Genomic DNA, 55,498 nt, shown 5'->3' with positions numbered 1-55,498 from the left:
TCAGCCGCGAATTCTTGGTCAGGAAGCGCCGGTCGGCGGGAAACGCCGACATGAACGTCGCCCCCGCGGAATACACCGCCACCTTGCCCAGGAACAGCGCGTCGCGCCCGGTATATTCGCGCAGCAGCCGGATCGAATCGCCCATCGCGCGCGCCATTTCCGGGTCGCCGCCCAATGTCGTGATCGACACCACCAGCGGCCCTTCGGGGGGCGCGGCGGCCAGCTGGTCCTTGAACTGCGCATACATCGCATCGTCGACGATGCCGTGCAGCTGGATGTGCGGGGCCGCGAGCAGCGGATATTGCGAGGCGTGGGTATCGGTCATCCCGCCCCAATCAGCGGCGCGCCCGCTTGTTCCGCGCCACCTCCTCCAGCACCGCCGTCGCCGGGCGCCCGACGGACGCGTCGGCGGGCGGCAGCGCGCGCTCCAGCGCCGCCAGCCAGCGCTGCGCGCCCGCGCCGATCGACACCTGCGGATCGGACGGGGTCAGCTTCGCCTGCCGCTCCCATCCGGCGATCTCGCGCTGCGCCTGCGCCACTGCCGTCGCCAGCGGCACCGGCTGGCGCAGCGCATGGTTGACCAGCGCGTCGCCGAAGAACGTCCAGTCGTTGTCCGCCTCGCACCCGAAGCTGCTGCGCTCCGCCGAGGCGGCGGTGACGATCGCGGTCGTGTCCGACGACAGCATCGGCACGAACACCCCCGAATAGCAGGCGCTGAGCAGGATCAGGCGGTTGCGGATCCCCAGTTCCGACAATTGCCGCCACAGATGCGCCGGGCCGATCGCACCATAGCCCTGGTCGCCGTCGTTGTAGTACAGGCCGAACCCCGCGCCATGGCTGGTGGTGTAGAGGATCAGCACGTCCTCCGCCGGGTTCATCACCTCCGCGACGCGCGCCAGCGCCAGGTCGACCGCGGCGGGACTGCCCATCGGCAGCGCCGCGCCGCCGCGCCCGTCCGGACCGGCCAGCACGATCGTGCGCCCGTCCGCGCCGTAACGCCGCGCCAGCACCGCCGCGGTCGCCCGCGCCTCACGCGCGAACACCGGGTCGCTGTCCAGCGCCGCGACCACGACATAGGCGTCGACCGTGCCGCTACGCTCTGGCGCGAGCCGGCCCAGCGCCGCGTCCAGCCGGCGATGCTCCGCCAGCCGCCAGCGCGCGCTGCGGTCGCGCTCCACGACGATCCCGGTGTCGGCCTGCTGCCGCATCGTCGCATCGTCGCCGTCCAGCGTGGGCGGGGGCAGCGTGTGGCGCGGCGGCGGGCTGTCGTCGGCGGTCGTTGCGGTAGAGGGGGAGGACGCCCGCGCACCCACGCCCGCCACCGCCATCAGCAGCAGCACCGCCCGCATCACCCCCGACCACGTGCCCGCCATCCGCGCCCCCGTTCACCGCGATTGGGCACATGTAGGAGCACGCCGTCAAGCGTGCGCTCCACCCCGGGATCGTCGAACGGGCCGGACCGCCGCGACCGCCGGGCCCGCCGATGCGGGGCCGGCGGCGGCGATCAGTAGACGCGCTTCTTCGGCTTGATGTACTCGATGTCGTCGGTCAGCGTGTAATCGTGCACCGGTCGGTAGTCGATCGACACCGCGCCGCCCTTGCCGCCCCAGCCATCGAACGTCGCGATCGTGTGCTTCATCCAGTTGGCGTCGTCGCGTTCCGGGAAATCCTCGTGCATGTGCGCACCGCGGCTTTCCTTGCGGTTGTCGGCGCTCTTCATCGTCACCACCGCCTGGCCGATCAGATTGTCGAGCTCCAGCGTCTCGACCAGGTCGGTGTTCCAGATCAGCGAGCGATCGGCGATACCGACGTCCTGCATCCCCTGGTAGATGCCGTCGATCTTCGTCACGCCCTCGGCCAGCAGCGCGCTGTCGCGGAACACGGCGCAGTGGCGCTGCATCGTCTTCTGCATCTCGGCGCGCAGCTTGGCGGTCGGGGTGCCGCCCTTGGCGTTGCGGAAATGGTCGAGCCGGCTCAGCGACAGCTCTTCCGATCCCTTGGGCAGCGCATCGTGCGAGGTGTTCGGCTTCAGCGTGTCCTTCAGCCGCAAGCCGGTGGCGCGCCCGAACACGACCAGGTCGATCAGCGAGTTGGAGCCGAGGCGGTTGGCGCCGTGCACCGACACGCACGCCGCCTCGCCGACCGCGAACAGGCCGGGGACGACCGAGTCCGGGTTGCCGTCCTTCAGCCGGACGACCTCGCCGTGATAGTTACACGGAATGCCGCCCATGTTGTAATGGACCGTCGGCGTCACCGGCAGCGGCTGGCGCGTCAGGTCGACGCCCGCGAAGATCTTCCCCGTCTCGGTGATCCCCGGCAGCCGCTCGTGCAGCACCGCGGGGTCGATATGGTCGAGGTGGAGGAAGATATGGTCCTTGTCCTTGCCGACGCCGCGGCCCTCGCGCATCTCCATCGCCATCGAACGCGCGACGACGTCGCGGCTGGCCAGGTCCTTCGCGGAGGGGGCGTAGCGTTCCATGAACCGCTCGCCCTCGGAATTGGTCAGATACCCGCCCTCGCCGCGCGCACCCTCGGTGATGAGGACGCCCGCGCCGTAGATGCCGGTCGGGTGAAACTGCACGAACTCCATGTCCTGCAGCGCGATGCCCGCGCGCAGCGCCATGCCGTTGCCGTCGCCGGTGCAGGTGTGCGCCGACGTCGCGGACTGGTACACGCGCCCGCCGCCGCCGGTCGCCAGCACCACCGCATGCGCGCGGAAGCGGTGGATCGACCCGTCTTCCATGCACAGCGCGATGACGCCGCGGCACGCGCCGTTCTCCATGATGAGGTCGAGCGCGAAATATTCGACGTAGAAGTCGGCGTCATACTTCAGCGACTGCTGGTACAGCGCGTGCAGCATGGCGTGGCCGGTGCGGTCGGCGGCGGCGCAGGTGCGCTGCACCGGCGGGCCTTCGCCCATGTTCTGCATGTGCCCGCCGAACGGCCGCTGGTAGATGGTGCCGTTGTCGTTGCGGCTGAACGGCACGCCCGCATGTTCCAGCTCGTACACCGCGGCCGGCGCCTCGCGGACCATATATTCGATCGCATCCTGGTCGCCGAGCCAGTCGGAGCCCTTGACGGTGTCGAACATATGCCACGACCAATGGTCCGGCGAATTGTTGCCCAGCGACGCCGCGATCCCGCCCTGCGCCGCCACGGTGTGGCTGCGGGTCGGGAACACCTTGGTGATGCAGGCAGTCTTGAGGCCGCTTTCCGCGATCCCCATCGTGGCGCGCAGGCCCGATCCGCCCGCGCCGACCACCACCGCGTCATAGGTGTGGTCGATGATCTTGTAGGCCTCAGACATTATGCGGCAGCTCCGAACGCGACCTTGAGGATCGAGACGATGGCGATGGCGGCGGCGGTGGCGGTGAACACGTTGAGGAGGATCGTCATCACGAAACGATTCTCCTTGTGCGCATAATCCTCGATCACCACCTGCAACCCCAGGCGGAAATGGTAGAAGACCGATGCGATCAGCAGCACCATCGGCACCGCGACCCACATCGAATGCAGCCACAGCCGCACCGTGGTATAATCATAGGCCGGCAGCCGCGCGATCGACGCCAGCAGCCACACGACCAGCAGGAAGTTGGTGCCCGCGGTGATCTTCTGATGCCACCAATGATGCGCGCCGGCGTGGGCGCTGCCCAGTCCGCGGACCCGGCCGATCTCCGTCGTCATCACTTGATCCCCAGATAGAGCCAGAACGCCACCGTCAGCAGCGCCGACGCGACGAAGGTCAGCGCGGCGAGCGTCCGGTTGGTCTTCAGCTCGAACGCCGCGCCCGTGTCCATCACCAGGTGGCGGATACCGCTCATCATGTGCTGGAACATCGCCCAGGTCAGCCCGACGCCGATCACCCAGCCCAGCACGTTGAGGCTGCCCCGATCGGTCGTGAACACGTGGAGGAACGTGGCATAGGCGTCCGGCCCGGCCGCGATCGCCGCCAGCCACCATACCAGCAGCGCCGTGCCCACCGTCGCCATGCCGTCGCCGGTCACGCGATGGAAGATCGACGCGGCCATCGCCGGGCTCCAGCGGTAATGAAGCGCGAGCGGGCCGCTGAACAGGTGCGGGCTGCGCGGGCGATCGGGTCTGGTGGCCACCGCTTGGCTCCTCGGAATACGGCGTGAACGATTTGGGCCGGTCTATGCGGCGATGCGGCACGGGATGCAAGCGCCCGGCTTATCGCGGCGCGCGGATCGGCATGCGCCACATCCCTAACCCTGCCTTAACCTGTCACGCCGTACATCGGCGATGCTGTCGCCACACAAGGAAATGCTTCGTGCCCAAGGATATGCCTCCCATCGGATCGATTGCCGCGGCGCTCGACCTGGACGAGCGGTTCCGCGTGTTCGACGCCGACGGACGGCTCGCCGACAGCGCGCGGACGGTATGGGCGCTGCTGGAACCGCGCGTCCACGACATCGCGCGCGCCTATTGGGAACAATGGCAACGCTGCTTCGCGACCGATTCGCTGTGGCAGAACGCAGGTAACGAGCGGATGGTCGAACTGGGCTGCGAATTCCTGCGCAACCGCTTCCTCCACACCCGCGAGCGCCCGTGGGTCGATGCGATCGAGCGGGCGGTCGCGGCCGCTTATTCCGCCGATGTGACGCCGATGGCGCTGCTGTCGATGATCAGCGCCAGCGACCGCATGGCGCTGACCGTGCTGCTCGCGGCGGTGCCCGCGGGCGCACCGGACCTGCCGGACCTGGTCGATACGCTGATGCGGCTGTCGGCGCTGGAAGGCGAGATCACCGTCGAGATCTACAACGGCTATGGCGCGTACAGCGCGCAGGTCGAGCGCGACCGGTTGGCGGCGGAGTTCCGCGACGGCATCGCGCTGACCGTGGAGGATACCACGCGCGAGGGGCAGCAGCTGCGCACGCAGGCGTCGGGGGCGTCCTCCTCGGCGCGCGGGATGCTGGGCAAGACCAGCGAGGTCGCCGCCGCCGCCGAACAGTCGGCGGTCGCGATGCGCGATGCCGCCTCCACCGCCGCCGGGCTGATCCGCGCGATCGAGGATGCCCGCGCCGAGGTGGAGATCGCCGCCGAGATCGCCACTCGCGCCGCGGGTCAGGCGGGCGATGCGGTGACCGTGTCGGGCGCGCTCAGCGATCATGCCAAGTCGATCGAATCGATCCTGGGGCTGATCCGCGACATCGCCGGGCAGACCAACCTGCTGGCGCTCAACGCCACGATCGAGGCGGCGCGCGCGGGCGATGCCGGCCGCGGCTTCGCCGTCGTCGCGCAGGAGGTGAAGAGCCTCGCCAACCAGACCGCGCGCGCCACTGACGATATCGCCGCCAAGATCGCCGCGATCCAGGCCGCCACCCGCGTCACCGTCGATACCAGCGCCTCGATCCGCACGACCGTGGCGGAGGTTCAGGACAGCGCGACACGCATCCGCCACGCGATGGAGGCGCAGGCGCAGACCGTCACCGCGATCACCGCGGCGGTGGACGAAACTGCGCTGGCCGCCGATTCGATGTCGCACACCATCGCCACGATCCGCCACGATACCGAAACCGTCGCGACCCAGATCGACCAGCTGGGCGCGGGCTTCGACACGCTGGCGGGACGCCTGGGCGCGCTGGAAGGGCGCGCGGCGGTCTATGCCGGAAGGGTCGCGGCATGACGGCGGCGGCGGGCGGCGGGGTCGGACGATGAGCGATCTGGCGGTCTGTTTCGACACGCGCACGCTGGCCGAGCGCGCGGTCGGCTTCGATTGGGACGGCGCGGTGCCGGCGGCCTGCCGCGAGATCGTCGCGATCCTCGACGCAGCCGACGGCTGGCAGTCGGTATCGCAGGCGTTCTGGGACCATTTCCGCGCGCAGCCGACGCTCCCGCGGGAGGCGTTCGGGGACGGGGCCGAGGAGATCGCCGCCGAGCATGCGCGCACCATCGACTTCATCCGCATTCGTTACGAAGAGCCGTTCGGCGAACGGTGGAAGAAGAAACTGATCCAGTACGTCGACGTGTCGCAGCGTGCGCATATCCCGCTCACCGCCTTCCTGGCGTCGATGTCGCGGGCGCACGCGCAGGTGCTCTCGCTCATCGCCGCCGCACCGGGCAGCGACGTCGACCGCAAGATGCAGCTGGCGGACGTGGTGCAGCGGCTCGCCCTGTTCGAAAGCGACGCGATGGCGCGCCAGCTGGCGATGCAGGCCGATCACCATGCCCGCGCCAGCCGCGAACAGCGCGGCGGCGCATTTCGCGCGTCGATCTTCAGCGGCATCGACGCGATCGCGAGGCAGGGGATGGACATGCGTGCGCAGGTCGACAAGGCGTCGGCCTGCACCGGCGACATGCTGGAAAAGACCAGCGAGGTCGCCGCCGCCGCCGAACAATCCGCGCTGGCGATGCGCGACGCGGCCTCCACCGCCGCGGGGCTGATCTGCGCGATCGAGGACGTGCGCGTCAGCATGGATGCGTGCAACCGCACGCTGGAGGACGCCACCGCCCAGGCCGAGGGCGCGGTCACCGCGACCGTAGCACTCAGCGATCATGCCAAGTCGATCGAATCGATCCTGGGGCTGATCCGCGACATCGCCGGGCAGACCAACCTGCTGGCGCTCAACGCGACGATCGAAGCGGCGCGCGCTGGCGATGCCGGCCGCGGCTTCGCCGTCGTCGCGCAGGAGGTGAAGAGCCTCGCCAACCAGACCGCGCGCGCCACCGACGACATCGCCGCGAAGATCGCCGCGATCCAGGCCGCCACCCACACCACCGTCGGCGCCAGCGCGTCGATCAAGCGCACCGTCGCCGACGTGCAGGGATCCGCGAGCCGCGTCAGTGACGCGATGCGCGTCCAGTCGCAGACCGTCACCGCGATCACCGCCGCGGTCGACGAAACCGCGCTCGCCGCCGATTCCATGTCGCACACGATCGCCGCAATCCGTGAGGAGACGCAGGCGGTCGCCAACCAGATGGCGTCGGTAGGCGTCACCTTCGCGACGATCGGCGACCGGTTCGACGAGCTGCGCACCACCGCCAGCGACTTTTCGGCAAGCGTGGCCTAATCGCATCGGCGGCGTTATGCCGCCGGGCATGACGCATATCCTGCTGACCGGATCGACCCGCGGCATCGGCGCCGCGATCGCCGCCCGGCTGTCCGCCATCCCCGGGGTACGGCTGGTCGGGCATGGCACCGCCGCCGGCATCCCCGCCGACTTCGCCGATCCCGCCGGTGCCGACCGGCTCTGGGAACAGGCGCTCGACCGGCTCGACGGGCGGATCGACGTCCTCATCAACAACGCCGGCATCTTCGAGGCCGCACCGATCGACAGCGACGATGCCGACTGGCTCGCCGCGTGGCAGCGCACGCTGCAGGTCAACCTGACCGCCGCGGCGCAATTGTCGCGCCACGCGGTCCGCCACTGGCTGGCGCTGGAAAACGGCGGCCGCCTGGTCAACGTCGCCAGCCGCGCCGCCTATCGCGGCGACAGCCCCGCGCACTGGCATTATGCCGCGGCCAAGGCGGGAATGGTCGCGATGACCAAGACGATCGCGCGCGGCTATGCCGCTCGGGGCGTGCTCGCCTTCGCGATCTGCCCCGGCTTCACGATGACCGGGATGGCCGATGACTATCTCGCCAGCCGCGGCGGCGACCGGCTGCTCGCCGACATCCCGCTGGGCCGCGTCGCCCAGCCGGAGGAGGTGGCCGAGATCGCGCGCTTCCTCGCGCTCGATGCGCCACCCTCGATGACCGGCGCGGTCCTCGACGTGAACGGGGCCAGCTATGTCCGATAAGGTCGACAGCTGGCGCGTCACGCTGCCGTGCACCCGCGCCGAGGCGGAGGCGATCGACGCCGCCGACGATCTGGTGATCGACGCGGTGCTGATGACCACCGAGGAGGTGGAGGACGATCGCGAACGCTGGCGGCTCGACGCCTATGTCGAGGAGGAGCCGGACGCCGCGCTGCTCGCCGCGCTCGCCGCGCTCGTCCCCAGCGCCGCGGGGATCGCACCGGTCGTCACGCCGCTGGGCGCCGAGGACTGGGTGGCGATGAGCCAGGCCGGACTGGAGCCGATCCGCGAAGGGCGCTTCGTCGTCCATACCAGCGCGCACCCGGTCGCCGCGCCGCCGGGCGGCCGCGCCTTCCTGATTGATGCCGGGCAGGCGTTCGGCACCGGCCACCACGCCACCACCTCCGGATGCCTGGCGATGCTGGACGGCATGGCCGACCGCGCCTTCGCCAATGTGATCGACCTGGGCACCGGCACCGGGCTGCTCGCCTTCGCCGCGCGCCACCTGTGGCCCGCCGCGACGATCACCGCGACCGATATCGACCCCGCCGCGATCCTCGTCACGCGCGACAATGCGGCGGACAACGGCATCGACGCGCTCCACCTGATCGTCGCCGACGGCGCGCTGTCGGACGATATCGCCGCGCGCGCGCCCTATGATCTGGTCATCGCCAACATCCTCGCCGGCCCGCTGATCTCGATGGCGCCGGAGGTGGCGGCGATCGCCGCGCCGGGGGCGACGATCGTACTGGCGGGGCTGCTGGACACGCAGCGCGACCAGGTGGTCGCCGCCTTCGCCGCGTGCGGCTGCACGCTGGAACGGGTCGACCGGCGCGGTGACTGGACGATCCTGCGGCTCGCCGCGGGCACGACCCGCTACGTGCCGACGCGCCCGATCGACCCCAAGGGCCGCGACGGTTGGGCGCTCGACCTGTAGCGCGCTGGGCGACGCGCGGCGTCCTTGCGCTCGCGCTGCTGCTCGGCCTCTATGCGCTGGCGGGGTTGCTGGGCGGGCTGGTGCCGCGCAACGCCGGCTGGCGCCCGCCGTCCGCCGGCGGCGTGACGATCTTCGTCGAGGACAACGGTATCCACACCGGACTGGTGGTGCCCACGGTCGCGGCGGGCGTCGACTGGCGCGCCGATTTCCTGGCCGCCGACCTGCGCGACCCGCGCTATGCCGCGTACGATCACCTTGCGATCGGCTGGGGCGAGCGCGGCTTCTTCCTCGATACGCCGCATTGGGCGGACCTGCGCCCGGCAACGATCCTCCACGCCGCGGTCGGCAGCGACGACACATTGCTGCATGTCGAACACGTCCCGCGCCCGGCGTTGGCGCGCCACACGCGCGCGATCACGCTGCGCCCCACCGAATATCGCCGCCTCGCCGACCTGATCCGCGCCGCGCGCGCGCAGGGCGCGGCAATCCCCGGCTACGATCGCCACGACGCCTTCTACCCGGCGCATGGCCATTACGATGCGATACGGACGTGCAATCAGTGGACGGGAGACACGTTGGCCAAGGCTGGTGTGCGCATCGGCTTCTGGACGCCCTTCCCGATCACCGTCATGCGCTGGTTCTGAAGGGACGCCTTCCGCCGGCCCTTGGGCGGACGTCAGTTCCCGGCGCCGGCCTGGTTCGCCATCTCGCCGCGCTCAGCCGCCAGCGTCGGTGCCGGCCCGGTGGCGGGGCGCAGTGCTTCGCGTTCGCTGTCGGGGACCGGCGCGGTCGGATCGGGGCGAAAGGCGTCGGGCGCACGCTCCGTTCCCGGCGTTGCGGCGGCGGGCGCCAGATCGGGCGCGGCATGCTCCGCACCCGGATCGGCATCGGCGACGGTGAAGAACCGGTCCAGCCAGCCCAGCTTCAACGCCGCCGTCACGCCCGCCGCGATCGCACCGACCGCACCGGCGGCGATCGCCACTCCGGTGCGGCCGGGCCGGTTCGCGGCGGTGGCGGGCTTGCGGGGGCGTTTGCTCTTGTTCGGTGCGCGGGTCATGCGCGGTCAACACGGGCGCGCGCCCGCGGTTCCCGTCATGGCGTCACGGTGGTAGCATGCGCGCCATGTCCATTCACGACGACCTGGTGCTCCAGACGCTGGAACCCGTCACCCACGATCTGGGCGGGTTCAAGGTCCACCGCACCCTGCCGCATCGCGAGCGCACCATGGTGGGGCCGTTCATCTTCTTCGATCAGATGGGGCCGGCGCATCTGCCGCCCGGCGGGGGGATCGACGTGCGCCCGCACCCGCATATCGGGCTGTCGACCGTCACCTATCTGTTCGATGGCGCGTTCCAGCATCGCGATTCGCTGGGCACCGATGCGCGGATCACGCCGGGCGCGGTCAACCTGATGACCGCGGGGACCGGCATCGTCCATTCCGAACGCTCGCCCGCCGACGTACGCCCCGGCGGGCCGGCGCTGTCCGGCATCCAGACATGGCTGGCGCTGCCTGACGGGCGGGAGGATATCGCCCCCGCCTTCGAACATGTGGAGGCCGATGCGCTGCCGCTGGTGGAGGCGGGCGGCGCCCGCGCGCGCGTCATCATGGGCGATCTGTGGGGTGTGGGCGCGCCGACCACCACGCACGCCACCACCATCTATGCCGACATCCTGCTGGACGCCAGCGCCGCCGTGCCGATCGACGACGCGGCGGAGGAGCGCGCGGTCTACCTCGTGCACGGCGACGCCACGCTCGACGGGCTGACGCTGGAGCCGCAGCGGCTCTACGTGCTGCGCCCCGGCGTGCGCGCCATCCTGTCCTCGGCACGCGGCGGCCGCGCGATGCTGGCGGGCGGGTCGGCGTTCGCGACCCCGCGCCACGTATGGTGGAATTTCGTCCATTCCTCGCGCGAGGCGATCAACGAGGCGAAGCGCGCGTGGAAGGCCGGCCGCTTCGCCGCCGTGCCGGGCGACAGCGAAGCGATCCCGCTGCCCGAATTCACCCCGCCGAAAACGGTTAGCTACCCCTGATAGGTCACAGCGCCTGCGCCGCCGCCCAGCCGCTCGCCCACGCCCATTGGAAGTTGTAGCCGCCCAGCCACCCGGTCACGTCCACCGCCTCGCCGATCGCATACAGGCCGGGCAGGTGCCGCGCAGCCATCGTCTTGGACGACAGGCCACCGGTGGCGATCCCGCCGACCGTCACCTCCGCCTTGGCGAACCCCTCGGTGCCGTCGGGGTGGAAGCGCCAGTCGGCCAGCCGCGCCTCCGCCGCCGCCAGCGCGCGGTCGCTCGCCGCGCCCAACTCGCCCACCCCGATCCGCTCGGCCAGCGCCTCGGCCAGTCGCGCCGGCAGCGCCAGCGCCCCCGCCAGCGTCGCGCGCGGCCGCGCACGCTTGGCCGCCACCAGCCAGCCGGGCGCGGCATCGGGGCGAAAGTCGATGCCGATCGCCTCGCCGTGCCGCCAGTAGCTCGATACCTGCAAAATCGCCGGGCCGGACAGCCCGCGGTGGGTGAACAGCGCGGCCTCCGCGAACGCCGCCTTGCCCGCGCGCGCCACCACCGGGGTGGCGACGCCGGACAGCGCACGGAACAGCGCCTCCTCCCCCGGCAGCGTCAGCGGCACCAGCGCGGGGCGCGGCTCCACCACCTTCAGCCCGAAGCGCCGCGCCAGGTCATAGGCGATGCCGGTCGCCCCCAGCTTGGGGATCGACGGCCCACCGGTCGCGATCACCAGCGCGGGGGCGGCGAGCGTGCGCGCGCCGTGGCGTACCGTGAACACGCCGTCGGCGTGGCCGACCTCGCCCAGCGGCTCGCCCAGCCGGATCGTCACGCCCCCCGCCGCCGCCTCGTCCAGCAGCATCGCGACGATCTGCCGCGCCGACCCGTCGCAGAACAATTGCCCCAGCGTCTTTTCGTGCCACGCGATCCCGTGCCGCTCGACCAGCGCGACGAAATCGGCGGCGGTGTAGCGGCCCAGCGCCGATTTGGCGAAATGCGGGTTGGCGGACAGATAGCGGTCGGCGGCGGCGTCGCGGTTGGTGAAATTGCACCGCCCGCCGCCGGAAATCAGGATCTTGCGCCCCGGCTCCGGCGCATGGTCCAGCACGACGACGCGCCGCCCGCGCTGCCCCGCGACCGCCGCGCACATCAGCCCGGCGCCGCCCGCCCCCAGCACGATCGCATCGAATGTCTCCACCACCGCGCCCGTGTCATACCCGCGCGCGCCGCGCTAGGGTGCAGACGGCGGCAGCGGTTCGTCGCGCAGCGCCGCGTCCAGCGTCGCGAACGCCGCGGTCGCGGCCACCGCATCGTCGATCGCCGCTTCCAGCGCGCGATACGCGGCCAGCACGCGCCGCCCGGCGTCGGTCACCGCCGCGCCGCCGCCCCCGCCGCGCCCCGTCACCACCAGCCGCTCGCGCCAGCAACGGTTCATCTCGTCCACCAGCAGCCAGCAGCGGCGATAGCTGATCCCCAGCGCGCGCCCCGCGGCGGAGATCGAGCCATGCTCGGCGATCGCCTCCAGCAGGTCGGCCTTGCCCGGCCCCAGCGCGATCGCCTCGCCGCACAGGATCTGGGCCTTCAGCTTCAGGGGACCGTGACGCATCGCGCCGATGATGCGCCGTGCGCGCGGGTCAGGTCAACGCCACCGCCTCGCGGTCGACCGTCGCGGTCGCGGCGGCGTAATCGGTGCAATTGCCCGCCCAGTTCTGATAGATGCGCCCGTTCGCCGCCTTGTACCAGCTGTTGCAATGCGGATCGGCCCAGACGGTGCCGGCCAGCAGCTGCTCGATCCGCTGCTGGAACCGCGCCTGTCCATCGGCGGTCACCTCGGCGGCGCTGGCGTCCTCGGCATCCAGCGCGTCGAGCGTGCGCAGCATGTACGCGACCTGCTGCTCGATCATGAAGCTGATCGAATTGTGCCCCAGGTTGGTGTTGGGGCCATAGAGGACGAACATGTTCGGAAAGCCGGTGACCATGATTCCCAGATAGGCTTCCGGCCCGTCCGCCCACGCCTCGCGCAGCGTGCGCCCGCCGGTGCCGACGACCTCCATCGACCAGTTCCACTCGGTCGTCTCGAACCCTGTGGCGAAGATCATCACGTCCAGCTCTACCAGCCCGTCGGCGGTGCGCACCCCGCCCGGCTCGATCGTGTCGACCCCGCCGGTCACCAGCGTCACATTGTCGCGGCACAGCGCCGGGTAGAAATCGTCGCAGATCAGGATGCGCTTGCACCCGACCGGATAATCGGGCGTCAGCTTCGCGCGCAGGTCGGCGTCGGGCACCTGCGCCTCCAGATGGTCGAGCGCGGCGCGGGTGAAGGCGGCGCGCCCCTCCGGCGTCCACTGGAACGCCTGCCACGTCAGGAAATCGGCCTGGTCGAAGATCATCGCGCGCTGCGCCGCGCCCAGCTTCATCGCCACGTCCATGCGCGTCGCCATCAGCGCCTTGGCCTCCGGGGTGATCGCCACGTCGTTGCGGGGCACGATCCAGTTGGGGGTGCGCTGGAACACCGTCAGATGCCCGGCGACCTTCGCCACCTCGGGGATCAGCTGCACCGCGCTCGCTGCCGATCCGATCACGCCGACGCGCTTGCCGGTCAGGTCGATGCCCTCGGGCCAGTCGGCGGCGTGGAACATCGTGCCCGCGAACGTCTCGCGCCCCGCGATCGCCGGCCATTGCGGGCGCGACAATTGCCCCAGCGCGGGGACGATCGCGTCGAACGTCGCGCGGGCGCCCTTCTCCGTCTCCACCGTCCAGTGCCGCGCTTCCGCGTCCCAGGCCGCACGCACCACCCCTTCGTTCAGGTGCAGCGCCTCGCCCAGCCCGAACTGGTCGACCAGCGACCGGGTATAGGCGTGGATTTCCGGCCCGCGCGCATAATGGTGGCTCCAGTGCGGGTTGGGTGCGAAGCTGAACTGGTACAGGATCGCCGGCACGTCGCACGCCACGCCGGGATAGCGGTTGGCGCGCCACGTGCCCCCCACCGAATCGGCATGTTCGTAGATCTTCACCTCATGCCCGGCCTCGCGCGCCTTGATCGCGGCACACAGCCCGCCCATCCCAGCACCGATCACCGCGATCCGTTTGCCCATCCTGCCTCTCCCGTTTTCGAGCAGGATGACGCGACGCGCGCCGCTTGGGAAGCCTCTCCAGCGACTGACTTAACGCGCGCGTCTCGGCGCAGGAAGAAGGGGTTCACCTGACGCACCCGCGAAGCGGCCTCATCCCTCTCGCCGGAACGAGGCACGGTCTCTCGTCAGGCGAAACACCTCCGCGTTCCCGCGCCTCCGCGTGAACCCCTTCTTCTTCGCGCCTTCGCGTCTTCGCGTGAACCAATCCCGCCGATCCGCGGCGTCTAACCCCCGATCGAATAGGTCACGAACACCTGCTGGCGCGTCTCGATCGGCGCCGGCGCCACGTCGATCGCGACCGGCGGCGCAGCGTCCGGCGGCGGCGGCGGCGGCGGTGGCGCGGCAAGCGACCTAGCGCCCATGACGATCGGTTCGTACCCCGCTTGGTCGGTGACGGTCACGATCGCGCCCAGCGGCGTCCCCGCGCCCGCGGCGACCGCCTCGGCACGCAGCTTCGCGTCGGCGATCGCGGCGGTCGTCGCGCGGGCCTGCGCCTCGCGCGGTTTCGACAGCGAAAATCCCGACAGCCGCGCGTCGCTCGCGCCCAGCCGCGCCGCCAGCCCCACCGCGGTGCCGGCCTTGCCGATCGCCGGGGTCCGCACGCCCGCCTGCATCCGCGCCAGATAGCCGGTGACTGCGCACGCCCCCTGGCTCAGCCGCGGGAGACCGTTATAGCCCTGGTCGTCGCACGCGCGGTCCTTCACCTCGATGACCATGACGTTGCCGGTGGTGATCTCCGTCCCCGCGCCCAGCAACCCGCCCAGCGCGCCGGCGATCGCCTTCTGCCGCGTCGCCAGCGCGCGGCTCGCCTCGTCCGGGTTCGTCCCTTCGCCGCGCACCCAATAGTCCAGCCGCGCGGTATCGGGCGGGGTCTGCACCACGCCCACCCCGGTCACGCGGATCGTCCGTTCCGGCGTGGCGGGCTCCTGCGCCATCCCCGCCGCCGGCACCAGCGCCGCCGCAGCGGCCAGCATCATGTATCGCATCGCGTCCCTCCCGTCGTACCAGCGTGTCAGATCGCGGCCAGCGCCTGTTCCATGTCGGCGATCAGGTCGTCGGCATCCTCGACCCCGATCGAGATGCGTACCAGATTGTCGGTGATCCCCAGCGCCTGCTTGCGCTCGTCCGCGACCGACAAATGCGTCATCGCCGCCGGGTGGCTCGCCAGCGTCTCGGTCCCGCCCAGGCTGACCGCCAGCTTGGCGATCCTGAGCGCGTCGAGGAATCGGAACGCCTCCGCCTCGCCGCCCTTCAGGTACAGCGAGAAGGTGGAGCCGCCGCCGGTGCAATGCCGGCGATAGATATCGGCCTGCCGCCCCTCCGCCTCCGCCAGGAAACCGAGATAGCCGACCCGCTCCACCTTGGGATGGTCGCGCAGGAACGCGCAGACCTTCGCGGCATTGTCGCCCGCGCGGCTCATCCGCAGCTCCAGCGTCTCCAGGCTGCGCAGCAGCATCCACGCGGTATTGGGGTCGCAGATCGTGCCGATCGTGTTCCTCATCGCGCGGATCGTGTTGATCAGCGGCTTGGCGCCCAGCACCCCGCCCGCGACCAGGTCGGAATGGCCCCCGGCATATTTGGTCAGGCTGTAGACGACCACGTCGGCGCCGTGCCGCAGCGGCTGCGACCACAGCGGCCCCAGGAAGGTGTTGTCGATCGCGATCGGCGGCTTGTCGGCGGCATCGGCAAAGATCGCGTCGCGGCTCGCCGCCACCGCCTCGACATCGACCAGCGCGTTGGTCGGGTTGGCCGGGCTTTCCAGGTAGATCAGCGCCACCCGCCCGCCGTCGGCGGCGCGTTGCAGCACCGCGTCGATCTCCGCGCGCGTCGCGCCCGCGGGAAAATCGAGCCACTTCACCCCGAACTGCCCCAGCACGCGCGCGATCAGCGTCTCGGTCGCGGCATAGAGCGGGCCGGAATGGACGATCGTGTCGCCCGGGCGCACCAGCGACAGGAACAATGTCGCGATCGCCGACATGCCGCTGGAAAAGGTCAGCGCATCCTCCGCGCCTTCCCAGATGCCCAGCCGGTCCTCCAGTATCTCCTGGTTGGGGCCGTTGAAGCGCGAATAGACCAGCCCCTCCGCCCCGCCGGGGCGCTTGCCGGTCACGCCCTCGAAATGGCGCTTGCCCGCCGCGGCATTGGGAAAGACGAACGTACTGGTCAGGAACACCGGCGGCTTCAGCGCGCCTTCGGACAGCGCCGGATCGTATCCGTGACCCATCATCAGCGTCGCCGGCTTCAGCTTGCGCCCGCCGATCGCATCGACCTTCGCCTTGGCGGAACGCCGCGTCGTCTCCACGCCGGTCAGCGTGTCTTCGGTCTCGCCGCTCATGCGTCCTCGTCCTTTTCTGGTCTATTTCGATCGATAGGGAATGAAATCGCCCATCGCGCAGCTGCCGGTCGGCATCCCGATCGGCAGGTTGACGGTCTGCGCGATATCGCCGCGGCACAGCCGGCCCTGGAACTGGCGCGTCACCAGCGTGTCGCCGCGCGCGACGTTGCTGCACCCGCCGCCGGTGTCGGTGACATAGACCAGCTTGCTGCTGACGCGGTAGATCAGCTTGCCGTCGTACGCGGTCAGCCGCGGGTTGTTGAAGCGCGTGTCGATGCACGTCTCGGGCTTGCCGGGGGTCTTGCCCGCCAGCAGCCGATCATATTCCGCCGCCGCCTTCCCCGCGACGGAGCCGCGCGCCGGCTCCCGCTGGGCCTGCGCGGCGACCACCGCCAGCCCGCTCAGGGCCGCCGCGGCGGCAAAACTGATGAGGAACCGCATTCGCTCTCTCCCTATCCGTCCCCCGCGCCCAACGTATCTCTCAACGCACCAACGCTAGAATGCATCCTTCGCGGCGCGCAGTCGCGCCAGTTCGTCGGCATCCGCCGCGCGCAGGAACGGGTTGGTCGCACGTTCTGCCCCGATCGTCGTCGGCACCGTCGCCTCACCGGCGGCGCGCAGCGCATCGACGTCGCGCATCCGCGCGACCAACGCGGCATTGTCGGGGTCCACCGACAGCGCGAACCGCCCGTTCGACTGCGTATATTCGTGCCCGCAATAGACGCTGGTGGCGTCATCCAGCGTCGCGAATCGCTGCATGTTCGCGAACATCTGGCCCACATCGCCCTCGAACAGGCGCCCGCACCCCATCGAAAACAGCGTATCGCCGGTGAAAATCGCGCCCGCACCGTCGAAATGGAACGCGATATGCCCCGCCGTATGGCCCGGCACCGCCATCACGCGCGCGCTCTGCGCGCCCAGTTCCACCGTATCGCCCTCGCCCACGCCGTCTTCGAGCGCCACGATCTTCGCGCGTTCCGCCTCCGGGCCGATGATCCGCGCACCCGTCGCCGCCTTCACCCCGGCCGCGCCGCCGACGTGATCGGGGTGCCAGTGCGTCAGCCACACCGCGCCGATCGTCCAGCCGCGCGCCTGCGCCGCCGCCAGCACCGGAGCCGCCTCGCCCGGATCGACCACCATCACCGCGCCCGTCTGCGCCTCCCGGACCAGCCAGCTGTAATTGTCCGACAGCACCGGGACACGCACGATCTCCAGCGTCATGTCACCCCGTCCCATCTACTACCAGGTCCCCGTATTGGGCATCGACGCCCATGGCTCGGCGGGTTCCAGCACCCCGTCCTGCAACAGCTCGATCGAGATGCCGTCCGGGGTCTTCACGAACGCCATATGCCCGTCGCGCGGGGGGCGGTGGATGATATGTCCGGCGTCGGCCAGCCGCTGGCAGGTGGCGTAGATATCCTCCACCCGATACGCCAGATGGCCGAAATTGCGCCCGCCGGCATATTCCTCCGGGTCCCAATTGTGGGTCAGCTCCACCTCGGCACGCGCGCGCTCGCCCAGCCCGGCCATATCCTCGTCCGCGGCCAAGAAGATCAACGTGAACCGCCCCTTCTCGTTCTCGATCCGCCGCACCTCCCTGAGGCCCAGCAGCTCGAAGAAGGCGATCGTCGCACCGGGGTCGCTGACCCGGATCATCGTGTGGAGATACTTCATGTTCCGCCTTTCGCCGTCACGGCACCACGTCTTCTACCGCGCGGATCAGCAGCGCGATATCGTCCTCGCGCGACAAACGGTGGTCGCCGTCCTTCACCAGCCACGTCTGGACGTGCGGCGACCGGATCAGCCCGGCCAGCGCGACGGTGCGGTGCCACGGCACATCCGGATCGGCCTGCCCCTGCACGAAGCGCACCGGGCCGTCGAACGCGATCGGCCCGTGCATCAGCCGGTTGGCCTCGCCCGATTGCCAGAAACGGCGCGTATAGACGGTCGGCTGCGGGCCATAGGGGTTGGCGCGTTCCAGCCGTCCGTGCTGGAGGAGGTACATCTTCTCGTCCTGGCTGAAACCCCAGTCGGTGAAATCGGGCGCGGGCGCGACGCCCACCAGCGCGGCGACGCGCCCGGGCCGCGCCAGCGCCGCCAGCAGCATCAGCCACCCGCCCATCGACGATCCCACCAGTACCACCGGGCCGGCGACGGCATGGTCGATCATCGCCAGCGCGTCGTCGCGCCAGTCGGCCAGCGACTGGTCCTCGAACGCACCCTCGCTGGCGCCGCAGCCGCCATAGTCGAACCGCAGGAACGCACGGCCGCTTGCCGCGGCCCAGGCCTCCAGCGCCAGCGCCTTGGTGCCCGTCATGTCGGAGGCATAGCCCGGCAGGAACACGATCGCCGGGCCGCTCCCCTCGGTCAGGTGATAGGCAAGGCGCGGGCGGGCGGCGGGGGCAGGATCGGTCATCGCCCCTGTAGCTAGGATGCGCACGGGCGAACGGCAACGACGATCGCCGGATGAAGCATCGGTGAAGAACAGGTGACGGACCCTCGAAGATGAACCGCCGCCGACGGAAGGATGAACAATCGTCCATGTTCCATCCGCCAAGCAACCTGCAAGATATCACGCTCGTTCCAGCAGCCTCATCAACGATGGAGGCTGAAATGAACAGGATCGTGATCGGGATCGTCGGCGCCGCCATGATGGCGTCCGCCGGCACCGCCTTCGCCGCGCCCGCGGTTCGCGAACAGGCATTCGTGCCGGGCGCCGGCGGCGCGCGCTATGTCGCGATGCTCAGCGACCGCGGACAGGATGTCACCGCCGTGTGCGGCGATCGTGCCGGGGTCGATGCGATCTTCCAGCCCGAAGCCGTCAGCTGGAACGTCGCGCCCGCCGGCAAGGGGCATGAACGCGTGACCGAGGACGTGCGCGGCATCGAACGGCTGGTGCCCGTGTCGGTCGAAACCTGCCGCGTCAACGCCGGCGACCATTTCGACCATGCGGTCCGCCAGGCGATGCAGCAGCACGCCAGCTGACCCGCGCGGACGGCGGCGCGGCGTGCGTCACCCCGCCCGCGCCGCCAGGTCCGCCACCATGTCCGCCGCCAGCAGCGGCAGCGTGTCGTCGCGCGCGCCCATCACCACGATGCGGTCGCCCGCGCGCGCCAGCGCGACGCAATGCGCCGCCGCCTCCGCGCGGTCCGCGATATGCACCGCCTGCGCCCCCGCCAGCACCACGTCGCGCACGATATCGACGCTGGTCACCGCGCGCACCGTCGTCCCGCCCTGATAGACGGGGTCGGGCATCACCAGCAGGTCGCCCGCGCGCAGCGTGGCGGCGAACATCGCCACCAGTTCGGCGCGCATCACCTTCAGCGGGCCGTAGCCATGCGGCTGGAACAGCACGATCACCCGGCCGGGAAAGGCGTGCAGCGTGTCCAGCGTGGCGGCGATCTTGTCGGGATTGTGCCCGAAATCGTCGATCACCGCGACGCCCCCGCCCTCGCCCACCAGGTCGAAGCGCCGGCGCAGGCCGGTGAAGCGCGCGATCCCCGCCAGCGCCTGTTCCATCGGCAGCCCCGCGGCCAGCACCGCGCCGATCGCCGCCAGCGCGTTGGCGACATTGTGCCGGCCGGGCACGCGCAGGGCGACGCGCCCCGCCGCGATCCCGCGCCGCGCCAGGTCGAACGACACCGCGAACGGCGCTTCCTCGATCGCGCCGGCATACAGGTCCGCCGCCGGATCGGTCATCGACACGCGCGTCACCCGCTCCGCCGGCAGTGCGGCGGCGGCGCGCGCGGCATCGGCATTGTCGGCGTTGACCACCCCATGCCGCGCCTTGGCCAGGAAATCGCCGAACAGCCGGTTCAGCTCGTCCAGCGACTTGTGGTCCAGGCTGACGTTGTTCAGCACCGCCACCTGCGGCCGGTACAGCGCGATCGACCCGTCGCTTTCGTCCACCTCGCTCACGTACGGGTCGCCCGCCCCCACCAGCGCGCTGGCGAACGGGCGGTCGGCGGCGACGAAATCCTTCATCACCGCGCCGTTCATCACCGTGGGGTCGGCGCCCGCGTGGTGCAGGATCGTCGCGATCATGCCGGTCACCGTCGACTTGCCGCTGGTGCCCGCGACGCCGATCGGCATCCGGCTGGCGTTGAACAGCGCCGCGTTCAGCTCGGCCCGCGACATCCTGATACAGCCATGCTCGCGCGCGGCGACCATGTCGGCGACGGTGTCCTCCACCGCGGCAGAGGCGACGACGGTCTGCCCCGCGTCGGTGATGCCGCTGCCGTCCTGCGGGAACAGCGCGATGCCGCGTGCGCGCAGCTCGTCGAACTTGGCGGGGACGCGCCCCTGGTCCAGCCCGCGGTCGCTGCCCGCGACGGTCGCGCCGCGCCCCGCCAGGATCATCGCCAGCGGCATCATTCCCGATCCGCCGATACCGACCAGGAAGAAGCGCCGGTCGCGCACGTTGCCGTCATGCATGGCGGTACGCTATCGGCACTTTGGACGGACGTGGCAAGGCAGGGCGGGAGACAAGCGATGCGCATCGGGGTACTGGCGGCCAGCAGCGTGGCCAATCCCGACGTGATCGCGCCGGTCAGCGCCTTCGCCGCGATCGCCTATCCCGAGGTGGATCTGGTGTTCCACCCACAATGCTATGCGCATGACGGGCATTTCGCGGGATCGGACGCGGTCCGCGCCGCGGCCTTCCTGGAATATGCCAACGATCCGGCGTTCGACGCGATCTGGTTCCTGCGCGGCGGCTATGGATCGAACCGCATCCTGTCGACGATCATGCCGCAGCTGAAGGAGCCGGCGCGGCGCAAGGCGTATCTGGGCTATTCCGACGTCGGCTTCCTGCTCGGCGCGCTCTACGCGCGGCGGATCGGCCGCCCGACACACGCGCCGATGGCCGCCGATATCAAGCGGCAGGGCGGCGACCAGACGGTGGCGCGCACGCTCGGCTGGCTGGCGCGCGGCGACCGGGCGGGGCTGGAACCGGGGCTGGCGGGGCGGCCCAGCGCGGCGTTCAACCTGTCGATCCTCGCCGCGCTGGCCGGCACGCCCTATCTGCCCGACCTCACCGACCATGTCCTGATCGTCGAGGAAGTATCGGAGGCGATGTACGCGGTGGACCGGATGCTGTTCACGATGGCGCACGCCACGCAGCTGCGCGGCATCGCGGGGGTGCGGCTGGGCGCGGTGACCGCGGTGAAGGACAATGTCCCCGCCTGGGGCGAGACGCTGGAGACGATGATGGCGCGCTGGTGCGGGGAAATGGGCGTGCCCTATCTGGGCCGCGCGCTGATCGGGCATACGCAGGACAATCACGTCGTCCCGTTCGGCATCGCCTGACGCGGCACCCGGGATAGGCGCGCGTCAGGCGACGACGCGGTTGCCGCCCTGCGCGATCGCCGCCAGCACCTGTGCCTTGGCGCGGCGCACCGCCTCCGCCGGGCCGTCCGCGGCGGCGGCGGCGATCCCGGCGGAAAAGGTGACGGTGCCGATCGGCGTGCCCTTGTCGCGCAGCCGCAACGTGCGCCGCGCCATCGCCTCGCGCGCTTCCTCGATCATCGCGGTCGCGCGCGCCGCAGGCAGCCCGCGGAACACGGTCATGAACTCGTCGCCTGCCCAGCGGATCACCTCGTGCTCGCCGCACGCCTGGCGCAGCGTCGCGGCCATCGCGCGCAGCACGTTGTCGCCGACGCCCAGCCCGAATTCCTCGTTGATCCGGTCCAGCCCGTCCAGCTTGGCCAGCGCCAGCGTGTAGCCGTCCGGTTCCTCGGCCAGCGACACCAGGAAACTGTCGCCGTCGCCGCGGCTGGTGGCCTGGGTCAGCCGGTCGTTCGCCTCGTCCTCGCCGCGCCCCGCCACCCGCTCGCGCAGCGCGGTGATGTCGGTCGCGATCTCCGCCAGCTCGCGCTCCGCCTTGGCCAGCCGCGACACCATCTGCGTCGTCAGGTTCGCCAGCGGCGTCCCCTGCGTCGGAAGGCCCGACAGGTCGCGCCCGAACCCGCCGGTCAGGTCCTGCGTCCGGCTGGTCAGCGTCTCCAGCCGCTCGGTATGGTGCAGCATCTGCGCCTGCGCGGCGGCATCCTCGCGCCCGCAGAAGTGCGCCGCCAGCGTCGACGCCTGTTCCGCGGTCAGCCGCACGCCGCCCTCGGTCAGCCGCGCGACCTCGGCGGTCAACGCGTCGTTGCCGCCGCCCAGATGCGTGTACGCCATGTCGTAATGCGACGGCGTCGGGGCCAGCGCATGTTCCAGCAGGAACTCGAGCGCGGCATAGGCGCGGTCGAACGGCCCCTTCATCAATCCCTCGCACCTGGCGCGCCGCGACGGCCGCGGGCGCCGGCGACGCTAGCCGATCGTGGTGAACGAGATGCTAACGCGCCGCGCCCGTGGCCGTCGTCGCGCCGCTGCCCGCGTCCTGCGGATGATGCGGCGTCAAGATCAGCGTCTGCCCCTCCACCCGCCACGATTTGAGCCGCGACAGGAAATTCATGCCCAGCACGTCGATGTCGCCGAACGCGGGCGACACCACCACCGCCAGATCGCGCGCCACGACATTGCCGAAACGCAGCTCGCGCACCTCGCCGGTATCGGCGCGGATCGTGCCGTTGGCGGTCTTCAGCACCACGGGGAACACCGACGGCTTCACCTCCACCCCCGCCGCCGCCGCGGTGGCCGGGGACAGCGCGGTGATCGTCGCGCCGCTGTCCACCAGCAACCGCCGCTCCACCCCGCCGATCGTCGCGCGGACGTAGAAATGCCCGTCGCGGCTCATGCGGATTCGCGTCTCCTCGCCCGCCACCTGCTGGCTGTCCATGTTCAGCCCCGCCGCAATCCGCGCCATCCACGGGTCGAACCGCTCGCGCTCCACCACCGCGGCGTACAGCAGCAGCCCCGCCGCGCCCCAGAAGGCGATGCTGACGATCGTACGCAGCACCGGGATGCGCCGCGCGACCATCGCCGCGACGAACAGGACGCCCAGCATCAGGTAGAAGTGCGGGTTGGCGGCGACGACGTCGAACATGGTCCGGGCGATATAGGGTGCCGGGGCGGCCGGCGAAATGGCGCCGGGCGGTGCGGGACACGACTCATCTGGCGCGCGTCCGGCGCGCGCGCTATATCGTGGGCGTGATGACGCACACCCCGCTCACTACCACCACCACCCCGGCGCGTCCGGGGGCCGGCGCGCGCGTCACCGCCTGACGCGGGGCGCCGCCCACCCGGAAGCGGGTGGCCGAGCGACCGCACCCGCCTTCGCGACGATTTTCCCTTCCGGTCGCTCTTTTCGCCGGACGCTGGGGCGCATAAGCCGCAGCACCGCTGGTTCGCAGGAATTGTATTGGCATGGACACGCTTTCGATCACGCTGCCCGATGGTTCGGTCCGCAACGTCGCGCCGGGCACCACCCCGGCGGATATCGCGGCGGCGATCGGCCCCGGCCTTGCCAAGGCGGCGATCGCGGCGCGCGTGGACGGCGAATTGCGCGACATCATGCGCCCGCTGGATCGTGACGCCCGGCTCGCACTGGTGACGCAGCGGGACGAGGCGGACGCGCTGGAACTGGCCCGCCACGATTTCGCGCACCTCCTGGCCGAGGCGGTGCAGAACCTGTTCCCCGGCACGCAGATCACCTTCGGCCCCGCCACCGACGACGGCTTCTACTACGATTTCGCGCCGAAGGACCGGCCCTTCACCGACGAGGACCTGCCCGCGATCGAGGCGGAGATGCGCCGGCTGATCGCCGCCGACAAGCCGCTGCGCCGCGAAGTGTGGACGCGCGAACAGCTGATCGCGCGCTGGCGCGAACAGGGCGAGACGTTCAAGGCCGAATGGGCCGCCGAACTGCCCGAGAATGAGGAACTGACCGTCTATTGGTCGGGCGGCGACTGGCTGGACATGTGTCGCGGCCCGCATCTGGCCTCCACCGGAAAGCTCGATCCGGCGGCGTTCAAGCTGACGCGCGTGTCGGGCGCCTATTGGCGCGGCGACCAGAAGAACGCGATGCTCAGCCGCATCTACGGGACCGGCTGGCTCAACAAGAAGCAGCTCGACCAGCATCTGTTCCGGCTGGAGGAAGCCGCCAAGCGCGACCATCGCAAGATCGGCGCGGAGATGGACCTGTTCCACCTCCAGTCGGAGGCGCAGGGGTCGGTGTTCTGGCACCCCAACGGCTTCGTCCTGTGGCGTCAGCTGGAGGCGTATATGCGCCGCCGCCTCGACGCCGCCGACTATGCCGAGGTAAAGACGCCGCAGCTGATGGACGCACGCCAGTGGGAACAGTCCGGCCACTGGGGCAAGTATCGCGAGAACATGTTCGTCGTCCCCGACGAAGTGCCCAACACCGAGGATGAGGGCGCGGTCCTGTCGGGCGATGCCGACCTGATGGCATTGAAGCCGATGAACTGCCCGGCGCACGTCCTGATCTTCAAGCAGGGGATCAAGAGCTATCGCGACCTGCCGATCCGCATGGCCGAATTCGGCTGCTGCCACCGCAACGAGGCGCATGGCGCGCTCCACGGCATCATGCGCGTGCGCCAGTTCACGCAGGACGATGCGCATATCTTCGTGCGCGAGGACCAGCTGGTCGAGGAAGTGCGCAAGTTCTGCGAGCTGCTCGATTCGGTCTACGCCGACCTCGGCTTCACCGATTATGCGGTGAAGCTGGCGCTGCGCCCCGAAAAGCGCTTCGGCTCGGATGACATGTGGGACCAGGCGGAGGCGGAGCTGCGCGAGGCGGTGATGTCCTCCAGCCTGTCCGACGCGATCAAGGACAAGTTCGAGGAACTGCCGGGCGAAGGCGCCTTCTACGCGCCGAAGCTGGAATTCCACCTGACCGACGCGATCGGGCGGACGTGGCAGGTCGGCACGATCCAGTCCGACCGCGTCCTGCCCGAGCGGCTCGACGCCAGCTATGTCGCGGAGGACGGCCAGCGCCATCGCCCGATCATGCTGCACCGCGCGATCCTGGGCACGTTCGAACGCTTCATCGGCATCCTGATCGAGCATCACGCCGGGCGCTTCCCCGCGTGGCTGGCGCCGGTGCAGGCGGTGGTGGCGACGATCGTGTCGGACGCCGACGATTACGCGCTGCAGGTCGCCGCCGACCTGCGCAAAGCGGGCATCCGCGTCGAAACCGACCTGCGCAACGAGAAGATCAACTACAAGGTGCGCGAACATTCGCTGGCGAAGGTCCCGAACCTGCTGGTGGTCGGCAAGCGCGAGGCGGACGAGGGCACCGTGGCGCTGCGCCGGCTGGGCAGCCAAGGGCAGGAAATGCTGACGCTGGGCGCCGCGATCGAGATGCTGCGCTTCGAGGGGACGGCACCCGATCTTAAGAGGTGACGACTATCTTCAAAACGGCCGCAGGATCGCCTATATAGGGCCGTTAGTACCATAGCAGGAGAAGTACCAATCCGTCCTCCCATGATGCGCCGCCCGATGCAGGCGCCGCCGATGAATGGCCCGCGGTTCAATGAGTGGATCCAGAGCCCCAAGGTCCGCGTGATCGATCACGAGGGCGAGAACCTGGGCGTGATGTACACGCGCGAGGCGATGGAGCAGGCGCGCGAGGTCGGGCTGGACCTGGTCGAGGTGTCGCCCAACGCCGATCCGCCCGTCGCCAAGTTCCTGGATGTCGGCAAGTTCAAGTACGAGGCGCAGAAGAAGGCGAACCTCGCCCGCAAGTCGCAGAAGACGCAGGAGATCAAGGAGATCAAGATGCGTCCGAACATCGACGACCATGACTATGACACCAAGATGAAGAAGGTCGTCGAGTTCATCGAGGAAGGCGACAAGGTGAAGGTCACCATGCGCTTCCGCGGCCGCGAGCTGAGCCACGGCCAGCTCGGCATGAACGTGCTCCAGCGCGTCGCCGAACAGGTGCAGGACGTCGCCAAGGTCGAAGCCTATCCGCGCATGGAAGGCCGCCAGATGCTGATGGTGCTCGCGCCCAAGTAAGCGCCTCCGGTCGCGTGGCCCGGCTCGGCGAGCGGGCCACGCCGCCATTTGTCCGTGTTCCGGCAAACGCCGGAACGCAGGGTGAAGAGCACAACGCTCCCGCGTGCACTCCGCCCGTCGCGACATTCCAAATTTCAGTACCCGTGCTCCGGCGCAGGCCGGAGCCATGGCCGTATCGCGCTCCGCGCAATGCCCGGCTTCCACAGAACCTTCGCAAAAGCCGTCTTGCCGCCTCTCCCATCCGCCACCCCGGCGCAGGCCGGGGTCCATGGTGCCGCAAGAGCATCGGCTTGTGCGTTTGTGGAAACGTGGATGCCGGAACAGGTCCGGCATGACGGGCGCGGGGGTCGCAAAGGTCCCGCCTTCGCCGCAGCACCACTCGGCCAGCCGCGGCGCCTCGTCGTTCGGCCACCACGTTCCGGCGAACGCCGGAACCCGGGGCAGCATCGCCCACCGCCCGCACCTGCCGTGCTCCGCTATCCTTCGCGTTCCAGCAGCCAGGCGACGATCCGGTCGGCGGCCGCCTCGGCATCTTCCACCGCGGTGTCGATGCGGATCTCCGGCGCCTCGGGCGCTTCGTACGGGCTGTCGATCCCGGTGAAGTTCTTGAGCGCGCCCGACCGCGCCTTGGCGTACAGCCCCTTGACGTCGCGCGCCTCCGCCGCCGCCAGCGACGTGTCGACATGTACCTCCACGAACTCGCCCGGTGCCAGCATCTGGCGCACCATGTCGCGCTCGGCGCGGAACGGCGAGATGAACGCGGTCAGCACGATCAGCCCGGCGTCGGTCATCAACCGCGCCACCTCGCCGATGCGGCGGATATTCTCCACCCGGTCGGCATCGGTGAAGCCCAGGTCGCGGTTCAGCCCGTGGCGTACATTGTCGCCGTCCAGCAGAAACGTGTGGCGGTTCATCCGCACCAGCTTCTTGTCGACCAGGTTGGCGATCGTCGACTTGCCCGCCCCCGACAGCCCAGTGAACCACAGCACGGCCGGCTTCTGGTTCTTGAGGTCGGCCCGCTTCTCGCGCGTGACGTCCAGGTGCTGGCGGTGGACGTTCTGCGCGCGGCGCAGCGAAAAGCGGATCATGCCTGCCGCAACCGTCGCGTTGGTCGCCTTGTCGATCAGGATGAACCCGCCCAGCTCGCGGCTCTGCTCATAGGGGGCGAAGACGACCGGCCTGTCGAGCGCCAGCGTCACCACGCCGATCGCGTTCAGTTCCAGCGTGCGCGCCGCCGTTTCCTCCAGCGTGTTGACATTGACCTGATACTTGGGCGTGCGCAGCGTCGCCGACGCGCTCTGCGTGCCCAGTTGCAGCGCATAGGAACGGCCCGGCAGCATCGGTTCGTCCGCCATCCACACGACGGTCGCCTCGAACTGGTCGGCCACCTCCGGCGGATCGCCCGCGGCGGCGATCATGTCGCCGCGCGAACAATCCACCTCGTCCGCCAGCGTCAGCGTAACCGACTGCCCCGCCTGCGCCTGCGCCAGGTCGCCGCCCGGCGCCACGATCCGCGCGACCTGCGTGGTGCGCCCCGACGGCACGATCCGCACCGCATCGCCCGGCTTCACCGTCCCGCTGGCGATCGTGCCGGCAAAGCCGCGGAAGTCGAGGTCCGGCCGGTTGACCCATTGCACCGGCAGGCGAAACGCGCCGCGTGCCTCGCGGTCGGCGTCGACGGGCACCGTCTCCAGATGCTCGATCAGCGTCGGCCCGGTGTACCAGTCCATCGCCTCGCTCGGCGCCGCGATATTGTCGCCGCCCAGCCCGGACACCGGGATCGCCGCGAAATCGGTGATCCCGATCTCGCTGGCGAACGCGCGATAGGCGAGGCGAATGCGGTCGAACGTCCCCTTGTCATACCCGACGAGGTCCATCTTGTTCACCGCCAGCACGATGTTGCGGATGCCGATCAGGTGCGCGAGGTACGAATGCCGCCGCGTCTGCGTCAGCACGCCCTTGCGCGCATCGACCAGAATCACGGCGAGGTCGGCGGTCGACGCGCCGGTCACCATGTTGCGCGTATATTGTTCGTGGCCGGGGGTATCGGCGACGATGAACTTGCGCTTCTCGGTCGCGAAGAAGCGATAGGCGACGTCGATCGTGATCCCCTGCTCGCGCTCGGCGGCCAGCCCGTCGACCAGCAGCGCGAAGTCGATGTTCTGCCCCTGCGTCCCGACGCGCCTGCTGTCCGCCTCCAGCGCGGACAGCTGGTCCTCGAAGATCTGCTTCGAATCGTACAGCAGCCGCCCGATCAGCGTCGACTTGCCGTCGTCGACGCTGCCGCAGGTGATGAACCGCAGCAGCGATTTGGATTCATGCTGCGCCAGATAGGCGGCGATATCCTCGCGGATCAGCGCGTCGGGGGCATAGGCGGTCATCCTGTCCTCCCCGGCACGGGGAGGGGGACCAGCCGCAGGCTGGTGGAGGGGGCAGGCCGCAGGCGGTGCGCTTCGTGGCGCTCCCCCTCCACCACCACGCTACGCGCGGCGGTCCCCCTCCCCGTGCCGGGGAGGATAAGCGACGTCTTCATCAGAAATACCCCTGCTGCTTCTTCTGCTCCATGCTGGCGCCGGCGTCCTTGTCGATCGCCCGGCCCTGCCGCTCGCTGGTGGTGGTCAGCAGCATCTCGCGGATCACGTCGTTCAGCGTCGCCGCCTCGCTCTCCACCGCGCCGGTCAGCGGGTAGCAGCCGAGCGTGCGGAACCGGATCGACCGGTCCACCGGCACTTCGCCGGGGGCGAGCGGGAAGCGCTCGTCGTCGACCATCAGGATCAGCCCGTCGCGCTCGACCGTCGGGCGCTTCGCCGCGAAGTACAGCGGGACGATCTCGATCCCCTCGCGCGCGATATATTGCCACACGTCCAGCTCGGTCCAGTTGCTGATCGGGAAGACGCGCATGCTCTCCCCCCTGGCATGGCGCGCATTGTACAGGTGCCACAGCTCCGGCCGCTGCGCCTTGGGGTCCCAGCGGTGCGTCGCGGTGCGGAACGAGAAGATGCGCTCCTTGGCGCGGCTCTTCTCCTCGTCGCGGCGCGCGCCGCCGAACGCGGCGTCGAAGCCGTGCAGGTCCAGCGCCTGCTTCAGCCCCTCGGTCTTCCACATGTCGGTGTGGAGCGCGCCGTGGTCGAACGGGTTGATCCCCTGCGCCAGCGCATCGGGGTTGCGATGGACCAGCAATTCCATCCCCGCATCGCGCGCCGCCTTGTCGCGCAGGTCGTACATCGCGCGGAATTTCCACGTCGTGTCGACATGCAGCAGCGGGAACGGCGGTGGCGCCGGATAGAAGGCCTTGCGCGCCAGATGCAGCATCACCGCCGAATCCTTGCCCACCGAATACAGCATCACCGGCTTGTCGGCGACGGCGGCGACTTCGCGGATGATGTGGATGCTTTCGGCTTCCAGCCGGTCGAGGTGAGTCAGCGTCATGGCAGATACGGCCTCAGCGGGGCGGGTTCGTAGCCGCCGGTCGCGACGAAGCCGGTGTTGCGATACCCCGGCTTGCCATAGACGAACGGCAGCCCGTCGGGGTCGAGCGTGCGCCCGCCCGCCGCGCGCAGCACCGCATCGCCCGCCGCGGTATCCCATTCCATTGTCGGGCCGGTGCGCGGATAGACGTCGGCCTCCCCGCTCGCCACCAGCACGAATTTCAGGCTGGACCCGACCGACACGCGAGTCGCGATCCCGCCGGCGTCCAGCCAGTCGTCCAGCCCCGGCATCGCATGGCTTTTCGATGCGACCGCACACGGCGCGCCGCCGCACGCGCGCACCCGGATCGGCTGTTCGTCATGGCGCGGCTCATGGGGCTTGCGCGCCGCCATCCATGCGCCGCGCGTCACGTCGCCCCAGTAGAGGGCGTCGCGCGCGGGCGCATAGACGACGCCCATCGTCGGCTCGCCGCCCTCGATCAGCGCGATGTTGACGGTGAAATCGTCGCCACGGCCGACGAATTCCTTGGTTCCGTCCAGCGGATCGACCAGCAGGAACGCGCCCGTCACGTCGGGAACGCGGCCCGCGGCGGCTTCCTCCTCGGCCACCACCGGGATCGCGGGGGTCAGCGTGGCAAGCCCGGCCAGGATCACCGCCTCCGCCTCGCGGTCGGCGATGGTGACGGGGCTTTCGTCGGCCTTGTGCATCACGGCGCATCCCGCGACGAAATGCCCCCACACCACGTCGCCGCCCGCCTCGGCGAGCGCGACGAGTGTGGCCAGCAACGCGGTCCGGTCGGTCGTATCGGTCATCGCCGGCCTATGTGGCGCGGGCGCGGGCGGGTCGCCAGCAACTTGTGCGTGTGGCGGGGCAAGCTGCGGTTGATGCCCCCGCTCGCTTTGACGCCTTCCGGCGCGGCGTGCGGCCCGCTACAGCGATGCAGGTGAGCCATCCGTCCTTTCTATCATGACCGCCGAAACCGGGCTTGCCGCCCTGTGGCTGGCCGCCGCGCTGGCGGCGTTGCAGGTGTTCCTCGCGACACTGGTGCTGCGGCGTAGCGTCGCCGGCGGGGCGACCGCGGTGCGCGCGGTGGCGATCGTGCAGGGCGCGCTGGCGGCGGCGGCGATGGTGGCGCTGATCGCGGTGTTCCTGGCCAGCGACATGTCGGTCGCGCTGGTCGCGGCGAACAGCCATTCGATGAAGCCGTGGCTGTACAAATTCGCCGGCGCGTGGGGCAACCACGAAGGGTCGATGCTGCTGTGGGTCACCATCCTGGGGCTGGCGGGCGCGGCGGTGGCGCGGTTCGAACAGCGGCTGGCGGAACGCACGCTGGTGGCGACGCTGGCGGCGCAGGCGGCGATCGCGCTGGGCTTCTATGCGTTCCTGCTGTTCGCCTCCAACCCGTTCGCGCGGCTGCAGCCCGCGCCCGCCGACGGCGCGGGGCTGAACCCGCTGTTGCAGGACCCCGGCCTCGCCTTCCACCCGCCGACGCTCTACGCCGGCTATGTCGGGCTGTCGGTCGCCTTCTCCTTCGCGGTCGGCACGCTGGTGACGCGCGACGTCGGCCCGGCGTTCGCGCGTGCGATGCGCCCGTGGGTACTGGGCGCGTGGGTGTTCCTGACGCTGGGGATCACCGCGGGCAGCTACTGGGCCTATTACGAACTGGGCTGGGGCGGCTGGTGGTTCTGGGACCCGGTCGAAAATGCCAGCCTGATGCCGTGGCTGGCGGCGACCGCGCTGCTCCATTCCGTGACCGTGCTGGCGACGCGCGACGGGTTGCGCGCCTGGACGGTGATGCTGGCGGTGGTCGCCTTTTCGATGAGCATGATCGGCACCTTCCTGGTCCGCTCGGGCATCCTCACCAGCGTCCACGCCTTCGCGGTCGATCCGACGCGCGGCACGTTCATCCTGGCGCTGCTGGTGCTGTACATCGGCGGCGCGCTGGCGCTGTTCGGCGCGCGGGTGGGGACGGTGCGGCAGGGCAAGTTGTTCGAACCGTTCAGCCGCGAAGGATCGCTGGTCGCCAACAACCTGTTGCTGACGGTGATCCTGGGAATCGTGCTGATCGGCACCTTCTACCCGATCGTCGCGGGCGCGTTCGGGACGCAATTGTCGGTCGGCCCGCCGTTCTTCGACAAGGCGGCCGGGCCGATCGCGCTGATCCTGGTGGCGGTGATGGCGGCCGGCCCGCTGATGCGCTGGCGCCGCGACGACGCGGGCGAGGTGCTGGGCCGGCTGTTCGCGCCGATCGGCGCGGCGCTGTTCGCCGGGGCGGGCGCGTTCGTGCTGGGCGGGCCGATCGGCGTCCTGCCGCTTGCCGGGATCGCGCTGGCCGCCGGGCTGGCGGTGGCGAGCGTCGCGCCGCTGACGAAGCGCAACCTGGCCCGCGCGCCGCTGCACCTGTGGGGCATGGTGATCGCGCATCTGGGCGTCGCGGTCGCGCTGGCCGGCATGGCCGCCAGCACCGCCTGGACGCAGGAGGCGTTGCTAGCGGTCGGCGTCGGCGATCCGGCGCGCGTCGCGGGCTTCACCGTCCGGCTGGAGGGCGTGCGCCCGGTCGTCGGCCAGAACTGGACCGCGCTGGAAGGGCGGCTGTCGGTGACGCGCGGCGATGCGGCCCCCTATGTGCTGCGCCCGCAGGTGCGTTATTTCACCCAGCCGGTCACCACCACCAACGAAAGCGCGATCGCGACGCATGTCGACGGGCAATTCTACGCCGTGCTCGGCGCCTTGGGCGACGACGGGCGATGGCAGCTGCGATTGTGGTGGAAACCGTTCGTGACGCTGATCTGGGCGGGCGGCGCGCTGATCGCGATCGGCGGCGCGCTGTCGCTGGTGGGGCATCAATACCGGCTGTTCCGGCAGGGCCGGCGCCGCGCGGAGGGGGACGCATGACGAACCGGCGCTGGCTAATGTGGCTGCCGCTGTGCGCGTTCGGCGTGGTGGTGGCGGTGGTCGCCTGGGGGCTGTGGCGCCCCGCCGACCGCACCGTCCGGTCGGCGATGGTCGGAAAGCCGCTGCCCGACTTCACGCTGGCACCGATCGCGCCGGGCAAGCCGGGGCTGTCCAGCGCCGATTTCCGCCGCGGCCAGCCGCGCCTGCTCAACGTCTTCGCCAGCTGGTGCGTGCCGTGCATCGCGGAGGCGCCGCAGCTGATGACGCTGAAGGCCGCGGGCGTGCCCATCGACGCCATCGCGATCAAGGATACGCCGCAGGACATCGGCAATTTCCTGCACCGCAACGGCGATCCCTATGCCCGCATCGGCAGCGACGTGCACAGCCGCGTCCAGCTCGCGCTCGGATCGTCGGGCGTTCCCGAAACCTTCGTCGTCGACGGGCGCGGCATCATCGTCGCGCAGCATGTCGGCGATATCCGCGCCGACGACGTGCCCGGCATTCTGCGCGCGCTGGCGGACGCGAAATGACCCGCGCCGCCGCCGTCGCGCTCGCGCTGGTCGCCGCCACACCCGCCGCGGCGCAGACCGCCAATGCGGCGCTGGCCTATACCCAATTGCCCGATGCCGATCAGGAACGCCGCGCGCGCGCGCTGATGGAGACGTTGCGCTGCATCGTCTGCCAGGGCCAGTCGATCGCCGATTCGGACGCCGACATGGCGGGCGAGATGCGCGCCGTGGTGCGCCAGCGGATCGCCGCCGGGCAGACCCCGCGCCAGATCCGCGACTGGATGATCGCGCGCTACGGCCGCTACATCTCCTACGATCCGCCGCTCGACGCCGCGACGATCCCGCTGTGGATCGCGCCGCTCCTGCTGCTGCTCGCCGGTATCTGGCTGGCCCGCGGATCGTTCCGCCGGCGCTGATTTTTCCGCTTGGCCGATCCGGGCGCGCGGCATAACATCGGTTCCAGAACAAAACTTATGTCGAGGAGAGTGCCATGGCCGGTCGGCTGCGGTTCGGTGCGTTCATCGCGCCCTTTCACCCGCTGGGGGAAAACCCCACGCTGGCGATCGAGCGCGATCTCGATCTGGTCGTCCACATGGACCGGCTGGGCTATGACGAGGCGTGGATCGGCGAGCATCATTCCGCCGGCTACGAACTGATCGCCAGCCCCGAACTGTTCATCGCCACCGTGGCGGAACGCACCCGCCACATCCGGCTGGGCACCGGCGTCTCCTCGCTTCCCTATCACCACCCGCTGATGCTGGCCGATCGCATCAACCAGCTCGACCACGTCACGCGCGGACGCGTGATGTTCGGCGTCGGGCCGGGCGCGCTGCCGTCCGATGCGTTCATGATGGGCATCCCGGTCGCCCGCCAGCGCGATCGCATGGACGAGGCGCTCGACGTCCTCGTCCCGCTGCTGCGCGGGGAAACCGTGACGAGGCAGACCGACTGGTTCACCCTGAACGAGGCGCGGTTGCAAATGCGCCCCTACACCCGCCCCTCGGTCGAGATCGCGGTCGCCAGCCAGGTATCGCCCACCGGCGCGCAGGCGGCGGGGCGGCACGGCCTGGGCCTCCTGTCGATCGGCGCGACCCAGGCGGGCGGGTTCAACGCGCTCGCCAGCAACTGGGCGATCGCCGAGGCGCAGGCAGCGGAGGCGGGGCGCACCATGGACCGCAACGCCTGGCGGCTGGTCGGCCCGATGCACGTCGCCGCCACGCGGGAGGAAGCACGCGCGCAGGTCCGCTACGGCATCGAACAATGGCTCTATTATTTCCGGGAGGTCGCCGCGCTGCCGCTCGCGCCGCAGGACGGCAGCGACCCGGTCGATTCGCTGGTCAATTCGGGCATGGCGGTGGTCGGCACCCCCGATGACGCGATCGCGCAGATCGCGCGGTTGCAGGAACAGTCGGGCGGGTTCGGCGCCTATCTGACGCTCGACACCAACTGGGCCGAGTGGGACGACAAGAAGAAGAGCTACGAACTGATTGCGCGCCATGTCATGCCCGCGTTCCAGGATTCCAATGGCAACCGCGACGCCTCGCTGCGCTGGGCCGCCGACAACCGCCCGCGCTTCATCGGGGAGGCGCAGGCCGCGGTCGGCGCGCGCGTGGCGCAGCACGTCGCGCAGAAGGGGACGGAGAACATCCGCCCCGAAATCCTCGCCGCCATGGGCCTCGACAAGAAGCCGGAGGCCGCGGAATGAGGGCCGTCGTCCGGCGCGGGCACGAACTGGTCGTCGATACGGTCGCCGATCCGGTGCCCGCCGCCGGGCAGGTCGTCGTCCGCACCTTGTGCTGCGGCATCTGCGGGTCCGACCTGCACGCCGTCCACGGGATGGAGGCGATGGTCGACCTGGGCGCGCGCAGCGGCGAACCGTCGCTGATCGACGCATCCGCCGATATCGTCTTCGGCCATGAATTCTGCGCCGAACTGCTCGATCACGGCCCGGGCACCGACCGCCGACTGAAACCGGGCACGCGGGTCGTATCGGTCCCGGTGATGCCGGGCGCCGCGGGGATCGAGACGCTGGGCTATTCGAACCGTTTCCCCGGCGGCTTCGCCGAGACCATGCTGCTGGCCGAGCCGTTGCTGCTGGCGGTGCCCGACGATCTGTCGGACGCGCAGGCGGCGATGACCGAACCGTTCGCGGTCGGCGAACATGCCGTCGCGCAATCGGATGCCGGGGCCGACACCGTGCAGCTGGTGGTCGGCTGCGGCCCGGTCGGGCTGGCGGTGATCGCCGCGCTGAAGGCGCGCGGGCTGGGGCCGGTGATCGCCGCCGATTTCTCGCCCGCGCGCCGCCGCATCGCGGAGGCGATGGGCGCGGATATCGTCATCGACCCGCGACAGGAAAATCCGCACGCGCGCTGGGCTTCGTTCGGCGTCCCGGTCAGCCGCGCCGAACGGTCGGTGCTGGCGATGTCGGGCCATGCGGGCAAGCGCGCGATCGTGTTCGAATGCGTCGGCGTCCCCGGCATGATCCAGTCGCTGGTGGAGGCGGTGCCGCCGGCCACGCAGATCCTGGTCGCGGGCGTGTGCATGCAGACCGACGCGATCGAACCGTTCCTGTGCATCAACAAGGCGATCGAGCTGAAATTCGTGCTGGGCTACACCCCCGACGAATTCGCCGCCACGCTGGGGCGGATCGCGCGCGGGCAGATCGACGTCGCGCCCGCGATCACCGGCACCGTCGGGCTGGACGACGTGCCCGCCGCCTTCGCCGCGCTCGCCGACCCCGAACGCCATTGCAAGATCATCGTCCGCCCCTCTTGCCCATCCGTATCTCCCCAAGGAGCATGACCATGCGTCTCGTCAGCGATCATATCGTCGAGGGCCGCGCCGGCCCGACGTTCGGCACCGCCTATCCCACGTTGCCCGAGGTCCGGCTCACCGATATCCAGGCCTTCACCCGCGGCCAGCCCTGGGCGGATTATGCCGCGATGCGCGAACAGGCGCCGGTGATGTGGCATCCCGAACCGCGCGGCGGCACCGGCTTCTGGGCGGTCACCGGCTATGAGGACGTCAAGCGCGTCAACGGCGATCCCGACACCTTCTCCTCCGAAGCGGGCGGCATCCTGATGGCGCTGGGGCCGCAGGAAACGCGCCATCCGACGCTGTTCTCCGCCTCGACCAACTCGATGATCAACCTCGACGGGCGACCGCACCGTGCGCTGCGCAAGGAGCATATGCCCTATTTCACCGCCACCTATATCAGGGGGCTGCGCGACCGCGTGTCGGCGGAGGTGACGCGGCTGCTCGACACGATGGCGCCGCTGGGCCGCTGCGATTTCGTCGAGAAGTTCGCGCAGCGGCTGCCGATCTTCACGCTGTGCGAGATGCTGGGCGTGCCCGTCGCCGACCGCGAACGGTTCATGGGCTGGATCCACTTCCTCGAAATGGCGCAGCAGGTCGCGATGGAACAGATCGACCAGCTCGCCGGCCTGTCCGAGCCCAGCCCGCAGATCGCCGCCTTCATCGAGATGTTCAACAGGAACGTCGCCGAGATGTTCGAATACGGCCGCGACATGCTGGCCAGGCGCCGCGCCGATCCGCAGGCCGATCTGATGAGCGCGATCGCCAATGCCGAGGTGGAGGGCGAAAAGCTGCCCGGCGAATATCTCGACGGGGCGTGGCTGCTGATCGTGTTCGCGGGCAACGACACCACGCGCAACTCGCTGTCGGGCGCGATGAAGCTGTTCACCGAAAATCCGGAGCAGAAGGCGCTGTTGCAGCGCGACGGATCGCTGCTGACCAATGCGGTGCACGAAATCACCCGCATGGTCTCCCCGGTCATCTACATGCGCCGCACCGCCACCGCCGACGTCGAACTGCACGGGCAGCGCATCGCGCAGGGGGAAAAGGTCATTATGTACTACGGCGCCGCCAACCGCGACGCCGCGATGTTCCCCGATCCCGACCGGTTCGACATCCGCCGCGAAAATGCCGAAAAGAACATCGCCTTCGGCTACGGCCCGCACATCTGCATCGGCCGGATGACCGCGCAACTGCAGTTGGAGGAAGCCTATCGCCAGATCTTCCAGCGGTTCCCCGACATCCGCTGGTCGGGCGATATCGACATCGCGCCGAACAATTTCGTCCACGCCGTCCGCCGGCTGGAAGTCGAATTCACCCCGGAACGCAGTGCCGCGGCGGCGTGACGGGGGTGCGGGGCCGAGGCGGAGCCGCGGTCACCGGATCGACCGGCACGCGACGCCTTCCTCCCCCTCCGGCACCAGCGCCAGCACCGCGCCGTCCGGCGCGACGATCGCGGTACCGCCGAAGCTCCTGAGGTCACCCGCCGTCCCCGTCACGTCGGCGGCGGCGACCCAGCAGCCCGTCTGCCGCGCCCGCGCGACCAGATTGTCGACGCTGCGCGCGCGCCACCGCTCCGCCGTCGCCAGCGGCAGCATGTTCGACAGCGGATAGAGGATCGCCGCCGCGCCCTGATCGGCGACGCGCTGCGCCGCGCCGGGATGATTGGCATCGGCGCAGATATTGATCCCGAACCGCATCCCGCCCGCCGTGAACGTCGGGAACGTCTCGCCCGCCGTCACGCCCGGTTCGTTCGGATGCGCCTTGTCGTAATGGCCGACGACACGCCCGCCCGCGATCACCAGCGCGCGATTGAACACCCGTCCCGCCTCGCGCACGAACGCCCCGATCACCAGCGTCGCGCGCGCGCCCGCCACCGCGCGGCACAGCGCGTCGATCGCCGCCTCTGCCACGTCGGCGCGCCGCGCGACCGTCGCTGCGTCCCACGCATGGCCGGTCAGCCACGCCTCGGGAAACAGCAACAGGTCCACCCCCGCCGCGTCGGCCCACGCGACGCGCTCGCGGACCGTCGCACAGACACGCGCGACGTCGTCGGGGATCGCGGCGCATTGCACCGCCGCGATCCGCATCGCGCGGGTCAGCGCCGCTCGTACGCCTTGGGCAGCGCGCCCTCGGTCGGGGTCAGGTAACGGTCGCGCAGCTTGGTCTGGCGCGACTGCATCGGCTGCGGCTGGCCGTCGATCCAGATCGCCACCGGCGCGGACGACAGTTCCAGCGGGTCGCCGTCCCACAGCACCACGTCGGCACGCCGGCCGGGGCGCAGCGACCCGATCTCCCCGTCCATGCCGATCGCGGCGGCCGGGCCGCTGGTGATCGACGCGAACGCCTGTCCCCAGTCCAGCCCGGTCGCGCCCGGCACGCGCGTGATCGCCACCAGGTTGCCGGCATATTGGCGCAGCACATGATCGCCCGCCTGCGCGCCGCCGCCGCTCATCAGCGACACCTGCACGCCCGCCGCGCGCATCCGCCCGACGTTCGATTCGGTCGCCGCCAGATTCTCGAAACTGGCGGGCAGGTCGGCCAGCGCCGCGGCGATCACCGGCACGCGCGCGGCGGCGATCTCCTTCGCCACCAGCCACCCTTCGGTCGCGCCGATCAGCACCAGCTTCAGCCGCGGATAGTCGCGCGGCAGCGACAGCACCTGGCGGATGTCGCTGGCGCGGTCGACATGGACGAACAGCGGCATCTGCCCGTCCAGCACCTTGACCAGCGCGGCGGCATCGGCGCGCGTCACCAGCGCGTCGCGCGACCGGCCGTCGAAGCCCGCCGGGTTGCGGCGATAATCCTGCGCCTGCTGGAACGCATCGCGCAGCGTGGCATAGGCCGCCGGACGGCTGCCGCCCGCCAGCCGCCCGCCCGCCTCGCCCAGTTCCACGAACTGGAACGCGCGCGCGCGGGTGATCGGGCTGGCATCCTGCCCCAGGTCGATCACCGCGCCCTGCCCGGCGAAGATCGAGCCCGCCGCATCGGGCGCGACGATCGCGCGCGTGATGCCGCCCAGCCGCTCGTTCGCCACCTTCACGCCCGCCGGGTTGATCGCATCGGCGACGTCGATCGCGGCCTTGAACGGCGAATTGCGCGCGCCCGCGTCGTTGCTTTCGGACACGCCCTCGGCATCGACCAGCGACAGCGCGGTGATCGCGGAGACGACGCCCGCGGCCACCCATTTGCCGGTCGCGTCGATCACCTGCGCGCCCGCGGGCACGCCCACGCCGCGCCCCGCGGCGACGACGCGGCCGTTGGCGATGACGACGGTGCCGCCCTCGATCGGGGCCGAACCGTCGCCGATCGCGACGGTGCCGCCGGTGATCGCGACGGTCTGCGCCGCCCCCGGGGTCGCGGTCACGGACGCGGTTGCCAGCATCGTGGCGATCAGAAGGAGCGCGCGCTTCACTTGACGTCTCCTTCGCCGGGCTGGCCCAGTTCGAAATCGCTTACCGGCCGCAACCGCGGATTGTCGGCATCGTACAGCAAGGCACCGTCGATCCACACCTTTTCGGGGCGGGTATAGACGCTGAACGGATTGCCGTTCCACAACACCACATCGGCCATCTTGCCCGGCCGCAGGCTGCCGGTCTGCGCGTCGATGCCCAGCGCCTTTGCCGGGCCGAGCGACAGCCACTTCCACGCCACTTCGGGGGCGATGTCGATCCCGGCGTGGTGCGCCGACGACAGGACCTTGGCGACTTCCTGGTTCAGCCGCTGGATGCCGTTCTCGTCATCCGAATGGATCGTCGCGCACGCGCCGGACTTCTCCAGGATCGCCAGATTCTCGCCGATCCCGTCATAGCTTTCCATCTTGAAGCCGTACCAGTCGGCCCACACCGCCGCGCAGGTGCCGTTCGCCTTCAGCAGGTCGGCGATCTTGTACGCCTCCACCGCATGATGGAATGCGGTGACGTGATAGCCGAATTCCTTGGCCATATCGAGGACGATGGCCATTTCGTCGGCGCGATAGCAGTGGTTCTGCACCAGGATCTCGCCCGACAAAACGCCGCGCAGCGTGTCCATCGCGATATCGCGCTCGGGCGGCTCGCCGCCGTCCTTCTCGTACTTGTCCCATTTGCGCTTGTACGCCGCGGCGCGCGCCCAGGTCTGGCGATCGACCGCGACATTGCCCATCCGCGTCGACGGCTTCTGGTTGCGGCTGCCATAGACGCGCTTGGGGTTCTCGCCGCACGCCATCTTCAGGCCATAGGGCGCGCCGGGGAACTTCATCGCCTGCATCGTGCGGCCGTAGACGTTCTTGAGCACCACCGACCGCCCGCCCATCAGGTTGGCCGATCCCGGCAGGATCTGCAGCGTGGTGACCCCGCCGTTGGCCAGCGCGCGACCGAAGCCGGGGTCCTGCGGCCATACGCTGTGTTCGGCCCACACGTCGGCGGTGACCGGGGCGGTCGCCTCGTTGCCGTCCGAATGCGCCTGCACCGACGGGGTCGGGTAATCGCCCAGATGGCTGTGGATATCGACGATGCCGGGGGTGACGAACTTGCCCTGCCCGTCGATCACCTGCGCCCCCGCCGGCGCCTCCAGCGCGGTGCCCACCGCCACGACCTTGCCATCGGCGAACAGCACCGATCCGCCGTCGATGCGGCGCCCCTCGCCGTCGAACACGGTGACGTTGCGCAGCAGCGTCGGCACGCCGGGATAGGCATGATAGGTCGACGGATAGGGATCGCGCGCATAGCGGACCGGCGCCGCCTTGTCCGACCCTCCGTCGCCCGCCGGACGGGCGGATGCGCTGCGCGGCCGGCCGCCCCCGTCGGTACAGGCGGACAAGGCGGTCGTCGCCACCATGATCGACACCAGCGCACGCGCGCCGCGACCCAGCTTCATGCCATCCCCTTTTCGTTCGTTATCGTCCCTGCGCGCGACCATGGACGGGGGCGGCCACGACGGTCAAGCCGGCTCACCTTGCCACAGAGCAGGCCGCATATTGCCCCTCACCAACCGATATTTACGACTGTGCAATATTGCGGTCGCCGGCCCAAATAAAACGACGGCGATCTTTAACCAAAGTCGCGTTGACCGCATCGTCATGACTGACTAGATGGCAGCGCTATCATAGCAGGAGCATCACGATGACCGAAGAGACCGCCGGCGCCGACGCAGTCGAGCTCGCCACCGAACTGACGATCGCCTGGCTGTCCAATCCCAACACCCGCGCCTCGGGCGAAGACGTGCCGGCGTTTCTGCGCACGATGCACGAAGCGGTGACGAACCTGTCGTCGTCGACTTCGCCGGCCCCGGTGGAGGAAAGCGCGGGTGAATATACGCCCGCGGTGTCGGTCCGCAAATCGCTGGCATCCAAGGATCATCTCATCTCGATGATCGACGGAAAGCCGTACAAGACGCTGCGTCGTCATCTGGCCGGCCATGGCCTGACCCCGGATGAATATCGCGCGCGCTACGGGCTGAAGCCGGATTATCCAATGGTCGCCGAAAACTATTCGCAGGCGCGTCGCGACATGGCCAAGAAGATCGGCCTGGGCCGCAAGCCGGGGCAGCGCCGCGGCGCCGCCGCGGACGATGCCGCCGCTGCCGCACCGGCCCCCGCCCCGCGCGGCCGCCGCAAGGCAGCCGCCGCGACGACGGAGGCCTGACGATCGCGCGCCCGGCCGGCGCGGCGCCGATGGCGATCGTCGACCCGTTCGTCGATCGCTTTCGCGCATCGCTGGCCGCGCGGCTGCGCGGGCTGGTCGGCAGCGGGGAAGTGGACCTCGCCCGCTCGCCCGGCGATCCCGGGCTGTTCGCTGCGGACAGTCCCGCGCTGCTGGTGCACGGCGATTTCGCCGCGATGATGATCGGCGGCCTGTCGGCGCTGCTGCTCCAGATGCTCCACCCCGCCGCGCTGGCGGGGGTGTGGGACCATAGCGACTTTCGCCGCGACCGGCTCGGGCGGCTGAAACGCACCGCGCAGTTCATCGGCCTCACCACCTTCGGCGGCACCGCCGCGGCGGAACGCGCGATCGCGCACGTGTCCACCATCCACGATCGCGTGCACGGCAGTCTCCCCGACGGCACCCGTTACGACGCCAACGATCCCGCCTTGCTCACCTGGGTCCATGTCGCTGAGGTCGACAGCTTCCTGCGCGCCTATCTGCGCTATCGCGATCCCGCGCTGACCCCGGCGCTGCAGGACCGTTACCTTGCCGACGCCGCGATCGTCGCGGAACGGCTGGGCGCCCGCGACATCCCCCGCTCGCGCGCGGAGGTGGCCGATTACTATCGCCGCATCCGCCCGCAGTTGCGCGCCGATCACCGCACGCGCGAGGTCGCCGACGCGTTGCTGGCGCCCGGGCCGGACAGCGCGCAGGCAGCCGGACTGCACCTCACCGCCGCGGCGGGGATCGACCTGTTGCCGGATTGGGCAGCGGCGATGCACGGCCGCCGCCCGCCAACGCTGCTGCGCCCTGCGATCCGCGCCGGCGCGGGCGGCATGAACCGCGTGCTGCGTTGGGCATTGCAACGCGGAGCGTAGGCGCGGGCGGCGGCGAGCGTGTGACGTTCACGAAAGCCGGTTTTCCTACCCTCGCTCACTCCGCCACCCCGGCGCTCCCCTCCGTCACCCCGGACCCTTCGACTTCGCTAAGGAGAGCCTTGTTCCGGGGTCCACTGCGCCGCGACATCAGGCGCTTGCCCGTGTGCGGAGACGTGGATGCCGGAACTAGTCCGGCATGACGGCCTGGGTTTTACAAAGGTCCCGCGCAGTCCGTGGACCGTGCCTCCGCAAACGCAAAGACGCTTGCGTCCGCGGAGAAATGAATGCCGGAACAGGGCTCTCCTGAGCCAAGTCGAAGGGCGCGGCACGACGGCGTGACACGTCGATCGCCCCCGGCACGAACGGGCCGCCAAACCCGCCCGCGCCGGTGGCGAAGCCGCTTACGCGCCGTTGACGACGACGGTCACCGCGCGGCGGTTCTCCGCCCAGCTCGCCTCGTCCGATCCCAGCGCGACCGGGCGTTCCTTGCCATAGCTGATGACGCTGATCCGCGACGGCGCGATGCCGCGCGCGGCCAGATAGTTCTTGGCCGCGTTCGCGCGCCGGTCGCCCAGCGCGAGATTGTATTCGCGCGTACCGCGTTCGTCGCAATGGCCCTCGATCGTGATCGTCACGTTCGGATAGCGCTGCAGCCAGTCGACCTGCGAATCGAGGATCGCGCGCGCCGTCGCGTCGATATCGTACATGTCGGTGCCGAAATGCACCGTGTCGCTCTGTGCCGATCGCTTGAAATCGGCCGCCGAACCGGGCGCGATCCCGCCATTGGGGTCGACCGGCCCGGTCTGCGCCGGCGGCGGCGCGGTGTCGCCGGGGGCGGGGGGCAGCACCTCCGGGCGCTTCTTGGAACAGGCGGCGGTGGCGACCAGCGCGGTCGCCATCAGGATCGTCGTCGTCAGTCGTGCCATGGCCATTCTCCCTTGCGGTACGTCATGTCGGTCGGTCGGTCCCCGTTCATGCCCCCATGAACGCGATCACGGACGAAGCGGTCCCCACGCCGGGTCGGAACCGTCCAGCGGGGTCGGCACGCGGCGCTCGTTCACCCCGGTCAGGTCGACCGACCACAGATCGGCCTTGCCGGCATTGCCCTGCCCCTGGCGGAAGAACATCAGCACGCGGCCGTTCGGGCTCCACGTCGGGCCTTCGTCCTGCCAGGCGTTGGTCAGCAGCTTCTCGCCCGCGCCGCTCGGGCTCATGATGCCGATGCGGAACGGCCCGGCGATCTTGGTGAACGCGATCAGGTCGCCGCGCGGGCTCCACACCGGCGTGGCGTAGCGCCCGCTGCCGAAACTGATGCGCTGCTGGTTGGAACCGTCGGCGTTCATCACGTACAATTGCTGCCCGCCCGAACGGTCGCTTTCGAACACGATCTTCGATCCGTCGGGGGAATAGCTGCCGCCGGTGTCGATGCCCGGCGACGTCGTCAGCCGCTGCGGCGTGCCGCCGGTCGCGGCGACGCGATAGATGTCGGTGTTCCCCGCCTGCGCCATCGAAAACAGGATCCACCGCCCGTCGGGGGAGAAGCGCGGCGCGAAGGTGGTGGCGACGTTCTGCACCACCAGCCGCTGGCGCCCCGACCCGATGTCATAGACGTAGATCGCCGGATTCTTGCCGACATAGCTCATGTACACGATCGACTGCTGGTTCGGCGCGAAGCGCGGGGTCAGCACGATCGACGAACCGGCGGTCAGGAACCGGTGGTTGGCACCGTCCTGGTCCATGATCGCCAGCCGCTTGATCCGGTTCGCCTTCGGCCCGGTTTCGCTGACATAGACGACGCGGCTGTCGAAATACGGCCCCTCGCCGGTCAGCCGCGTATAGACCATGTCGGCGCATTTGTGCGCGGCGCGCCGCCAGTCGGACGGCGGCACGACGAACCCCTGCCGCGTCAGCTCGGTGCGGGCCGACACGTCGTACAGATAGCAGCCGACCGTCAGCGTCCCGTCGCCATTGGCGCGGATATAGCCCTGCACCAGCGCCTGCGCGCCGGTGCCGCCCCAGTAATCGAACGTCGGCGCGGTCACTTCGGGAAAGGCGATCGCGCGCAGCTGCGCCGGGCTGACGGGGGTGAACAGCCCGGAATTGCGCAGGTCATTGGCGACGATCTCCGACAATTGCCGGCCCAGCTGGTCGGTGGATCCCGCCGGGGTCTGCACCACCTGCGTCGTCGGCATCGGCGGGATCGCGATCGGCATCGGTGCGCTGATGCCGCCGGTGACGTCCACCTCCAGCGGCGGCGGGGTCGCCCCGGCGGGCGCGGCCGGCGGGGCGGGCGGCGGCTCCTGTGCCCAGGCGGGCGACACGGTGGCGAGCAGGGCGGCGATCAGGAACGTCAGACGCATCAGCGCAGCTTCCAATTATAGTTGATGTTGCTCCACCCCCCGTTGGCGGTGGCATAGTATTCGGCCGGCAGCTTCAGCGGCGAACATCCCTTGAACGCGGCAATGCCCAGATCGACCACGCGCCGCGCGTAGCGCCGGTTGTCGTCGTCCACCCCCGACTGGCGCACCACCGTCGGCGTCGCCGACAGCGTGCCGTCGCGGTTGAGGCGCAGGTTCAGCGTGGTGACGATCTGGTTGGCGCCCGGCCCCGGATCGACCTGCCGGTCGGCGCACGGCTGGATCTGCCGTGCGATCGCCTGCTGGATCGCGGCCAGCGCCTTGCCGTCGACGCGCGCGGCCGATGGCGGCGCGTCGCTGTCGCGCGCCTTGCTCGGCTCGGCGGTCAGGCCCTTCAGGAAATCGCTGCCCAGCCGTCCGCCGCGCGGGCGCGCCGCGGTGGCGGCGGGGGTCTTGCCCGCGCCCTTCGACGCGGCGGGCGGCGCCCTGGTCGCGCTGGCGGCGGCGGCGGCAGCGGGACGCGCGGGCGCGGGCTTGGCGGGCGCCTTTTCCGCCGCGGGCGGCGCGGGCTTCGGCCGCGGTTTCGGCTGCGGCACGGGCTTGGGCGCGGGCGCCGGCCGGGGCGGCGCCGGCTTGGGCGGGGCGGGCTTGGCCGGCGCTGGCTTGGGCGGCGCCGGCTCGGGCTTTGGCGCGGGGGCCGGCTGCGGCGCGGGCTCGGGTCGCGGCTGCGGTTCGGGCACCGGGGGCGGGGCATCCTGCGGCTCGCCGGTTTCGGGCGCGACCGCCTGCGACGGCGGCTCGGTCGCGGCCGGGGCGGCGGCCTCCAGCGCGACGTCCTTGACCAGGCTGACCTCGACCGGCGCCTGCTTCGGCTTCATCGCCTCGGGCGTGTCGAGAAACCCGACCGACAGCAGGCCGAACAGGACGACATGCCCCGCGACCGCTCCTGCCAGCCCGATCTTCTCGGCGCGCTCCACGCCGCTCAGTCCTCGCCCACCGTCACCAGCGCGACGCGCGTCAGCCCGGCGCGGTTCAGCTCGCCCATCACCTTCATCACCCGGCCGTAATCGAGGCCGCGGTCGGCGCGCAGCAGCACCTGCGGCGGCTCCTTCCCCGTCCGCGCCCCCGCGATCGCCTCCAGCCGCGGCGGCAGCGCGTCGGCCGACACCTCGTCCTTGCCGATGAAGATCCGCCCGTCGCCGTCCAGCGCGATCTCGGTCGGCTGCTGGTCCTGCTCCAGCGGCTTGGCGCGCGCATCGGGCAGGTTCACCGGCACCCCCTGCGTCAGCAGCGGCGCGGTGACCATGAAGATGATCAGCAGCACCAGCATCACGTCGACCAGCGGGGTGACGTTGATGTCGGCCATCGGCGCGCGCCGCCCGCGCCCGCGCTGCGAGGGGAGGTTCATCGCCATGCGCGCATCACCGCTCGCCGTCGAGCTGGCGCGACAGCGTGGCGTGGAACCCGTCGGCAAAGCGCATCAGCCGCGCCTCGATGCGGTTGATCGCATGGCTGAAGCGATTGTACGCGATCACCGCCGGGATGGCGGCGAACAGCCCGATCGCGGTCGCGAACAGCGCCTCGGCGATGCCCGGCGCGACCACCGCCAGGCTGGTGTTCTGCTGGCTGGCGATCGACGTGAAGCTGCGCATGATGCCCCATACCGTGCCGAACAGCCCGACGAACGGCGCCACCGACCCCACCGTCGCCAGCACGTTCAGCCGGTCGGACAATTGGTCGATCTCCTTGGCGACCGCCGATCCCATCGTCGTGCCCAGCCGTTCGCGCGTGCCCTCGCGGTCGATGCGGTTGCCCTGCGTGGAGCGGCGCCATTCGGTCACCCCCGCCGCCAGCACGCGCGCCGTCGGCAGGTCGGCGGTCCCGCGCGTCTTGACGAAGGCGTCGATATCGTCGGCGCGCCAGAATTCCTGCTCGAACGTCTCGCTCGCCTTGCGCGTGCGGCCGAGCTTCACCCAGAAGGCGATGATGATCGCCCAGGTCCAGATGCTGGCCAGCAGCAGCCCCAGCATCACGCCCTTCACCACCCAGTCGGCCTGAAGGAACAGCGCGATCGGGGACAGGGTCGCGGCGTCGGTCTGCAATATCGGGTTCACGGCGTATCTTCCCCCTGGAGGACGAGGCTGCGGAAACGGTCGATCCACGCCGCGGGCTGGCGGCGCGGGCGGCCGTCCGGCCCCACCAATGCCGCGGTCACGGTGGCGTCGGTCAGCAATTCCGCGCCGCGCCTGACTGTCTGATGAATGACGACGCTGGCGCCTCTCGCCGCGACGACGCGGCTTTCGACCAGCAGCGCATCGTCCAGCCGCGCCGGCGCGCGATAGCGGATGGCCAGGTCGGCGATCGCATAGGCGCCGCCCCCGCCCTCGAAATGCGCGCGCTGGTCGATCCCGGCGACACGCAGCATGTCGGACCGGGCGCGTTCCATGTAGCGCAGGTAATTGGCGTGATAGACGACGCCCGACAGGTCGGTGTCCTCGAAATAAACGCGCACCGCGAACAGGTGCGCCGCGCCCTCGAACCGTCCCTGCGCCGGCTGGTCCTGACCCTCGACCGTCATTGGCGGGCTGTTAACCCAATGCCCCCGCGGAAGGAACCCCGAATGGGGATGATGGAGGTTGGCGGGCGCGGGGGAGGGGCGGAGCGGGTCGCCGTCACCCCCGGGGCTTGCCCGAAACCTTTGCCAACTCCCTACCGTCATGCCGGACTTGTTCCGGCATCCATATTTCCGCAAACGCACACGTCGTTGCGTTCGCGGCACCATGGACCCCGGCCTTCGCCGGGGTGACGGACGGGGTGAGGCAGGAAAACCAACCTCGGCAGAAACCCCGAACAGGTCCGGTACGATGAAAGCGACGTTCCGGACGAACGCCCCCTACCCCTCGCACCGCTCCGGATGCTTGCGGCATTCCTTCTCGCGCTCGCGCTGCGCCCTGGCCTCGGCCTCGTCGCGCTTGCGCATCTGGCGGACGTACTTCTCGTCCTTTTCCTTCTCGCTGGTGGTCATCATGTCGACGGTGCCGCCCACCGCCTTGCCCGCCAGCCTGACCGGCGCGGTCACCACGCCCGCGACGGTGCGCACGCACCCCGTCGCCGCCGGCAGCAGCACGATCGCCGCCGCCAGCCTCACCACCGTCACGTTACGCATGTCACTTGGTCTCCCGCCCCCTGGCGGCGACCCCGATAGCAGGAAAATCGGTGAAGAACCCGTCGATTCCCTGGTCCAGCGCGGCGCGGATCTCCCCCGCCAGGTCGCCGTGCGCTCGCGGGTCGGTGCCGCGGCGGAACGGCGCACGAAGGAAATAATTCTCCGCCCGATACGTCCACGGATGGACGCGCAGCCCCGCGGCGTGCGCGTCCTTCACCAGCGGCGAGGGCGCGTCGCCCGACCACAGCATCGCCTTGTCCGGCCCGATGCCATAAGCGTATTTGGCCACCGCACGCAGCCCCGCCGGGGTCATCATCGCGGCATAGCTGGGGGCCGCGCCGTCGGCGGGCGCGCCCTCGCCCGCGACCAGCTGAATCAGCCGCACCTTGGTCATCGTCGCCAGCCGCTTCAGATTGTCGACCTCGAACGACTGGAGGTAGACCGGCGCCTCGGCGCTGTCCCACCCCGCCTCGCGCAGCGCGGTGACGACCAGTTCGTCGGTGGGGTGGCCGATCGACCGGAAATAGGTGGGGTGCTTGGTCTCGGGGTAGATGCCGACGCCATGCGCCTTGGCCAGCGCGATCACCTCGGCGAAGGTCGGAATCGCCTCCTGCCCGTCATAGGCGGCATTGGCGGGGCGCAGCTGCGGCAGCCGCTCCTTCGCGCGCAGCGTCTTCAGCTCGGCGATCGTGAAATCCTCCACGAACCAGCCGGTCAGCGTCTGGCCGTCGATCGTCTTCGTCGTGCGCCGGGCGGCGAATTCGGGATGCTGCGCGACGTCGGTGGTCTCCGAAATCTCGTTCTCATGCCGCGCGACCAGCACGTCGTCCTTCGTGGGCACCAGGTCCGGCTCGATCACGTCGGCGCCCTGGCGGATGGCCAGCGTATAGCTGGCGATGGTATGTTCGGGGCGCTCGCCACTCGCGCCGCGATGCGCGATGACGAGCGGGGCGGACGGCAGCGACGGATCGGTCATCGCGCGATGCTGCACCGGCGCGCACGCCGCCGCCAGCCCCGACAGGACCGCGACGATGAGAATCGTTCGCACGGACCTGGAACGAGTGGCCGGCGTTGGGCGAAAGTTACCGAAAGGCAGGGACATGCGCTTCACCATCAATGGACAATCCCATGAGGCGGAGGTCGACATCCGGACCTCGCTGCTCGATCTGGCCCGCGAACATCTCGGGCTGACGGGCAGCAAGAAGGGGTGCGACCACGGTCAGTGCGGCGCGTGCACCATGCTGGTGAACGGCCGCCGCATCAATTCCTGCCTCACGCTCGCCGTGATGCATCAGGATGACGATATCGTGACGATCGAGGGGCTTGGCACGCCGGAGGCGCTGCACCCGCTCCAGGCCGCGTTCGTCCGCCACGACGGCTATCAGTGCGGCTATTGCACGCCGGGGCAGATCTGCTCCGCGGTGGGCATGCTGGACGAAGTGGCGAAGGGCTGGCCCAGCCACGCCAGCGCCGATCTGGAGGCGGTGACGCTCGACAATGCCGAGATCAGCGAGCGGATGAGCGGCAACATCTGCCGCTGCGCCGCCTATCCCAATATCGTCGACGCGATCCGCGACGTCGCCGGCGCGACCGACGAGGTGGCGGCATGAAGACGTTCGATTATGCGCGCGCCGACAGCATCGCCGATGCCGTCGCCGCCGGCGGCCGCTTCATTGCCGGGGGCACCAACCTTCTCGACCTGATGAAGCTGCAGGTCGAAACCCCGGACAAGCTGGTCGACATCAGCCGGCTGGACCTGAACCGGATCGAGGAGCGCGCCGACGGCGGGCTGACGATCGGCGCGCTGGTCCCCAACAGCGATCTGGCCGCGGACCCGCGCGTCATCGCGAAGTACGAGGTGCTCAGCCGCGCGCTGCTCGCCGGGGCCAGCGGTCAGCTGCGCAACAAGGCGACGACCGGCGGCAATCTGCTCCAGCGCACCCGCTGCTATTATTTCTACGACACCGCCGCCGGCTGCAACAAGCGGGCGCCGGGTTCGGGGTGCGAGGCGATCGGCGGGTTCAACCGCATCCATGCGATCCTGGGCACCAGCGACCAGTGTATCGCGACGCATCCCGGCGACATGCCGGTGGCGATGCGCGCGCTCGACGCGGTGATCGTCACGCAGGCGCCGGGCGGCGACAAGCGGCGCATCGCGATCGGCGACTTCTACCGCCTGCCGGGCGACACGCCCGAGGTCGAAAACGTGCTGCAGCCGGGCGAGCTCATCACCCACGTCGAACTCCCCGCCCCGCCGGCGGGCCGGCAGCTGTACCGCAAGGTGCGCGACCGCGCCTCCTACGCCTTCGCGCTCGTATCGGTCGCGGGCGTGGTGGCGATGGAGGACGGGAAGATCGCCTCCGCCGCGCTTGCCTTCGGTGGGTTGGCGCACATGCCGTGGCGCGATCCGGCGGTGGAGGCCGTGCTGGTCGGTCAGGCGCCGTCCGATGCCGCGTTCGCTGCCGCTGCCGATGCGCTGCTCGCAGGGGCGAAGGGCTTCGGCACCAACGATTTCAAGATCCCGCTCGCGCGCCGCGTGCTGACCGCCTGCCTGAAGGAACTGACGCGATGAGCCTGATCGGAACCCTGCTGGGCCGCGAGGAAACGCGCAGCCTGACGATGGACCAGCCCCGCCCGCACAGCCTGCTCGACCAGGGCACGCAAGGGGTGATCGGCCGCCCGCTCGACCGGATCGAGGGGCCGCTCAAGGTGTCCGGCCAGGCCACCTACGCCGCGGAATATCCGACCGACAACCTCGCCTATGGCGTGCTGGTGCGCGCGCCGTTCGGGTCGGGCACGATCCGCGACGTCGTCGCCGACGCCGCGCGCAGCGTGCCCGGCGTGATCGACGTCGTCACCGATTACCCCACCTTCATCCGCAACCCGCAGCAGGGCGGAGAGATGAAGGCGCCGACGCAGGGCGTCGAGAAGGTGGACTATCACGGCGAGATCGTCGCCATCGTCGTCGCCGACACGTTCGAGGCTGCGCGCGAGGGTGCCGCGCTGGTCCATGTCGATGCGCAGCCGGCCAACGGCGCCTATGTCTTCGCCGCGCACCGCGACCAGGCCGAAACGCCCCCGCCCGACCAGATCCCGCCGACCACCAGCCAGGGCGACGTCGATGCCGCGATGGCCGCCGCGGCGGTGACGGTCGATGCGACCTACACCACTCCCAGCCAGACCAGCGCCGCGATGGAGCCGCACGCCTCGATCGCGCACTGGCAGGACGACGGCACGCTCGTCCTCCACGGATCGTATCAGATGGTCGCGTCCGACCAGTCGCAGCTCGCCGGCGCGCTCGGCGTGGCGAAGGACAAGGTGCGGATCATCTCTCGCTACGTCGGCGGCGGGTTCGGGTCGAAACTGGGCATCGCCCCCGAAAGCGTCGCCGCCGCGGTCGCCGCGAAGAAGCTGGGGCGGCCGGTGAAGGTCGCGATGGCGCGCCAGCAGGTGTTCGACGCCACCGTGCGCCGATCGAACACCGAACAGCGCATCCGGCTGGGCGCCGGCCCCGACGGCCGCCTCACCGCGATCGCGCACGAAACGCTCGCCACCAATTTGCCGGGCGAGGATTTCTTCGAACCCGCCGGGATCGGCACGCATTTCGCCTATGCCGCCGACAATCGGCTGGTCGATCACAAGCTGGTGCGACTGAACTGGCTGCTCGCCGGGTCGATGCGCGCGCCGGGCGAGGCGGTCGGGATGCTCGCGCTCGAAGCCGCGATGGACGAACTGGCGGAAAAGCTGAACCTCGACCCGATCGAGCTGCGCCGCCGCAACGAACCCGATCAGGACCCGGAAAAGCAGGTCCCCTTCTCCTCGCGCCAGCTGGTGCCGTGCATGGAAAAGGGCGCCGAGCTGTTCGGCTGGTCCGATCGCCACGCCGCCCCCGCGTCGGACCGGCGCGGCGAATGGTGGCACGGCATCGGCATGGCCGCCGCGGTGCGATCGAACATGCTCCAGAAATCGTCCGCGCGCGTCGAACTCACGCCGGAAGGCCGCGCGATCGTCGCCACCGACATGACCGACATCGGCACCGGCAGCTACACGATCCTGGCGCAGATCGCGGCCGAGACGCTCGGCCTGCCGCTCGACCGGGTGGAGGTGCAGCTGGGCGACGGCGCCGCCCCGCCCTCCGCCGGCTCGGGCGGGTCGTGGGGCGCCGGATCGGCCGGCTCGTCGGTCTATCTCGCCTGCGAACTGCTGCGCGAAAAACTGGCCAGGGCAATGGACACCGCACCCGAATCGATGACGCTCAAGGACGGTCGCGCCATCGCCGACAATCGCGCGGTCGAGATCGGCGAGTTGGTCGGCGACGGCCTGTCCGCGCTGGGCGAGATCGCGCCGGGCAAGCAGGAGAAGTCGTTCAACCAGGCCAGCTACGGCGCGCATTTTGCCGAGGTGAAGGTCAATGCGGTGACCGGCGAGGTCCGCGTCGAACGGATGCTGGGCGTGTTCGCGGCGGGGCGCATCCTCAATCAGAAGACCGCCCGCTCGCAATGCCTGGGCGGGATGACGTTCGGCATCGGCGCCGCGCTGACCGAGGAACTGGTCCACGATCCGCGCAACGGCAAGGTCGTGAACCGCGACCTGGGCGAATATCACGTGCCGGTGAACGCCGACGTGCCGCAGATCGACGTGCATTTCCTCGACGAGCGCGACATCCACGCCAACCCCATCCACGCCAAGGGGATCGGCGAGCTGGGCATTTCCGGCGCCGGGGCGGCGATCGCCAATGCGATCTACAACGCCACCGGGGTGCGCGTGCGCGACTATCCGATCACCTGCGACAAGCTGCTGGAAGGATTGCCCGGCTGAACTGGCGCGGACGACCGCCGCGCCCCATATCCGCCGGAACGGTGACACGGGGAGCGGCATGACCGAACAGGCGATCGATTCCGGCGAGCGGCCGGCCATTCTGGCACGCGCGCAGCAGAAGGTGCTGGGCGCCCCCCTGCCGCGCGTCGAAGGGCCGCTGAAAGTCACCGGCGCGGCCACCTACGCTTTTGAACAGGCGCCCGCCGGAACCGCCTATGCCGCGGTCGTCGGCGCGCCGGCAGGCGCCGGGCGTGTCACCGCGATCGATGATGCCGCCGCCTTGGCGCTGCCCGGTGTCGTCGCGGTTATCCACGACGATCCGCGTATCCCGGCGGGCGAGGGCAACAGCCGCGCGATGCCCGCGCAGGGGACCGACCGCATCTTCCACCACGGGCAACCCGTCGCGGTCGTCGTCGCCGAAACGCAGGCCGCCGCGCGAGAGGGCGCGTCGCTGGTGCGCGTCCACGCCGATCCCGCCCCCGGCCGCTTCGACATGGAAACGCAGCCGGTCCGGCGCGATCACAAGCTCGGCTTCCTTCCCGCGATCGAGATCGGCGACGTCGACGCCGCCATCGCCGCCGCGCCGGTGGTGTTCGACGAACATTATGCCACGCCGGTGCATTTCCCCGCCGCGCTCGAACCGCACGCCTCGACCGTCTGGTTCGATGGCGAGGTGCTGACGGTGCGCTCCAGCAATCAGGTGATCGGCGGCGCGCGGGAAACGATCGCGAAGGCGATGGGCCTGCCCGCCGAGCGTGTCCGCGTCCTGGCCCCCTATGTCGGCGGCGGCTTCGGCGGGAAAACCGGGGTCGGTCCCGAGGTAATCCTGGCCGCGATCGCCGCCGAACGGCTCGGCCGCCCCGTGAAGGTCGCGCTGCCGCGCCGCGATACCGCCTATCTGGTCCACCACCGCAGCGCGACGGTGCAGCAGGTCCGCATCGGTTGCGACCATGACGGCGTCATCACCGCCTTCGAACATACCGGCACCGCCGCGCAGAACGACGATGGCGGCTTCCTGGAGCCGATCCCGTTCGGCTCGCTGCCGCTGTACGGCGGCGCGAACCGGCGCTTCCGCACCGATCTGGTCCGGCTCGACCTGCCCGCCACGGGCGCGGTGCGCGCGCCGGGCGAGGCGATCGGCACCTTCGCGGTGGAATGCGCGATGGACGAACTGGCCGAACGGCTGGGGATCGACCCGATCGAGCTGCGCCGCCGGAACGAGCCGGATCGCGATCCCACCAATGGAAAGCCCTTTTCCACCCGCCGCCTGACCGATTGCTATGACGAGGGCGCGCGCCGCTTCGGCTGGCCCGATCGCGTGCCCGCCCCGGGCAGCGTGCGCGACGGCGAATGGCTGGTCGGCATCGGCATGGCCGCGGCGCTGCGCGGCAATTTCACCGTGGAGGCCAGCGCCAGCGTCCGGCTCGGCGCGGACGGGCGCGCGACGGTGGCGTGCGACATGACCGACATCGGCACCGGCACCTATACCATCCTGGCGCAGACCGTGGCGGAGGTACTGGGGCTGGACCCGGCGCAGGTCGACGTGCGGCTGGGCGATACCGACCTGCCGCGCAGCGCCGGTTCGGGCGGATCGTTCGGCGCGGGCAGCGCGGCGTCGGCGGCGGTGCTGGCGTGCGAGGATATCGTCGTCGAACTGGCGCGCCGCATGAACGCCAGCCCCGACGAACTGGTGCTGGCGGACGGCCGCGCCAGCGCGGACGGGCGCGATGCCACGCTGGTCGAGCTGCTGCGCGGCGAGGCGATCGAGGCCATGGGCAAGAGCAGCCCCGGCGCGCAGGCGAAGAAGACCAGCCAGGCCAGCCACGGCGCGCATTTCGCCGAAGTCGCGGTCAATGCGGTGACCGGCGAGGTGCGCGTGCGCCGGATGCTGGGCGTGTTCGACGTCGGCCGCGTCCTCAACCGCGCCACCGCCGCCAACCAGATCGTCGGCGGGATGGTGTGGGGCGTCAGCTATGCGCTGGGCGAGGCGGCGGTGGTCGACACCCGCTCGGGCCGGTTCGTGAACCCCGATTTCGGCGAATATCACGTCGCGGTGAACGCCGACGTGCCGCAGATCGAATGCCATTTCATCGAGGAGATCGACGATGCCGCCAATCAGGCGGGGGCCAAGGGGGTCGGCGAACTCGGCATCTCCGGCGCCGGCGCGGCGGTGGTCAACGCGATCTACAACGCCACCGGCATCCGCGTACGCGACGTGCCGGTGACGCTCGATACCCTGCTCGACGGCCTGCCGCCGGTGTGACGGGGCGGCGCCTGTCCTACATCGGCGCCCGCGCCTACACCGTTCTTCGACCCGCTCTCAACATTCGCTCCACCCCCGCGAACGTCTCAACATTCGCAACATTCGGGACTGCCGCCGATGGCCGACAATGACTCCGTGCTCGCCGCCGCCGCCGCGTGGAAAGGCGCGCCGATGGCGCTCGCCACCGTCGTCTCCACCTGGGGATCGGCGCCGCGCCCGCGCGGCAGCCACATGCTGGTCCACGCCGACGGCCGGTTCGAAGGGTCGGTGTCGGGCGGCTGCGTCGAAGGCGACATCCTCGATACCGCCGCGCGCGTGATCGCAGGCGAACCGTTCCAGGTGAACAGCTACGGCGTCGCCGACGACAGCGCGTGGCAGGTCGGGCTGCCGTGCGGGGGCGAGATTTCGGTGATGGTCCAGCCGGTTTCGGCCGCCGGGTTCGACCCCGAATTGTTCGATCGCGTGAACGAGGCGCGCGCCGATGGCCGCTCGCTGACCGTCCACACCGATCTGGCCACCGGGCACAGCGACCTGCGCCCGCTGGAAACGGGCACCGTGTTCGCCAACCGCTACGATCCGCCGCGCCGGCTGCTGATCGTCGGCGCGGTGCAGATCGCGCAAAGCCTCGCCGCGCTGGCGCAGACGCTGGGGATCGACACCGTGGT

General features: G+C 70.2%; 57 protein-coding genes (2 of these 57 only partly in view). 24 read left to right on the top strand and 33 right to left on the bottom strand.

The window, feature by feature from the left end; translation table 11 throughout:
- The 5 genes from COA07_RS07965 to sdhC form a co-directional block, all read right to left on the bottom strand.
- Positions 1-325, bottom strand: the 5' portion of a protein-coding gene (locus tag COA07_RS07965) for an ATP-dependent Clp protease proteolytic subunit (RefSeq protein WP_066713766.1). 245 nt of this gene lie to the left of the window's left edge; the window shows 325 of its 570 coding nt (coding positions 1-325); it begins with the start codon at positions 323-325; its stop codon lies beyond the left edge, outside the window.
- 10 nt (positions 326-335) lie between these two features.
- A complete protein-coding gene (locus COA07_RS07960) occupies positions 336-1,373 on the bottom strand; it encodes a C13 family peptidase (RefSeq protein ID WP_245842067.1) in 1,038 nt (345 codons plus the stop codon).
- A gap of 131 nt (positions 1,374-1,504) precedes the next feature.
- Positions 1,505-3,307: a succinate dehydrogenase flavoprotein subunit gene (gene sdhA / locus COA07_RS07955; protein WP_066712849.1), complete on the bottom strand. Its 1,803-nt coding sequence runs from the start codon at positions 3,305-3,307 to the stop codon at positions 1,505-1,507.
- Positions 3,307-3,684 carry a succinate dehydrogenase, hydrophobic membrane anchor protein gene (gene sdhD / locus COA07_RS07950; protein WP_066712847.1) on the bottom strand — a complete coding sequence of 126 codons (378 nt, stop codon included), beginning with the start codon at positions 3,682-3,684 and terminating at the stop codon, positions 3,307-3,309. The genes sdhA and sdhD overlap by 1 nt, the downstream gene beginning before the upstream one ends.
- Positions 3,684-4,109 carry a succinate dehydrogenase, cytochrome b556 subunit gene (sdhC, locus tag COA07_RS07945; RefSeq protein ID WP_066712845.1) on the bottom strand — a complete coding sequence of 142 codons (426 nt, stop codon included), beginning with the start codon at positions 4,107-4,109 and terminating at the stop codon, positions 3,684-3,686. Before sdhC ends, sdhD begins: the two co-directional genes overlap by 1 nt.
- A gap of 191 nt (positions 4,110-4,300) precedes the next feature.
- Here sdhC and COA07_RS07940 point away from each other — a divergent pair, with 191 nt between their 5' ends.
- From COA07_RS07940 to COA07_RS07920, 5 genes are read left to right on the top strand one after another with little or no spacing between them, the layout of a single operon-like run.
- Entirely contained in the window at positions 4,301-5,644 is a 1,344-nt protein-coding gene (locus tag COA07_RS07940; protein ID WP_096640884.1) for a methyl-accepting chemotaxis protein, read from the top strand.
- Between the two features lie 28 nt (positions 5,645-5,672).
- The gene (locus COA07_RS07935) at positions 5,673-7,028 is read left to right on the top strand and encodes a methyl-accepting chemotaxis protein (protein WP_096640762.1); all 1,356 of its coding nucleotides are present in this window, start codon (positions 5,673-5,675) and stop codon (positions 7,026-7,028) included.
- Positions 7,029-7,056: 28 nt separating this feature from the next.
- A complete protein-coding gene (locus tag COA07_RS07930) occupies positions 7,057-7,758 on the top strand; it encodes an SDR family NAD(P)-dependent oxidoreductase (protein WP_066712754.1) in 702 nt (233 codons plus the stop codon).
- Positions 7,748-8,692 (top strand): 50S ribosomal protein L11 methyltransferase, encoded by a 945-nt coding sequence (locus tag COA07_RS07925; protein ID WP_066712749.1) that lies wholly within the window; start codon positions 7,748-7,750, stop codon positions 8,690-8,692. The genes COA07_RS07930 and COA07_RS07925 overlap by 11 nt, the downstream gene beginning before the upstream one ends.
- On the top strand, positions 8,674-9,336 hold the full coding sequence (locus COA07_RS07920; protein WP_066712747.1) for a TIGR02117 family protein: 663 nt from the start codon (positions 8,674-8,676) through the stop codon (positions 9,334-9,336). The genes COA07_RS07925 and COA07_RS07920 overlap by 19 nt, the downstream gene beginning before the upstream one ends.
- 32 nt (positions 9,337-9,368) lie before the next feature.
- On the opposite strand, the gene COA07_RS07915 is transcribed toward COA07_RS07920, so the two are convergent.
- Positions 9,369-9,749, bottom strand: coding sequence for a hypothetical protein (locus COA07_RS07915; RefSeq protein ID WP_066712745.1), 381 nt, complete (start codon positions 9,747-9,749; stop codon positions 9,369-9,371).
- A 65-nt stretch (positions 9,750-9,814) separates the two neighbouring features.
- On the opposite strand from COA07_RS07915, the gene COA07_RS07910 reads away from it, so the two are divergent.
- The gene (locus COA07_RS07910) at positions 9,815-10,723 is read left to right on the top strand and encodes a pirin family protein (RefSeq protein WP_066712751.1); all 909 of its coding nucleotides are present in this window, start codon (positions 9,815-9,817) and stop codon (positions 10,721-10,723) included.
- Between the two features lie 4 nt (positions 10,724-10,727).
- On the opposite strand, the gene COA07_RS07905 is transcribed toward COA07_RS07910, so the two are convergent.
- The 9 genes from COA07_RS07905 to COA07_RS07865 form a co-directional block, all read right to left on the bottom strand.
- Positions 10,728-11,891, bottom strand: a complete 1,164-nt coding sequence (locus COA07_RS07905; RefSeq protein WP_096640760.1) for a BaiN/RdsA family NAD(P)/FAD-dependent oxidoreductase — start codon at positions 11,889-11,891, stop codon at positions 10,728-10,730.
- A 33-nt stretch (positions 11,892-11,924) separates the two neighbouring features.
- Entirely contained in the window at positions 11,925-12,299 is a 375-nt protein-coding gene (locus COA07_RS07900; protein WP_096640758.1) for a winged helix-turn-helix domain-containing protein, read from the bottom strand.
- A gap of 28 nt (positions 12,300-12,327) precedes the next feature.
- Positions 12,328-13,788 (bottom strand): flavin-containing monooxygenase, encoded by a 1,461-nt coding sequence (locus tag COA07_RS07895; RefSeq protein WP_066713649.1) that lies wholly within the window; start codon positions 13,786-13,788, stop codon positions 12,328-12,330.
- A gap of 263 nt (positions 13,789-14,051) precedes the next feature.
- The gene (locus COA07_RS07890; RefSeq protein WP_096640756.1) at positions 14,052-14,813 is read right to left on the bottom strand and encodes an SIMPL domain-containing protein; all 762 of its coding nucleotides are present in this window, start codon (positions 14,811-14,813) and stop codon (positions 14,052-14,054) included.
- A gap of 26 nt (positions 14,814-14,839) precedes the next feature.
- Positions 14,840-16,162, bottom strand: a complete 1,323-nt coding sequence (locus COA07_RS07885) for a cystathionine gamma-synthase family protein (protein WP_066711826.1) — start codon at positions 16,160-16,162, stop codon at positions 14,840-14,842.
- Between the two features lie 21 nt (positions 16,163-16,183).
- Positions 16,184-16,603: a hypothetical protein gene (locus COA07_RS07880; protein ID WP_066711825.1), complete on the bottom strand. Its 420-nt coding sequence runs from the start codon at positions 16,601-16,603 to the stop codon at positions 16,184-16,186.
- Positions 16,604-16,657: 54 nt separating this feature from the next.
- Positions 16,658-17,383, bottom strand: coding sequence for a hydroxyacylglutathione hydrolase (gene gloB / locus COA07_RS07875; protein ID WP_066711824.1), 726 nt, complete (start codon positions 17,381-17,383; stop codon positions 16,658-16,660).
- Between the two features lie 18 nt (positions 17,384-17,401).
- A complete protein-coding gene (locus tag COA07_RS07870) occupies positions 17,402-17,836 on the bottom strand; it encodes a VOC family protein (RefSeq protein WP_066711823.1) in 435 nt (144 codons plus the stop codon).
- Between the two features lie 16 nt (positions 17,837-17,852).
- Positions 17,853-18,578 carry an alpha/beta fold hydrolase gene (locus COA07_RS07865; RefSeq protein ID WP_066711822.1) on the bottom strand — a complete coding sequence of 242 codons (726 nt, stop codon included), beginning with the start codon at positions 18,576-18,578 and terminating at the stop codon, positions 17,853-17,855.
- 197 nt (positions 18,579-18,775) lie between these two features.
- Between COA07_RS07865 and COA07_RS07860 the strand changes: the two genes are divergently transcribed.
- Positions 18,776-19,147 carry a hypothetical protein gene (locus tag COA07_RS07860; protein ID WP_066711821.1) on the top strand — a complete coding sequence of 124 codons (372 nt, stop codon included), beginning with the start codon at positions 18,776-18,778 and terminating at the stop codon, positions 19,145-19,147.
- A gap of 27 nt (positions 19,148-19,174) precedes the next feature.
- On the opposite strand, the gene COA07_RS07855 is transcribed toward COA07_RS07860, so the two are convergent.
- On the bottom strand, positions 19,175-20,596 hold the full coding sequence (locus COA07_RS07855; protein ID WP_066711820.1) for a UDP-N-acetylmuramate--L-alanine ligase: 1,422 nt from the start codon (positions 20,594-20,596) through the stop codon (positions 19,175-19,177).
- Positions 20,597-20,653: 57 nt separating this feature from the next.
- Between COA07_RS07855 and COA07_RS07850 the strand changes: the two genes are divergently transcribed.
- Positions 20,654-21,469: an LD-carboxypeptidase gene (locus COA07_RS07850; RefSeq protein ID WP_096640755.1), complete on the top strand. Its 816-nt coding sequence runs from the start codon at positions 20,654-20,656 to the stop codon at positions 21,467-21,469.
- A gap of 24 nt (positions 21,470-21,493) precedes the next feature.
- Here COA07_RS07850 and COA07_RS07845 read toward each other — a convergent pair whose 3' ends face one another.
- On the bottom strand, positions 21,494-22,423 hold the full coding sequence (locus COA07_RS07845) for a GGDEF domain-containing protein (RefSeq protein WP_066711682.1): 930 nt from the start codon (positions 22,421-22,423) through the stop codon (positions 21,494-21,496).
- 73 nt (positions 22,424-22,496) lie between these two features.
- Positions 22,497-23,147: a retropepsin-like aspartic protease family protein gene (locus tag COA07_RS07840; protein WP_066711683.1), complete on the bottom strand. Its 651-nt coding sequence runs from the start codon at positions 23,145-23,147 to the stop codon at positions 22,497-22,499.
- A 50-nt stretch (positions 23,148-23,197) separates the two neighbouring features.
- Between COA07_RS07840 and COA07_RS18695 the strand changes: the two genes are divergently transcribed.
- The 3 genes from COA07_RS18695 to infC all read left to right on the top strand — a co-directional run bounded on the left by COA07_RS18695 (position 23,198) and on the right by infC (position 26,080).
- Complete coding sequence (locus COA07_RS18695; protein ID WP_255266795.1) at positions 23,198-23,326, top strand: hypothetical protein; 129 nt, start codon at positions 23,198-23,200, stop codon at positions 23,324-23,326.
- 141 nt (positions 23,327-23,467) lie between these two features.
- Positions 23,468-25,465, top strand: coding sequence for a threonine--tRNA ligase (gene thrS / locus COA07_RS07835; RefSeq protein ID WP_066711684.1), 1,998 nt, complete (start codon positions 23,468-23,470; stop codon positions 25,463-25,465).
- A gap of 81 nt (positions 25,466-25,546) precedes the next feature.
- On the top strand, positions 25,547-26,080 hold the full coding sequence (gene infC / locus COA07_RS07830; RefSeq protein ID WP_066490070.1) for a translation initiation factor IF-3: 534 nt from the start codon (positions 25,547-25,549) through the stop codon (positions 26,078-26,080).
- A gap of 476 nt (positions 26,081-26,556) precedes the next feature.
- Here the strand turns inward: infC and cysN are convergent, their stop codons facing one another.
- Genes cysN through cysQ form a run of 4 tightly spaced genes read right to left on the bottom strand, consistent with a single transcriptional unit; the run spans position 26,557 to position 30,321 of the window.
- Positions 26,557-28,461, bottom strand: coding sequence for a sulfate adenylyltransferase subunit CysN (gene cysN / locus COA07_RS07825; RefSeq protein WP_066711685.1), 1,905 nt, complete (start codon positions 28,459-28,461; stop codon positions 26,557-26,559).
- A complete protein-coding gene (locus COA07_RS18240; RefSeq protein WP_169924224.1) occupies positions 28,458-28,613 on the bottom strand; it encodes a hypothetical protein in 156 nt (51 codons plus the stop codon). The genes cysN and COA07_RS18240 overlap by 4 nt, the downstream gene beginning before the upstream one ends.
- The gene (gene cysD, locus COA07_RS07820) at positions 28,613-29,509 is read right to left on the bottom strand and encodes a sulfate adenylyltransferase subunit CysD (RefSeq protein WP_066710412.1); all 897 of its coding nucleotides are present in this window, start codon (positions 29,507-29,509) and stop codon (positions 28,613-28,615) included. Before cysD ends, COA07_RS18240 begins: the two co-directional genes overlap by 1 nt.
- Entirely contained in the window at positions 29,506-30,321 is an 816-nt protein-coding gene (gene cysQ, locus COA07_RS18570; RefSeq protein ID WP_066710415.1) for a 3'(2'),5'-bisphosphate nucleotidase CysQ, read from the bottom strand. The genes cysD and cysQ overlap by 4 nt, the downstream gene beginning before the upstream one ends.
- 154 nt (positions 30,322-30,475) lie before the next feature.
- On the opposite strand from cysQ, the gene COA07_RS07810 reads away from it, so the two are divergent.
- From COA07_RS07810 to COA07_RS07785, 6 genes are all read left to right on the top strand, one after another.
- The gene (locus tag COA07_RS07810) at positions 30,476-32,404 is read left to right on the top strand and encodes a heme lyase CcmF/NrfE family subunit (protein ID WP_066710417.1); all 1,929 of its coding nucleotides are present in this window, start codon (positions 30,476-30,478) and stop codon (positions 32,402-32,404) included.
- Positions 32,401-32,934, top strand: coding sequence for a DsbE family thiol:disulfide interchange protein (locus COA07_RS07805; RefSeq protein ID WP_066710419.1), 534 nt, complete (start codon positions 32,401-32,403; stop codon positions 32,932-32,934). Before COA07_RS07810 ends, COA07_RS07805 begins: the two co-directional genes overlap by 4 nt.
- Complete coding sequence (locus COA07_RS07800) at positions 32,931-33,329, top strand: cytochrome c-type biogenesis protein (protein WP_066710422.1); 399 nt, start codon at positions 32,931-32,933, stop codon at positions 33,327-33,329. Before COA07_RS07805 ends, COA07_RS07800 begins: the two co-directional genes overlap by 4 nt.
- 74 nt (positions 33,330-33,403) lie before the next feature.
- Positions 33,404-34,618 (top strand): LLM class flavin-dependent oxidoreductase, encoded by a 1,215-nt coding sequence (locus COA07_RS07795; protein WP_083956841.1) that lies wholly within the window; start codon positions 33,404-33,406, stop codon positions 34,616-34,618.
- A complete protein-coding gene (locus COA07_RS07790) occupies positions 34,615-35,715 on the top strand; it encodes a zinc-binding dehydrogenase (protein WP_066710425.1) in 1,101 nt (366 codons plus the stop codon). The genes COA07_RS07795 and COA07_RS07790 overlap by 4 nt, the downstream gene beginning before the upstream one ends.
- Positions 35,716-35,717: 2 nt before the next feature.
- Positions 35,718-37,073, top strand: a complete 1,356-nt coding sequence (locus COA07_RS07785; RefSeq protein ID WP_066710442.1) for a cytochrome P450 — start codon at positions 35,718-35,720, stop codon at positions 37,071-37,073.
- A 30-nt stretch (positions 37,074-37,103) separates the two neighbouring features.
- Here the strand turns inward: COA07_RS07785 and COA07_RS07780 are convergent, their stop codons facing one another.
- From COA07_RS07780 to COA07_RS07770, 3 genes are read right to left on the bottom strand one after another with little or no spacing between them, the layout of a single operon-like run.
- Positions 37,104-37,817, bottom strand: a complete 714-nt coding sequence (locus COA07_RS07780) for a carbon-nitrogen hydrolase family protein (protein ID WP_066710428.1) — start codon at positions 37,815-37,817, stop codon at positions 37,104-37,106.
- Positions 37,818-37,825: 8 nt separating this feature from the next.
- The gene (locus tag COA07_RS07775) at positions 37,826-39,142 is read right to left on the bottom strand and encodes an amidohydrolase family protein (protein ID WP_066710431.1); all 1,317 of its coding nucleotides are present in this window, start codon (positions 39,140-39,142) and stop codon (positions 37,826-37,828) included.
- Positions 39,139-40,584, bottom strand: coding sequence for an amidohydrolase (locus tag COA07_RS07770; RefSeq protein WP_066710434.1), 1,446 nt, complete (start codon positions 40,582-40,584; stop codon positions 39,139-39,141). The genes COA07_RS07775 and COA07_RS07770 overlap by 4 nt, the downstream gene beginning before the upstream one ends.
- Positions 40,585-40,829: 245 nt before the next feature.
- Here COA07_RS07770 and COA07_RS07765 point away from each other — a divergent pair, with 245 nt between their 5' ends.
- Positions 40,830-41,351, top strand: a complete 522-nt coding sequence (locus COA07_RS07765) for a Ros/MucR family transcriptional regulator (protein ID WP_096640753.1) — start codon at positions 40,830-40,832, stop codon at positions 41,349-41,351.
- Positions 41,352-41,380: 29 nt separating this feature from the next.
- Positions 41,381-42,229 carry an oxygenase MpaB family protein gene (locus COA07_RS07760; RefSeq protein ID WP_066713019.1) on the top strand — a complete coding sequence of 283 codons (849 nt, stop codon included), beginning with the start codon at positions 41,381-41,383 and terminating at the stop codon, positions 42,227-42,229.
- A gap of 401 nt (positions 42,230-42,630) precedes the next feature.
- On the opposite strand, the gene pal is transcribed toward COA07_RS07760, so the two are convergent.
- The 8 genes from pal to COA07_RS07720 form a co-directional block, all read right to left on the bottom strand.
- Positions 42,631-43,155, bottom strand: a complete 525-nt coding sequence (gene pal, locus COA07_RS07755) for a peptidoglycan-associated lipoprotein Pal (protein WP_066713022.1) — start codon at positions 43,153-43,155, stop codon at positions 42,631-42,633.
- A 66-nt stretch (positions 43,156-43,221) separates the two neighbouring features.
- On the bottom strand, positions 43,222-44,589 hold the full coding sequence (gene tolB / locus COA07_RS07750) for a Tol-Pal system beta propeller repeat protein TolB (protein ID WP_066713017.1): 1,368 nt from the start codon (positions 44,587-44,589) through the stop codon (positions 43,222-43,224).
- Positions 44,589-45,563, bottom strand: coding sequence for a cell envelope biogenesis protein TolA (locus tag COA07_RS07745; RefSeq protein WP_096640751.1), 975 nt, complete (start codon positions 45,561-45,563; stop codon positions 44,589-44,591). The genes tolB and COA07_RS07745 overlap by 1 nt, the downstream gene beginning before the upstream one ends.
- 5 nt (positions 45,564-45,568) lie before the next feature.
- Positions 45,569-46,000 carry a protein TolR gene (tolR, locus tag COA07_RS07740; RefSeq protein WP_066710281.1) on the bottom strand — a complete coding sequence of 144 codons (432 nt, stop codon included), beginning with the start codon at positions 45,998-46,000 and terminating at the stop codon, positions 45,569-45,571.
- 7 nt (positions 46,001-46,007) lie between these two features.
- The gene (tolQ, locus tag COA07_RS07735; RefSeq protein WP_066710279.1) at positions 46,008-46,700 is read right to left on the bottom strand and encodes a protein TolQ; all 693 of its coding nucleotides are present in this window, start codon (positions 46,698-46,700) and stop codon (positions 46,008-46,010) included.
- Positions 46,697-47,164: a tol-pal system-associated acyl-CoA thioesterase gene (gene ybgC, locus COA07_RS07730; protein ID WP_066710273.1), complete on the bottom strand. Its 468-nt coding sequence runs from the start codon at positions 47,162-47,164 to the stop codon at positions 46,697-46,699. The genes tolQ and ybgC overlap by 4 nt, the downstream gene beginning before the upstream one ends.
- A gap of 315 nt (positions 47,165-47,479) precedes the next feature.
- On the bottom strand, positions 47,480-47,752 hold the full coding sequence (locus COA07_RS07725; RefSeq protein ID WP_066710271.1) for a hypothetical protein: 273 nt from the start codon (positions 47,750-47,752) through the stop codon (positions 47,480-47,482).
- 1 nt (position 47,753) lies between these two features.
- Positions 47,754-48,728, bottom strand: a complete 975-nt coding sequence (locus tag COA07_RS07720) for a glycerophosphodiester phosphodiesterase (protein WP_066710285.1) — start codon at positions 48,726-48,728, stop codon at positions 47,754-47,756.
- A 124-nt stretch (positions 48,729-48,852) separates the two neighbouring features.
- Between COA07_RS07720 and COA07_RS07715 the strand changes: the two genes are divergently transcribed.
- The 5 genes from COA07_RS07715 to COA07_RS07695 form a co-directional block, all read left to right on the top strand.
- Positions 48,853-49,362: a 2Fe-2S iron-sulfur cluster-binding protein gene (locus tag COA07_RS07715; RefSeq protein WP_083956830.1), complete on the top strand. Its 510-nt coding sequence runs from the start codon at positions 48,853-48,855 to the stop codon at positions 49,360-49,362.
- Complete coding sequence (locus COA07_RS07710; RefSeq protein ID WP_066710266.1) at positions 49,359-50,324, top strand: FAD binding domain-containing protein; 966 nt, start codon at positions 49,359-49,361, stop codon at positions 50,322-50,324. The genes COA07_RS07715 and COA07_RS07710 overlap by 4 nt, the downstream gene beginning before the upstream one ends.
- A complete protein-coding gene (locus COA07_RS07705; protein WP_066710264.1) occupies positions 50,321-52,570 on the top strand; it encodes a xanthine dehydrogenase family protein molybdopterin-binding subunit in 2,250 nt (749 codons plus the stop codon). Before COA07_RS07710 ends, COA07_RS07705 begins: the two co-directional genes overlap by 4 nt.
- A gap of 58 nt (positions 52,571-52,628) precedes the next feature.
- Positions 52,629-54,833 carry a xanthine dehydrogenase family protein molybdopterin-binding subunit gene (locus tag COA07_RS07700; protein WP_066710257.1) on the top strand — a complete coding sequence of 735 codons (2,205 nt, stop codon included), beginning with the start codon at positions 52,629-52,631 and terminating at the stop codon, positions 54,831-54,833.
- Between the two features lie 117 nt (positions 54,834-54,950).
- Positions 54,951-55,498, top strand: the 5' portion of a protein-coding gene (locus COA07_RS07695) for an XdhC family protein (protein ID WP_066710252.1). It continues 376 nt past the right edge of the window; only the first 548 of its 924 coding nucleotides appear in the window; it begins with the start codon at positions 54,951-54,953; the stop codon falls past the right edge of the window.

The sequence above is a fragment of the Sphingomonas adhaesiva genome (genome assembly GCF_002374855.1).
GTDB classification, from domain to species: Bacteria; Pseudomonadota; Alphaproteobacteria; order Sphingomonadales; family Sphingomonadaceae; genus Sphingomonas; species Sphingomonas adhaesiva.
This window is presented reverse-complemented; position numbering and strand designations above follow the sequence as displayed.

Bases quoted from the DNA above. Each gene is read 5' to 3' on its own strand.
- COA07_RS07960 (WP_245842067.1), bottom strand. From the start codon at position 1,373: ATGGCGGGCACGTGGTCGGGGGTGATGCGGGCGGTGCTGCTGCTGATG.
- sdhA (WP_066712849.1), bottom strand. From the start codon at position 3,307: ATGTCTGAGGCCTACAAGATCATCGACCACACCTATGACGCGGTGGTG.
- sdhD (WP_066712847.1), bottom strand. From the start codon at position 3,684: ATGACGACGGAGATCGGCCGGGTCCGCGGACTGGGCAGCGCCCACGCC.
- COA07_RS07940 (WP_096640884.1), top strand. From the start codon at position 4,301: ATGCCTCCCATCGGATCGATTGCCGCGGCGCTCGACCTGGACGAGCGG.
- COA07_RS07935 (WP_096640762.1), top strand. From the start codon at position 5,673: ATGAGCGATCTGGCGGTCTGTTTCGACACGCGCACGCTGGCCGAGCGC.
- COA07_RS07930 (WP_066712754.1), top strand. From the start codon at position 7,057: ATGACGCATATCCTGCTGACCGGATCGACCCGCGGCATCGGCGCCGCG.
- COA07_RS07925 (WP_066712749.1), top strand. From the start codon at position 7,748: ATGTCCGATAAGGTCGACAGCTGGCGCGTCACGCTGCCGTGCACCCGC.
- COA07_RS07915 (WP_066712745.1), bottom strand. From the start codon at position 9,749: ATGACCCGCGCACCGAACAAGAGCAAACGCCCCCGCAAGCCCGCCACC.
- COA07_RS07910 (WP_066712751.1), top strand. From the start codon at position 9,815: ATGTCCATTCACGACGACCTGGTGCTCCAGACGCTGGAACCCGTCACC.
- COA07_RS07900 (WP_096640758.1), bottom strand. From the start codon at position 12,299: ATGCGTCACGGTCCCCTGAAGCTGAAGGCCCAGATCCTGTGCGGCGAG.
- COA07_RS07895 (WP_066713649.1), bottom strand. From the start codon at position 13,788: ATGGGCAAACGGATCGCGGTGATCGGTGCTGGGATGGGCGGGCTGTGT.
- COA07_RS07890 (WP_096640756.1), bottom strand. From the start codon at position 14,813: ATGCGATACATGATGCTGGCCGCTGCGGCGGCGCTGGTGCCGGCGGCG.
- COA07_RS07885 (WP_066711826.1), bottom strand. From the start codon at position 16,162: ATGAGCGGCGAGACCGAAGACACGCTGACCGGCGTGGAGACGACGCGG.
- COA07_RS07880 (WP_066711825.1), bottom strand. From the start codon at position 16,603: ATGCGGTTCCTCATCAGTTTTGCCGCCGCGGCGGCCCTGAGCGGGCTG.
- gloB (WP_066711824.1), bottom strand. From the start codon at position 17,383: ATGACGCTGGAGATCGTGCGTGTCCCGGTGCTGTCGGACAATTACAGC.
- COA07_RS07870 (WP_066711823.1), bottom strand. From the start codon at position 17,836: ATGAAGTATCTCCACACGATGATCCGGGTCAGCGACCCCGGTGCGACG.
- COA07_RS07865 (WP_066711822.1), bottom strand. From the start codon at position 18,578: ATGACCGATCCTGCCCCCGCCGCCCGCCCGCGCCTTGCCTATCACCTG.
- COA07_RS07860 (WP_066711821.1), top strand. From the start codon at position 18,776: ATGAACAGGATCGTGATCGGGATCGTCGGCGCCGCCATGATGGCGTCC.
- COA07_RS07855 (WP_066711820.1), bottom strand. From the start codon at position 20,596: ATGCATGACGGCAACGTGCGCGACCGGCGCTTCTTCCTGGTCGGTATC.
- COA07_RS07850 (WP_096640755.1), top strand. From the start codon at position 20,654: ATGCGCATCGGGGTACTGGCGGCCAGCAGCGTGGCCAATCCCGACGTG.
- COA07_RS07845 (WP_066711682.1), bottom strand. From the start codon at position 22,423: ATGAAGGGGCCGTTCGACCGCGCCTATGCCGCGCTCGAGTTCCTGCTG.
- COA07_RS07840 (WP_066711683.1), bottom strand. From the start codon at position 23,147: ATGTTCGACGTCGTCGCCGCCAACCCGCACTTCTACCTGATGCTGGGC.
- thrS (WP_066711684.1), top strand. From the start codon at position 23,468: ATGGACACGCTTTCGATCACGCTGCCCGATGGTTCGGTCCGCAACGTC.
- infC (WP_066490070.1), top strand. From the start codon at position 25,547: ATGATGCGCCGCCCGATGCAGGCGCCGCCGATGAATGGCCCGCGGTTC.
- cysN (WP_066711685.1), bottom strand. From the start codon at position 28,461: ATGACCGCCTATGCCCCCGACGCGCTGATCCGCGAGGATATCGCCGCC.
- COA07_RS18240 (WP_169924224.1), bottom strand. From the start codon at position 28,613: ATGAAGACGTCGCTTATCCTCCCCGGCACGGGGAGGGGGACCGCCGCG.
- cysD (WP_066710412.1), bottom strand. From the start codon at position 29,509: ATGACGCTGACTCACCTCGACCGGCTGGAAGCCGAAAGCATCCACATC.
- cysQ (WP_066710415.1), bottom strand. From the start codon at position 30,321: ATGACCGATACGACCGACCGGACCGCGTTGCTGGCCACACTCGTCGCG.
- COA07_RS07810 (WP_066710417.1), top strand. From the start codon at position 30,476: ATGACCGCCGAAACCGGGCTTGCCGCCCTGTGGCTGGCCGCCGCGCTG.
- COA07_RS07805 (WP_066710419.1), top strand. From the start codon at position 32,401: ATGACGAACCGGCGCTGGCTAATGTGGCTGCCGCTGTGCGCGTTCGGC.
- COA07_RS07800 (WP_066710422.1), top strand. From the start codon at position 32,931: ATGACCCGCGCCGCCGCCGTCGCGCTCGCGCTGGTCGCCGCCACACCC.
- COA07_RS07795 (WP_083956841.1), top strand. From the start codon at position 33,404: ATGGCCGGTCGGCTGCGGTTCGGTGCGTTCATCGCGCCCTTTCACCCG.
- COA07_RS07790 (WP_066710425.1), top strand. From the start codon at position 34,615: ATGAGGGCCGTCGTCCGGCGCGGGCACGAACTGGTCGTCGATACGGTC.
- COA07_RS07785 (WP_066710442.1), top strand. From the start codon at position 35,718: ATGCGTCTCGTCAGCGATCATATCGTCGAGGGCCGCGCCGGCCCGACG.
- COA07_RS07780 (WP_066710428.1), bottom strand. From the start codon at position 37,817: ATGCGGATCGCGGCGGTGCAATGCGCCGCGATCCCCGACGACGTCGCG.
- COA07_RS07770 (WP_066710434.1), bottom strand. From the start codon at position 40,584: ATGAAGCTGGGTCGCGGCGCGCGTGCGCTGGTGTCGATCATGGTGGCG.
- COA07_RS07765 (WP_096640753.1), top strand. From the start codon at position 40,830: ATGACCGAAGAGACCGCCGGCGCCGACGCAGTCGAGCTCGCCACCGAA.
- COA07_RS07760 (WP_066713019.1), top strand. From the start codon at position 41,381: ATGGCGATCGTCGACCCGTTCGTCGATCGCTTTCGCGCATCGCTGGCC.
- pal (WP_066713022.1), bottom strand. From the start codon at position 43,155: ATGGCACGACTGACGACGACGATCCTGATGGCGACCGCGCTGGTCGCC.
- tolB (WP_066713017.1), bottom strand. From the start codon at position 44,589: ATGCGTCTGACGTTCCTGATCGCCGCCCTGCTCGCCACCGTGTCGCCC.
- tolR (WP_066710281.1), bottom strand. From the start codon at position 46,000: ATGGCGATGAACCTCCCCTCGCAGCGCGGGCGCGGGCGGCGCGCGCCG.
- ybgC (WP_066710273.1), bottom strand. From the start codon at position 47,164: ATGACGGTCGAGGGTCAGGACCAGCCGGCGCAGGGACGGTTCGAGGGC.
- COA07_RS07725 (WP_066710271.1), bottom strand. From the start codon at position 47,752: ATGCGTAACGTGACGGTGGTGAGGCTGGCGGCGGCGATCGTGCTGCTG.
- COA07_RS07720 (WP_066710285.1), bottom strand. From the start codon at position 48,728: ATGACCGATCCGTCGCTGCCGTCCGCCCCGCTCGTCATCGCGCATCGC.
- COA07_RS07715 (WP_083956830.1), top strand. From the start codon at position 48,853: ATGCGCTTCACCATCAATGGACAATCCCATGAGGCGGAGGTCGACATC.
- COA07_RS07710 (WP_066710266.1), top strand. From the start codon at position 49,359: ATGAAGACGTTCGATTATGCGCGCGCCGACAGCATCGCCGATGCCGTC.
- COA07_RS07705 (WP_066710264.1), top strand. From the start codon at position 50,321: ATGAGCCTGATCGGAACCCTGCTGGGCCGCGAGGAAACGCGCAGCCTG.
- COA07_RS07700 (WP_066710257.1), top strand. From the start codon at position 52,629: ATGACCGAACAGGCGATCGATTCCGGCGAGCGGCCGGCCATTCTGGCA.